Source organism: Taibaiella sp. KBW10, from assembly GCF_003852495.1.
Taxonomy (GTDB): domain Bacteria; phylum Bacteroidota; class Bacteroidia; order Chitinophagales; family Chitinophagaceae; genus Edaphocola.
Window position 1 is genome coordinate 403700 of record NZ_QAJI01000005.1, and the last position, 57671, is coordinate 461370.

The following is a 57671-nucleotide window of genomic DNA, read 5'->3' on the forward strand; positions in this document are numbered from 1 at the left end:
TGGTTGTACCCAGGCAGGAAAAGATAGCGCTTACCGTATCCAGGCCTTCGAGTACAGTGGGTAGTTGGGTATAATCCAATACAATTTCCTGAACTTTAGGATGAGGGGTTCCGCTTGGTTTACGCAGCAAAGTGTACACCGTCTTCACTTGAGGATCTTGTAGCAGTAATTGCAATAATTCCTTTCCTACCAAACCCGTACTGCCCGCAATAAGCACTTCCATAACCTATATTTTATGCTAAGATAAAGGATTAGGCAAGATATTGTTGGATATGAATACTGCAGGTTCTTGAGAAACCCTTAGGGCAGTTGTCGGTTTTTGATAAGTTTAATTATTTTTGAATAAGGCGTATTCAAACAGAATGTTGCTAAAGGAGTATCGACACATGGAAAACTATAGTATTGTTTTAATTATTCTGGCCGTTATGGTGGGGCTTTCTGCCTGGGCCGATAAGATCAAATTGTCTTATCCGATCTTGTTGATTACCGCGGGTATCGCCATCGGCTTTATTCCCAATATGCCCGAGATCGAGATGAACCCCGAAGTGGTTTTCCTTATTTTCCTTCCCCCTTTATTATACGATGCGGCTTTTAATATTTCTTTTAAAACATTCCGTAATAATATCAATACCATAACGACCCTGGCCACCGGCCTTGTTTTTTTAACGGCGAGTGGGATTGCCGTATTGGCCCATTATATGATACCGGGCATGAGCTGGCCCTTGTCTTTTGTATTAGGCGCTATTCTCTCTGCCACCGATGCAGTTGCGGCCATCAGCATTACCAAAGGCTTAGGCCTGTCTCATAATACCACGACCATATTGGAAGGAGAAAGTCTGGTTAATGATGCCTCGGCCCTCGTCGCCTATAACTTTGCCGTAGCTGCAGTTACCGGTGTTACCTTTGTGGCCTGGAAAGCCTCGCTGACCTTTCTTGTGCTCATCGCAGGCGGTATATTGCTGGGATTGGTTATGGGGAAAATTCTGTCTTTTTTATTAAGAGCCGTGCGCAATAATCATCTCGCGGTGCTGAGCTTTACTTTACTGACACCTTTTATCACGTATTTACTGGCAGAAGAAATTCATGTTTCAGGCGTAATTGCCGTAGTTATTTTGGGCTTAAGCATTGCGCGCCTCAGCCGGAAACGCTTTCCGGAGGCCTTCCGGCAGCAATCCAAAACCATTTGGGACCTGATTATCTTTTTATTGAATGGATTGATCTTTATCCTGATCGGTCTGGAATTTCCCATTGTAATCCGGGAGATCGACAGTGCATTGATCTGGCCCTATGTAGGGTATGCGGTATTGATTACTCTGCTCGCTTTATTGCTGCGTATGGCAAGGGTATTCCTGCAAAGAATCAACCTCCAAAGAGCCTTCAACAGTAAGAAAGGAAAGATCAAAGAAGAGGCCCTGCTTAGTTTTCGGGAGAGCGTGATCATCAGTTGGTCGGGTATGCGGGGCATTGTATCGCTGGCGATTGCAATCGGTTTACCCAGAACACTGGACAACGGAGCCGCTTTTCCGATGCGCAATGCCATTATCTTTATGTCAACTGTAGTCGTACTGATCACGATTGTCGGGCAAGGATTGATCCTACCCGTAATTGTAAAACGATTCCAAAAAAAAGAGGCGGCCGAAATTCTTTAGAATATGCTCAGACGGTTGCGGCTTATCGGCGTTGCAGGTGCAGGATCGGGTAGTCTTTGCCCATACCATCCTGTGCAGATCTTGCGTGTACCGAAAACCCTTGACTCAGGTAAAAAGCCACCGCTTCTTCATTTTGCTCATTTACATCTACCTTCTTAATGGCTAAAGTATGGATGGCAAAATGTAACAAAGCCTTGCCATAACCCTTTCCGCGGGCAGCTGCATCAATAAATAACATCTCCAGCATATCGCCTGCGGTTCCCAGGAAACCTTGTGGTACTTCCTGTGCATCCTTGATCAAGTATAACTGTACTTGAGGAAAGAACTGATCAGCAATAATCTCCTGGTACCATAGAAAATCGGCTTCTTTTAGAAAATGATGACTTGCTTTTACAGAAGAAGCCCAAATACGCATCAGAGTATCGTAGTCGTTAGGGCTTGCAGGTGCTATATTCATAATGATAAAGGATTAAGAGTGATAGCGCAAAATAAAACAATATTAAAATACACATGCGAAGTGCCAGGTGAGCTACTTTACAAAAATAATGTATCTTCGTATTCGCTTTAGGGGTGTTTGCAGTAATGCAGGCTGAGATGTTACCCTCTGAACCTGATCTGGTTAATACCAGCGTAGGGAAAAGTAAGATGAATCCTCATGTGCATATAGTATGCATCTGTTTTCATTCCTGAAGTGTATTAATGATACAAATCTGAACAGGAATGACCATTACCCTAAACGATGTTTTAAAAACATTTGATACCGAATCCTTTACGGTACAGGCTTTACTTGACCTTGAATTTTCCGATATACCGAAAGGTATGGCCCTAGCGCTCAATAATACCGTGGTTCCTAAAAACCAATGGCCGGTTACGCCTGTCCGTGAAAATGATCAGCTGCTGCTCATTATCGCCACTCAGGGTGGATAAACATCTGCTGATTTGGCGTCTTTTGGCGCGTCTGTACCTCCACATATCCATTCATAATTATTAAAAAATTCATCATGCAGTCCGAAGAAAAAATATCCAGGAAACCCTTCCCCAATTCTAAAAAAATCTATGTATCCGGGCAGTTACACCCGGTCAAAGTGGCCATGCGCGAAGTAGCCCTTCACGATACCAAATTATCTTCCGGCGCAGTAGCACATAATCCACCGGTCACCATTTATGATACTTCGGGCGCCTACACGGATGAGCAGATCGACATTGATATCCGCAAAGGATTACCGCGCATCAGGGAACAATGGATTATAGATCGCGGCGATGTAAACATCCTAGCCGCGATTAGCTCAGCCTATGGTTTGGAACGATTAAATAACCCCGCCTTATCGGAACTGCGTTTTGGATACCAGCATAAACCGAAATGTGCCCAAAGCGGAAAGAATGTGACCCAATTATACTATGCCAAACAAGGAATCATTACCGCTGAGATGGAATATGTAGCCATACGGGAAAACCAACGCATAGAACAATTAGCAAATGCCACCAAAGGGATGGCGGCACAACATGCAGGCGACAGTTTTGGTGCCAATACACCAAAGGGAAAGATTACAGCCGCATTTGTACGCGATGAAATTGCTGCGGGCAGAGCCATTATTCCTAATAACATTAATCATCCCGAAAGTGAACCGATGATTATCGGCCGGAATTTTCTGGTCAAGATCAATGCGAATATTGGCAATAGTGCCGTCACTTCCAGTATTGAGGAAGAAGTCGAAAAAGCAGTATGGGCCTGCCGATGGGGTGCAGATACCATTATGGATCTTTCTACCGGAAAGAATATACACGAAACCCGCGAATGGATTATCCGGAATGCGCCCGTTCCCATTGGTACCGTGCCGATTTACCAGGCTTTAGAGAAAGTAAAAGGTGTAGCAGAGGATCTGACTTGGGAAATCTTCCGTGACACGCTGATAGAGCAGGCCGAACAAGGTGTGTCCTACTTCACCATACATGCCGGCGTACTGTTGCGCTACATTCATCTTACCGCCAACCGGATAACCGGCATTGTATCCAGAGGAGGGTCTATCATGGCCAAATGGTGTTTGTTTCACCATAAAGAAAATTTTCTGTACACACATTTTGAAGAGATCTGCAAGATTATGAAACAATATGATGTGGCGTTTTCTTTAGGAGATGGTCTGCGTCCGGGATCGATTGCCGATGCCAATGATGCCGCGCAGTTTGCGGAGCTCGAGACATTGGGTGAACTGACGAAGATTGCCTGGAAACATGATGTTCAGGTAATGATTGAAGGACCGGGCCATGTGCCCATGCACCTGATCAAAGAAAATATGGAAAAGCAACTGGCTGAATGTGAAGAAGCGCCGTTTTATACCTTGGGCCCGTTGACCACCGATATCGCACCGGGTTATGACCATATCACCTCGGCGATCGGCGCGGCAATGATCGGTTGGTATGGTTGCGCCATGTTATGTTACGTCACGCCAAAAGAACATTTGGGTTTGCCCAATAAGAAAGATGTAAAGGACGGGGTGATTACCTATAAACTTGCGGCACATGCTGCGGATCTGGCGAAAGGCCATCCTGGTGCGCAATACCGGGACAATGCACTAAGCAAAGCCCGTTTCGAATTCCGTTGGGAAGACCAGTTCAACCTATCCCTCGATCCGGATACCGCGAGAGAATTTCATGATGAAACCCTGCCTGCCGATGCGGCAAAGGTTGCCCATTTCTGCTCGATGTGTGGCCCCAAATTTTGTTCGATGAAAATTACACAGGAGATCAGAGCCGCCGTGGAAGAGGGTATGCTGCAACAATCAGATGCATTTATCGCACAGGGAAAAGAGCTTTATTTATAAATATCGGTTGCACATGATCATCATCACCCATCCCGAAACAATCGATGAAGAAGCCTTTTGGATCAATGCTTTGCTGGATCATGGTTTGGAGCGTTTACACATCCGTAAACCCGGCTATACCGCAGCAGCCATTGACGGGTTAATCCGGCAGATCGATGCCCGGTATTATGATCGTTTGGTCTTACACCAACAGCATCAACTGGCCGGAGCATTCGGCATGTCGCGCACTCATTATACCGAGGAACAAAGGAACGATACCACATTTATGGATGCTGATCAAGCGCTGATTTTATCTACTTCTGTGCATACGATAGAAGCCTTCAATGGCTTAAATAAACGGTTTTCCTATGCATTTATGAGCCCCGTTTATGAGAGCATTTCCAAACCCGGATACCGGCCGGCTACAGATTTGTGGACACAAATCAAACAAAGGACCAATACTGCAGTAGCCTTGGTGGCTTTGGGCGGTATCAGCCCCGCAAATATAGCCGCTACTTTAAACGGGGGCTTTGATGAGGTTGCCCTTATGGGCAGTATCTGGAAACAAAAGCAAAGTCCTTTGGCGGTCTATCAACAATGCCGGAACCAACAAACGAACCTTCAAGACAACAAGCATGTATAGCAGACTACAATATATTTCTCAGGGGACAACAGCGGACGTTCAACTGTATCATATACAACGTGCCCTTCAGGGCGGTTGTGACTGGATTCAATTGCGCTGGAAAGATGCCCGCGAAAAAGAACTGCTCGTATTGGCCAAAGCAGTACAGGCCTTGAAGAGCAGTTATGCCTTTACCTTTATCATAAATGATCATCCTGAAGTAGCCCTGAAGGCGGATGCCGATGGGGTACATCTTGGATTGAATGATGGAAGCATTGCTGCGGCCAGGACCCTTTTAGGGAATGAAAAGATCATCGGAGGCACGGCCAATAACCTTGCCGACCTGCAACAAAGAATTGGGGAGGCTTGCGATTACATCGGTTTAGGCCCCTTTCGGTTCACAAACACCAAAGCGGTGCTTAGTCCTGTTTTAGGCATTGAAGGATACCATGCTTTGCTCGAGAAAGCAACAGAAAATTCCGCCTTGCCCCCGGTGTATGCCATCGGTGGCATCAGGGTGGAGGATGTGTCCTTATTAATGAAGACCGGTATTCACGGTATTGCTCTTTCGGGCACCATTACCCAAGCGGCCAATCCTACGGCCATTATTGCACAACTAAAAACAAACTTATATGTCCCCACTACAAATCGCTGATCAAACTTTTTCCTCCCGGTTATTCCTGGGTACCGGGAAGTTTGGTTCGGCAGCAGAGATGGCACAAGCCGTGCTCGCTTCCGGAACCGAAATGGTGACCCTGGCGTTAAAACGGATTTCCGCTGCGGAGCAAAATGATAGTCTTTTGAGCCATTTGCAATATCCGCAGATACAATTATTGCCCAATACCTCCGGCGCGCGCAATGCCAAAGAAGCCATCCTGGCGGCACAACTGGCCAGAGAAGCACTGGAGACCAATTGGCTCAAACTAGAGATTCACCCCGATCCAAAATACCTGTTACCCGATCCGGTAGAAACGCTTAAGGCAACGGAAGCTTTGGCCAAAATGGGCTTTATAATTTTACCTTATATCCATGCAGATCCTGTTTTATGCAAACACCTGGAAGCTGCAGGTACGGCAGCGGTTATGCCCTTGGGATCACCAATCGGCAGTAACAAGGGTTTGAAAACCATCGATTTTTTAGAGATTATCATAGAACAAAGTAAAGTGCCGGTCATCGTAGATGCGGGTATTGGTGCGCCTTCTGATGCGGCAAAAGCGATGGAATTAGGGGCAGATGCCGTTCTTGTCAACACTGCAATTGCCGTAGCAGGCAATCCTGTGCGCATGGCGGAGGCGTTTAAAGAAGCCGTGATCGCCGGCCGAAAAGCCTATGAAGCACAACTGGCCCAGTCCGTTCCGGGTGCCTGTGCTTCCAGTCCGCTGACTTCCTTTTTGTATCCCTAAATCTGTATGATGCACACTTTTAAAACCATATTTGACCAATACAACTGGGATGCAGTCCAAGCCCGCATTGAGCAATGCAGCGAAAGGGATGTAGAAAAGGCCTTGCATGCTTCAAAGAGAAGCCTGACCGATTTTATAGCTTTGATCTCGCCTGCTGCAAGGGCTTATTTAGAACCTATGGCGGAGATCAGCCACCGGCGCACCAAACAGCGCTTTGGGAAGACGATACAGCTTTATGCCCCCATGTACCTGAGCAATGAATGCCAGAATATCTGCACCTATTGTGGCTTTAGCCTTGATAATAAAATCAAACGCAAGACCCTTTCCGATAAGGAGATCATGCAGGAGGTGGCCGCGCTGAAAGCCATGGGTTTTGATCATGTGTTACTGGTCACCGGTGAGGCAAATTATACCGTCAATATTCTTTATTTCCTGAATGCTATTGAACAGATCAAAACGCAGTTTGCCCATATCTCTGTTGAGGTACAGCCGCTCACAACCGAAGAATATATTTTATTGCATCAGGCAGGGGTGCATTCTGTATTGGTCTACCAGGAAACCTATCACCGGGAGGTGTATAAAACATATCATCCTAAGGGTAAAAAATCGAATTTTGATTTCCGTTTAGATACACCCGACAGGATCGGTTTGTCGGGTATGCACAAAATAGGCCTGGGTGTTTTGCTGGGTCTGGAAGACTGGCGTACCGATAGTTTTTTTACCGCGCTGCACATCGACTATTTACAGAAGGAATACTGGCAGAGTAAATATTCGGTTTCTTTCCCAAGGCTGCGCCCGGCAGAAGGCATTATTGAACCTAATTTTATTATGGAAGACCGCGACCTGCTGCAACTGATCTGTGCCTACCGGCTTTGGAACGAAGACCTGGAACTTTCGATCTCAACCCGGGAGCAGGCGTTGTTCCGGGATCATATCATTCCACTGGGGATAACCAGTATGAGTGCGGCTTCGAAAACCAATCCGGGTGGGTATGCCGTAGACCTGCAGTCGCTGGAACAGTTCGAAACCAGCGATGAACGCACTGCTTCCGAAATGGCTGCCGTTATAACCCGGGCCGGTTATGAACCCGTTTGGAAAGACTGGGATAAAGCATACCGGCATTAACACAAAAGAACCAATAATTTAATGATTACAAAAGAGACCTTTCAACGATATAACCGGCAAATACTGATTCCCGAGATCGGGATACAGGGCCAGACCAAGATACAGGCAGCCAAGGTTCTGGTGGTGGGTGCGGGTGGCCTGGGCTGTCCGGTATTACAATACCTGGCCGCTGCAGGGGTGGGCACGATCGGCATCATCGATTTTGATACCGTGGCCCTTCATAATTTGCACCGGCAGCTCTTACATAAGGAAGAAAGTATCGGGTGTGCTAAGGTGACCAGCGCTTTAGAACACCTGAAATCCTTGAACAGTAATCCACACTATAATATATACCAGGCCGCCTTAAGTACAGACAACATTATGCCAATTGTGGGGGCTTATGACATCATCGTAGATGGTTCCGATAATTTTGCCACCCGTTACCTGGTGAATGATACCTGCGTGGCCTTAGGGAAGCCCCTGGTTTATGGCAGCATTCTCAATTTTGAAGGGCAGATGGCCGTCTTTAACCAAGCAGGGTCCAAAAATCTCCGGGATTTGTTTCCTCAGCCACCCGATGCAGAAGCGGTTCCCGATTGCGACAGTAATGGTGTAGTCGGAACCTTACCCGGCATTATCGGAACCATGATGGCACAGGAAACGATAAAAATGATCGTAGGTATGCCCGTACTGCGTAATGAACTCTTATTGTTCCAAACCCGGAACTGGCGTTTGCAAAAAATAAATTTCTAAGTATTTTATTTCGCTTATCGACTATTAAATTAGTCGGTAATTTTTAAATAGCCTGTTTAAGGGTCGNNCGACCCTTAAACAGGCTATTTACGGCAATTAATACCGTAACAGGTGTTGTTTGAAGAAGGTGCATGATTGCTTTCTAAATTTTTTGCAAAACAGTTTTACTTATTTGGTTGATTTAAAATAAATTACAAATATGAGATTAATAGTAATTTAATTTTTTTCTATAGAAAATTTTTTACTCTTAAGATAGTAGGCTACTTTTGCAGCGTTTTAACATTTTTTTTAGAATTATTCTTTTTCGTGTTTGCCGGTAAGCTTTAAGCTCTTTTGCCGGTAACCGATACTTCAATAAATACAAATAGTATCAATATGATTAAACGCTCCGGTAACATTTTACTGTTACTCCTTTCCTGCCTGGGTATGTCCTATACGGTACAGAGCCAGAATGTAAACGACATTTATTCTATAGACCTGTACACCGGTGTCGCTAATGTGTACATTCCCATTGTCTCCTACAAGTGGAACAATAACGAATTCGGTCCTTCTCTGTCTTATAATACCAAAGGTGTTCCCGTGCGTGAATTTGCCGGGGTAGCAGGACTGCATTGGAACCTGAATGTAGGTGGAAATATTTCCAGAGTCGTCAAAGGGCTGCCGGATGAATGGTATTCGATGGGAAGCACGTTGTTGTTCGGCGATGAAACCGATCCTTCCAATGCGCTTTTAGCAAAATACAGCCATTATAAAGGCCGTTTAGCCGTGGGCAAAGAAAATGCGAGTGAGCGGGCTAATGCAAAAATATACCGTGATCCAGAAAGTGATGAGTATATGGTCAGTGCTGGGAACCTGAATTTTACCTTTCAGATCGGTCTGGACGGGGGTATTTTTGTCAATACCCAGGAGCGCTATGACGTGAAATTCTTTGTTGGGAATGTATCCTATCAATTACCGGCGCAGCCACTTGTCCGTAGCGCTCAGGACATCAACATTCAGGTAAGTGATAAAGATAAAGGCATGGATTATTTCTTTAGCCCATCCAAGAAAGTAATCATGAATATATTACCCTATTTCAGAAGCCGTTATCCCTGGAATTATGAACAGGATTGCGGAGCCTACGATTTTGTGGGTATTATGGGTGATGAAACGAGGGTGAATACCGCCTGGAAACTGGACTCGGTAGTCAGCCGGGAACAAGACAAAATAGCTTATACCTATCAGACTTTTATCATGCCTCCCGATTACACAACCGATTCCTCCTGGAGCCGAATCAAACGGGCCAATATCAGTAGTATTGATACTTTTTCAAGCGGCTCGCGGGATCCGTTTTTCCGCATCGTAGATACTTTTTCTATGGTTAGTAAAATTAGCCTGCCCTATGGTAAAACAATAGAACTGGAATACGATACCCTCAATACCCGCCTGGAATTTACCGGCTATTACAATCCCGGAGGGCAATATAAATTATATCCTAAGCTCAATGCAGTTTTATATAAAGAGCAGGATCAGGTGATGAAGTACACCTTTGACTATGCCTATTTTCATACGCCTTCCGCAGCTTATCCGCAAGAAGAGAGCAATACCTACCTTGGTGATGAAAAAGACCGTTATAGTTTAAAACTCAAAGGGATCAATATGATTGATCTGAACAGCAACGGGCGTGCTCCGCTGTATGAATTTAGCTATAATAATAAGAAGCAAAGACGGTTTGGTAAAGGCCTGGATTTTTACGGCTATTATAATGGCGGAACGGCCATTTTGGGTCAGAAAGGGCATTCTCTTCCCGAACTGGCTTCGCGTAATGCGGAAATCAATTCCATGCAATATGGTGTGCTGAACGCGATAAATTCAGTGATCGGCGGTACCATAGAATTTAAGTATGGCTATCAGAAAGTATATCCCGAGTTTTCCGGTATTATCCCACTCAATTATAATTGGTCCGGATCAAGTATAAACGATAACAATACCCTGTTAAACGGCGATGGGTTAAGGGTAGACAGCATTATCTTTACCGATATAAATGATCCTGGTTTCAGGGATAAACGTACTTACGAATACCTTGACGGGCAATACTTTATTCCCGGAGGAATTTACAGCTATCCTTCCCATTTCTATAACAAATCCTGGGATAGTGTCGTACAAAGCTATGTATATGAAGACATGATGAATCCGGCCTTTATGGTAGGGGGTGCTAATCATGGTTACGGCATCGCCAAAGAGACCATAAGGAATAAACAAGGCCAAACCCTTTCCCAAAAGGAATTTACGTTTACTAACTTTTTAGACGAATTCAATAGCCCCAGAACCCTGATCCTGGGCGGTGGTAATACGCATATCGGCTTTCCCTTTACCCGTAAGCAATACATCCGCAACTGGGAGATCGGCTTGCCTTTGAGCGTTAAGAATTATGACAACAACGGTCTGATCCTTTCAGAAGAACAATACAAATATAATTTCATTACGGATACCGCATCTTCTTTAACCTTAAAAGTACAGGAAGCCAATGAAGTCGTGAGCCATGTTCAAAATTACGCCCCTGATCCCCAGTATGCTTTTTATACCGGCGGTTCCGGAGGGAACTTCTGTACCCAAGTACACACTTATCGCTTAACCAGAGATCCTTACAGGCCTTACAAAGGCATCTCCCTGCTTAAAGAAAAAAATACGATACAATATGTATCCAATACCCGCAGTCGCACCGAAACGATGTGGTACACCTACGACAGTAAAAACAACCTGAAGACCACCCGCTCTAAAAACGGTTATGGCGAATACCTTGAAAATATCAATATCTACAACTATGATATTCCGTCGGGATCCTATACCGCTGTACTCAGTCAGATGAGTGCCGACAATGTAGACCGGGTGGTTGCTACCGAAGAATGGAATAACGGTAGTAGTACCGGCACGCGTAACAGTAATTCCCGATTAAAAAATGCGGCCATTGTGCAATACATAACGGGTGCAAATAATACTCTGTTGCAAAAAACGGCCTACAGCAGTACCCTTGACCAGCCGATGGATTTTGCCACCTATATGGGCGGTCAGCCAGCAGTTTCTCAAAATATCTTGTCCACTTATAATAATCCCCTTGCCCTTCCAGCTTATATGGAAAAGCAAACCGAAGTATCTCTTTATAATAGCAAAGGTAATCCGACACAGACCTATATACCCCAGGCAGATTTATACAAGGCTATGATCTGGGATACCCTGAGCGGTAAGAAAATCGCAGAGGCTAATAATGCCAAAAGTACTGAAATCGCCTATGCCGGTTTTGATAAAGATGTGGAACAGAACCTGTATTTTAACCCGCAGCACCGCAGCGTTTATAATGGCAGCAGCATGAGTGTGCCTTCTATAAACTTTGGCATACCCGTCAATACACCCTTGATTGGTAAGGGCGTATATGTACTGGAAGCCATTGCCGGCAGCAGTAAAGAATTGTATATTAATACTCTTGAAGCCAATAAAGCTTACAGAGCTACTTTCTGGGCTTCTGCTAATGCGGTACCCCAGTTTGGGATCGAAGGCGGTACCCAATTTACCCTGACAGAGATAGCGAAGAAAGGCGAATACAGACAATACGAAGTACTGTTTACCCCAACAGCGGCCAATCAGAAGATTGGTTTCCATAGCAACAGCAGCAATATTGCCCTGGAAGAATTGCGCATCCACCCGGCCAATGCGGTAATGGCCTGTTATTGGTATGCTCCTTTATACGGAGTTTCGGTACAGACCGATGCCCTGGGTCGCATGAGCTTTATGGAATATGATCGTTTAGGCAGGCTGATCCTGATCAGAGACCAAGACGGCAACATCTTGAAGAAAACCGAATATGCCACCGGTACCGCGCCGCAATAATTCCTTTATCTATTATTAAAAATTATCAGAAGATGATCGCTTATTTTAAGCCCCGATATATATACACCGGCATTTTGCTATTTTGCTTATTTGGCCAAAAGGGGATGGCACAGACCACCCCGATTGCAACCCAGACAGGCGTTGCTGGTAGCTCGACAGTAGTCGTGCCCCTGCCTGATGTACAAACAGAAGCTCCTGCCGTTAATTATATCCGTACCTATGTGCCTAAAGTACGGATGAACAATCCCTTAGAGGTCAATGTACAGGCGACACCCGATAAAGTCGCTGTCAGTACCGATTATACCAATGGTATGGGCGTACTGCAACAAAGGATACAGAGAAATACCTATAAAACCAGCGGAGGTACTTACCAGCATATGGTAGCGCCGAACGATACCCGCTCCATGGCGGACCGCTACAGCTTTATGCCCTACAGCAGCAGCACCGCAGCTTATAACCTGGATGCTATTCGCAGTTCCGTAAACTATAACAATGGAACACGGTATGCTTCAGAAGGGAGCAGTATCAGTTCACAGGCGGTAGTCTCTTCCAGCCTGCAAAGAAACACCTCTACGGCTACCGAACGGAGCAGCACTGCTTATGCTCCCGGTAAAAGCCGTATCGGGCAGAACAGGGGCATCAAAACACAAGCCATATTTAATGATGGGTATGATGCCGCTTTTAAGCCGGAAGCCAACATTCGCCTTTGGCGCATCAATAGTTCCGGCCTGCCGGTAAGTACCGCCATTTATGCTGCCAATGAATTGACCGGTAGCCGGATGACGAATGCAGACGGTATAAACAAAGTCGTATTGACCGATCGCGAAGGAAAAGCTATCTATGAATGCACCTTTGTCCGCAGAACAACTGATATTGATGGCAATGTTACCGCCAGGATATATGCCGTCACCTATTATGTGTACGATGAGCTGGGCAGACTTCGGTTTACGATCAGCCCAAAAGCCGTAGATGCGATCAAGGCAAACTGGACCATGACCACCGATATTTTGAAAGAACTGTGTTTTGAATACCAATATGACGCCAAAGGAAGACAAATAGCCGTTCATAAACCCGGAGAAACCGGCTTTACCGAACTGGTCTACGATAAAGTAGGTAAGACCGTGATGCGCCGTTCGCCTTTAGAAGCAACCAAAGGCGTCTGGGAGCTGGTGTTTTACGATAACAGCGACCGCATTGCCGCCACCGGTTTACTGACCGACAATCAAAGCCGTGCCTACTGGCAAGGTCAGGCCGCTACAGGCGGATCAGCCACAGCAACTACCCAGGCCCATTATTATATCTGGGGCGTAGGTAAAGGAAGCCTGCCGCCACAAACCGGTGTGACTAATACCGAAGTCCTGAGCTATAACTATTACGACAGCTATACCAATACTCCTTTAAGTGGTGAAACCTTTAGTAATACCTTAATCCAACCCTATCTGAGCACAGCGGCTACCGCAGAAGCCTATGTACAAGGCCCTAGTAGCTTTGCCCGGCTTACCGCTACGGCAGTAAAAGTAATCAAAGCACCCGGAGCCACCACCGGTTTACAGGACTGGACCTATGGCAAAGTCTTTTATGACAGCCTGGGCAGGGTGATCTACAGCGTCAGCCAGAATGCCACAGGTGCTAAAGATACTGTGGCCAGCCAATACAGCTATACCGGACAAGTACTGTTTACTTTACTTAGCCATAATGCAACGGTAAGCAGCGGCAATAAACGCAGCCTGCAGCTGACCGCCCATACCTATGAAGACTATAGCGGCCGTTTGCAGCAAAGCAGCCGTAAGATTAATGATAAAGACTGGGAACCCATGGTGGCCTATACCTACGATGAAATGGGTAGGGTAAAAGAAAAGGTGTTCGGTAATAATGCCGAAAGCCAGCAGTATACCTATAATGTAAGAGGCGAGCTGACCGGGATCAATGAACAATATGCCCTGACCGGTAACAACGGCGGTAAAGGCGTAACCTTTGGAGAAGCCCTGCGTTATGACTACGGCTTTGAAACCCTTCGTTATGATGGATTGGCGACAGGGATGCTCTGGCGCGGCTCTGGCGGCAGCACTGTAAAAGCCAATGCCTATAGTTACTGGTATGACAGTGCCGGTAGAATGACCCTCGCCTATTATAACGAAGCCACCAATTCCGGCAGTAGTGTACCGACCGCCTGGACCATTAGCAATAAGAATTTTATTGAATCCGTGAACTACGATATCAACGGTAATATTACCGGCCTGAGCCGTAGTGGTATTGCGATGGTTTCCGGCAGTCTGAGCCCCGTAGCTTTGGACCGTTTAGTCTATACCTACCTGCCCAACAGCAATAAAATAGATAAAGTGATCGACCAGAACCCCAGCAATTACGGCGTGGGCGACTTCCAGCAAGGCACAGCTCAAGGCTATAGCTATGATGCCAGCGGCAACCTGACCGAAGACAAATCAAAAAGTATCACCGGTATCACCTATACCTTCTTTAACAAACCCCAGCAAGTAAGTTTCAGCAATGGCAATACCATCCGCTACAGTTATGATGCCGGAGGTAATAAAATACAGGAAATCAGTATAGAAGGTGCTGCAACAACCAAGCTAAACTATATCGCCAATGGCGTGTATAAAAACGAAGTCCTGCAATACCTGAGTACCGCCGAAGGGCGTACCGATATGAGTAAAGCTCAGCCGCAGGAGCAATACTTCGTTAAAGACCATTTGGGCAATATCCGTAGCATTATCGCTTCTGCGGTCACCCAGGTAATCGGCCCGGGAGGTACGGGAAGAGCCCAAAACTATAGTGCCGGTTATGAAGTTGACAATGCTGCTGTAGAAGAACAAGTATTTGAAAATGTCAGCAATGTACGGGAAGAAAAACCAGGCAGCCTCAGCAGCAGCGATACCAAAGCCGCCTTGCTTGATGCCAGTACCCAAGCCAAAACCGTAGGAACCTCTATTGTTTTAAAAGTAATGGCCGGTGATAAGATCAGCATCAATACCAATACCTTTTACAACAGCTTACAGCCCAATACCCCAACAGAAAGCACCGGGGAAAGCCTGTTTGATAATATCGTGAGCAGTATGGCGGGTGCCGCCAGCGCGCTTCCGGGCGGAGAGACCGGTATCGGTAATGATATGGCCAACCAGATGTTCAACAGCACCGAAGCCAAAGACGCCTATACCGCTTTACAGCAAGCCAGTGAAGACCCCAACAAACCCAAAGCCTTTTTAAACTACCTGTTCTTCGATGAAGACATGAAACTGGTGTCCGAGTACAGCCACCTGTGGCAGGCCGATGGCGAAGGGCAGTGGAGAAAGATCGGTACCGAAGAAGAAGAGACCATCGAGATGCCCAAGAACGGGTATATCGCCGTGTACCAAAGCAACCAGACCCAATCAGCGACCTTCTTTGATAATATGTCCGTAACTTTAGAGCCCGGTGTATTGATTGAAGAGAAACACTATTACCCTTATGGTTTACCGATGGCCGGTATGGGCTCAGCCGCCGCAGGTTCTTTACCCAACCGTCAGCGCTATCAGGGTAATGAGTACAGAGAAGAGCAGGGACTAAGATGGATGGACTTTAACAACCGGCAGTATGATCCCCAATTAGGCAGGTTCTTAAGCATTGACCCTATGGCAGATGCCGGTGGGCAGCAAACGCTCAGTCCCTACCATGCGATGGGCTGTAATCCGGTAACTATGGTGGATCCCTTGGGATTACAGAGTATGCAGCCGAGCAGGCAGAACAATCGGGTAGATCTGATTGCCAGCATGCTGGCACTAATGCCCACAATGGCAAGACAGTACGAAATTAGTAGTATTTTTGGGGAGTATACCAGCCCGGGCATGGTGCAATTACAAAGTAATATGGAGGCTGTTGCTATTTTGAATATCGGCGTGGGAGAATATATGGCTTTGGTTGCAGATGCTGGAGGTAAGGCTGTTAACCAAAATGAGGCTGCTACTGTAAACAATGGGACTAAAAAAAATGGAGAGCCTCAAGAGAAAAAAGATAACATTACTGTAAATGAACTTAAAAATTTAGCTACAATAAAGCAGCAGCGTATAAATGGTTGTGTTTATACTTCATTAGCAATAATAGATCAATACTATGGAGGCAAAAGGACAGAGGAGGATTTTGCTAAATTAAATAAAGATTCGAAGGAAGATGATAAGGGACTGAAAATAAAGCAATATAATAAGTATTTCAAAAAAACAGGTTTAGAATATGAGATAATAGAACTATACGGATTTTCTATTTTTAATAAAGTAAGAAATGAAATGATAAAAGGTAATGCTGTCATTTTAATAGAGAAGATGGGCTCTCATGCTGTGGTACCACAAAAACTAGTTTATGATGATGTTAATGTTTACAACTCAATTGTTTCTGACCCTTGGACTGGAACATATAATGATAGAGGAAATATGGATACATATTGGAGGTCAGGCCGATTTATAATAGTTATTATTCAAAATCCTAATAAACCCTAATAAATTTAATATAATTATGAAAAATATATTTTTAATTTTTATCACATTGACCTTTGCTAGTTTTGCCTTCTCTCAGAAAAACAAAAGTAAAAACATCTTTATTCAGGGTAAGGAAAAGGAAAGAGTTTTAAATGAAATGAGATATTATAAATCTCATAATGCGATTTCTTTCCCCGAAGTATACAATGAGATAGAAGATAGGGACCTTTTTCTTATAAAATGTTACATTGCAAGTCCCAAAAATACATTGAAGCAATATGACTTTTCTGCGTCAAAAAATATTTTGAATTATCTAAATATAAGTAGAGGTAATTTCAGCATCTATTTTATTCGCAAGCAACAAGAAAAATACCTTCTAATTGGAGAAGTCAATTATAAAAATGGAAGGTGTTCTGAAATTATTCCTACTTTTTTCAAAGTTTCTTTACCAATGTTTAAAATAATAGTGGAAACTAATTGGGAAAAGGGCACATATTTATTTTCAATACAGGCATTTGGAGAGCATTTTCTAAAAAAGCCTAATAATCTATTTATTTTTGACGAGAAAGATGAACTGACTGAACCCAATATTTACTTTAAAAAGAAATATAAAAAGGCAACTTTTGGTGACATTCTTATGATGAATTAAACTTATACTGTAATACTTGAATATAGCATATTCACATGTAGGAAACAAAATCTTGGCTCGTCCTAAAAAAGCGATAAAAATTATTAGGTAACTAAAAATTAGCTTGTTACGCAGTGGTAACGAAAGGTGAACTGTTTTTTGTCAGGATTGTTTTTTGTAATTTTCGTATATGCATGCAATTGAGGTCTATATGTAGACAGGTGTGAATTTGAATACTAGTTCAGACTCTTGTAGGTGTAAGAAAGAATGGTAAAATGTTCAGCAAGTTGGTTATCTAACTTCTGAATCCAGATTTATATTTTAAGCTACTAAGTATAAATAGAAAGTAATAGCCAGCAGTCGATTATGCTGCTGGCTATTACTTTAAGTAAATTAAATGTTGTTTTATACTATTGTAGCCGTCTTCCCTTGCGTAGTCTTTTTGAATGTAATTTTTAAAATCTATTTGTTGAGCACTGTTTATATCTAACATGGACATTTTTAAGTTGAAAAGCCTTTGGGAATGGGAAAGCTGGGTAATGCCGCATTAAAAGCGGGTACAGGTAAGGATTTGGGAGAACATATTGATGACATGATAAATCATAAATAATATATAAATGAAACTAATTGATTATTTATTTTACAGAGTATATAATTTTTACAAGAAAAAGAATGATGTCAATCCGATTTTGATGGGTGTTTTGGCATTAACCGTTCTTTTAGGAGCTAGTCTTCTTTGTATAAATGGGATTATTAGTATAGTGGTTAAGAGTGACTTTTATTTTACGAAATTTTTTCTTCTTTTCTTCTTCTTTCTTTTTTTATTCCTTTTTGGGAAGCGTTACAGCAAAAATGATTATGCGCAAAAGTTGGAAACTAGGTATAAAGAAGAAACATTAAGTGCTAAGCGATTGAGCGGTTGGCTGTTTATTTTATATTTGATTTTGGTAATGTTGATACCTATATCTATTGGATATATGCGTAATAATTTAGGGATGGATATATAGGAGGATAATATGCCCTATCGATTAATTTAAAATTATTTTCATAAGATATTGATTTAAATGTAAAAGTCTAGTGTGAGTGATGCAAAAAGGATGAATAACCACTCATCCTTTTTGTAATTTACAGTATAATCGAGTCCCTACCATGCATCAGCTGTAACTTGGTAAGTATGGTGGATCCCCTTGAGAAATCTGGCAGATCTGATCGTCAGCATGCTGGCACTGATGCCCACAATTGCGAATCAATTTAATCTAGGTTCTTTGTTTGGAGAATATACCAGTCCAGGTATGGTGCAGTTGCAAAATAATATGGAGGCTGTTGCTGTATTGAATATTGGTGTGGGAGAATATATGGCTATGGTAACAGATGCGGGAGGTAGTGCTATTAATGAAAATGGGATAACTACTGTGGACAATGGAACTAAAATTGAAAATGAAGAGCCACAAAATGATGGCAAAGAAAATTATCAAAATAGTGAAGGTTATACATTGAAAGGAGATGACTTTACAGTAGTTTTGACACCTTTCTATGATTCGGAATCGGGAATTCTAAATGTCGGATCAGAAGTTGAAATTCTATACACAGGTAAAGTAGTTGGTTATTCTAAAACTAATTGGGTTGCAACTGGGCTAACCAACCAACCATTAGATGGTTATCCTAAAAATGAACCGTTTATTGATGCCAATAAAGCGAGTGCACCATTTTATTATCCAAATAGCGGAGATGGCAGAGATAGATTAAACAATAGGGATAGAGTGAAAGGGGGTAAATCTTTTTATGATATGCCTAATAGGGCAATAGTAACGACGAATATGTTTAGAATTGGACAGGTGACTTTAGTTGGATACAAAAATGGCCAATGGGAAAGTATTGCAACCTTTCAATATAGATACCTTGTGGTAAATAATACAGTTATTTATCCCAATAATGCAGTGCAACCCAATGCTACACCATGGCCATACCATCAAAATACACTTAACAATCTAAGATGAGATTTATGAAAAATTTAATATTAATAAGCGCAATTATATCGCTGAATTTGATTTTGGGATGCAACAATAATAAACAGCAACCAAATCTGCAACAAAATAATGACTCTTTTGCAAAAAAAATAGACTTAGTAAATATTGATTTGGTGAGAATTTGCAAAAATGAAGGGAGAAATAATGTTGTCTATATTTGTAGTGATAAAAGTAAATTAGATGAACTTTTTGACACAAACAAAAATTTGGCCTTAGATGCTAAGCTTATAGGATTTTATAATGTTCAAATAATAAGTAAACCAATACTTGAGAACCTACAACGGTACATGAACCAGGATTGTGAAGAATTAAAATCGATAGCAGATAGCTTAAAAGATTACCCCTTATACACTGTAAGATTTTATTCTAAAAATAGACAGATAGGAGGTTGTCAGTATATTAACCCGCAAAAAGTAAATAATTATTTTGGAGGAGTCATTAAATATATGGAAGATTCTCACAACAAGAAAGAATACGTTGAAATAATTTCTAAAATGAAGGAGTTATTAAAAGCATAAAAGTGTTTGTCAATTTTAGTAATAATCTAATTGAATTATCACTTTTTAGGTTGTCAATTAATTATAGCTATGTCTTCAAAATACAATTAGTAATTTAAGATATATGAAAAAACAATCCATATTGGTTATTGTAATGTCTATGTTTCTAATATGGGGCTGTAAAAATGCAGAACGTAAAAAGGAAGATAGGCAAAGTGCTGAAACAATAGTCAATAAAAATGACTTTCATAATACGGAACAAAGAAGGGATATCAAGGGTATACTTTCTATCCTGATGAAACAATAAAGTATTATATGGATATGAAAGCCTATTTAATGAAGTCTATATATAATGCTGAGTATGAGAAATTGCTAAAATCTATTGATAAAACAGTTATATCTAATGCAAGGCGTCAAAAAGAAGTAGCAGTACACTAAAGTCTATTGCTGTTTTTCAAGTATTGACCTTACTTGATCTCTAGTACATCTCCTTAAAATTTCCTTCTAGATCAAACTTGAGGCTATAATTGTGTCTTGTCCCGTTCACTAATATATACCATTCCTTCAAGGCAAATCCGCGCGTGCGGAGTTGATTGAAATTGACATAGAGAATCGGCTCCGCCCCTTCAATAGTTTTCGCTTTTTCTTGGGCAAAGGCATAGATCTTTTTTGCCGTGCTAAACCGTATTTGGTCTAGCGGCATAAACATATTGACTCCTGCTTTAGCGAGTGCTTCCTGGCCGGTAGTCTTTAGGGGCTTGGGTTCCTGCCAGGTGCCGTCCTTATAGGTGTATACATCAATATTTTCCGGTTTGTCCGGATCCTGCAGGTTGATGATGATCATCCCACCCTGGAAATCATAAAAGAAAAAACCCTGAAAGAACATTAACTTCTTACCCTTTAGATGAGGCAGGGCTTGCAATTGCGCTTGTATACTGTCCAGGCGTTCCGTACTTTCAAAAATGCTTCTGGTATCTACAGCTGCTCCTAAAGTACTACTTGTCGTAACGCTTGTCGAGGAACCGGCGCTAGACACACTTCTTCCTTCTCGTTGCGGAGTGGTCTTTTGCGCTTTAGGATGCAGGGTTTCATCAATGCTTCGGCGCACACGGTTGCAAGCTGATAGAGAAAGCAAGGCCAAGGTCAGTAGCACATAGGACTGTCTCAGACAAAACCCAACATTACGTTTATTATTCTGCAGAAAGGTCTTCATAAAAAATAAATTCTTTAGGGTTATCCGGTAAATAGAGCACCTCTTTAGCACCTTTGGACAATTGATGCAATTCCAGCAGAGAGATCACTTTCTGAAAAGATGCGTTGTGCAGCTGACCCCGTTCATCGGTAAACTGTACCTCAAATTTAATGCGGGGTTGCTCATTAATATAAACCCCTGTCTCCGCATAATGCAAGATTGTACCCATGGTCCTCTTGCCATAAAATACCAGCTTCATCAGCTCTTTACTTGTGCCCGCCATGCGATTAATACCCTTTAGGACCAGGGCAATAATACCCCCGAAGAACAATGCAGAGAGGGGGATGATGATCCAGGGATGCCAGAAGCGGAGAAAGCGCCAGCCCGTTCCCATACTTTCCTGCTCATAAGCGAACAACAAATAGCCTATTGCAAAAGTAAGGATCAGCAAAAGGCCGATAATTGCAGTAAGCAATACCCCTTTATTCAGAGAAACCTGTGCCGACTCTAAGATCAATACAGGATTTTTAGTGTCCGGCATCGCCCGCATCCGCAAGGTCTGTCCCGGTTCAAAACGTTTTTCATCAGGTTTCGTGTCATTCACTTCGTAGGGTATAGAGACCGGGGTTTGCCTCAGATTGGTAAAGCTGATTTGAAGCGACAGCACTTCATAACCCGGACGGCTTGCTTTAATGGTTTTAGAAAGCACCTTCACCAGAAAAGGATCACCGTGGGTAATAATGTTTAAGATGCGTTGCCTCGCCCGGAAAACATTAATCAGGAAATAGCGGCAGAAGAAAATGAATACCATCGTCCAGAGTAGCAGACCCAGGCCCAGGTAGAAAAAGGCAGTTGCTGCGCTGGGCATCGGTGCATAACGCATATCCTCATCCGAAACATAATAGATCAGTAAAGGGAGCCCGATCACGAAAAGCAATAGATAGATTGCCCAGAAGCCGATAAATGTTTTCATTCTATTCATAAATGCGAAGCTTTATACCATAGCGATTTATAAAGCTAGGGAAATAATATTACATCTCCGGTGAGCATACCCAAACAGTCGCGTAATCATACTATGTACTGATCCGTTTTCATCACAGCGATAGTATTTTGTTGCTTTTACTGCCGGGCAAAAGAAAAGAAGAGAAAATGGTTACAGTATCCCGGTAGTCAATTTATAGAATACTTCTGTTGCATATACCGCCATAGCCACCCGAAACGAGCCTAAAGGCTTACATCATTTCCATTTTCTTTTACATAATTACCTGTTTTTGGTGCAAATAAATTTTTTAAAATACCTGCCGGTCGAGGGAAACCGTTGCCCCTAAAGACTTTGGTCGATGAGGGTAAGACGATAAAATTATTTGATGGGGCTATGGAAGCGGTGTATGAGCCTAAGTGGCGAACAATGTGCTAATTTTGCTTTTAAATACAGGACCGGCAATATGACAACAGTATATGTTAAAAATATGGTTTGCAACCGTTGCAAAATGGTCGTTAAATCGGTATTGGACCAACTCGAGCTGCCCTTTACCGCTATTGAATTGGGTGAAGTACATTTAGTGCATGAGTTGAGCACGGATAAAAAGCAAGCGCTGGAAACCGCCTTAAAGGAGCTGGGTTTCGAATGGATCGATGATAAGAAAAGCAGGCTTATTGAACAGATAAAGAAACTGATCATTGCGTTAATACATGAGCATGACGGGGAGTTGAAGAGCAATCTCTCCCTGTTCCTGAGCGAAAGGCTACACCATGACTACAACTATATGTCCGGTCTTTTTTCCGAAGTAGAGGGAACAACTATTGAAAAATACTTTATCGCACAAAAAATAGAACGGGTCAAGGAATTACTGGTCTATGATGAATTATCCCTTAGCGAAATTGCCTTCCGGCTCAACTACTCCAGCGTAGCGCATTTAAGTAACCAGTTTAAAAAAGTGACGGGGCTTACGCCAAGTCATTTTAAACACATCCGTACCGAAAAAAGAAAACCGCTGGATGAAGTATAATTGCTTCTTGTTGTGCGATACGTTAAACATATTTATTGTTTGCCGCCTATTAAGCGGCGAATGACGATATTTGCAGAAAATAAATAAAACAGGTGGTTTGCATGGCTAAGCTGCTTACGGCAAGTGCATGCATAACGAAAGATCATGATCGCCACGATTTGTCTTCAGGAACAGGTGATCAACAGAAATGGTGAAGACGACAATACGCTCGCAATAATGAACAAATATAAATGGATTTCTAAGGAAATTATTTTTGAAACAAAAGATACCCTGACTATCGTTTTTGATACGAAAGACAGCCCCTTTACTTATAAACCGGGTCAGTTTATCAATATAACCTGTACCATAAACGGGAAAGAAGTCAGCAGATCTTATTCGCTGAGTTCCAGTCCGGAAGATAAATACCCAAGTATAACCGTCAAAAAGGTAGCGGGCGGGATTATGAGTAATTATTTATGGGAACAGGCACCAGGCCTTTCTGAATGGGCTGTCGAAGGGCCGTTCGGGAATTTTGTAAGGGACACCGATCTCAAGAAAGAGACCCCTCTTATTTTTTTAGGTGGCGGCAGTGGCATTACCCCTCTGTTTTCTTTACTGAAGGAAGCGGTACGGGAGGCGATGCACCCCCCCGTATTGCTTTATGCGAATAAAGCCCCCGATAATATCATCTTCAAAGAACCCTTGGCACATATGGATGCGGCTGAGCAACTGCATGCCTTTTATGCTTTTTCAGAAGGAGATAAACCCTCCGATGATAAGAACTGTATATGGGGGCGGTTTAACACCCTGAGTATAAAATCGATCCTTAAAAGGCACTGTTCCAATCTGGAAGAAGCGCATTGTTATATCTGCGGCCCTAAAGAATTGATGACCCTATATAAAGATGCCGTATTGAGTATGGGCTTAAGGCCTGATCAGGTTCATCTCGAGGACTTTCAGGTAGCAATTACCGATCCGTCCGTCCTCGATCTGCCCGATGAATCTTTTGAAGTATTGATCAATTACTATGACAGCATGGTAAAGGAAGATGCCGAACAGGTATATGAAATCACTACCCTGATACCCGTGGCACCAAGGCAAAATTTGCTGAATGCCGCGAAGGCTCATCGTATTCGTGTGCCTCATTCCTGTGAAAGCGGCACCTGTGGCTCTTGCTGGGCCAGGCATACCAAAGGAACCGTAAAAATGGTCAATAACTTTGCCCTTACCAAAGAACAGGTAGCAGACAGTATGATCCTGCTCTGCCAAAGCTATGCACTGGACGACCAAGTGACGATAGAGCTGGATTAATAAGACCGTTTCGGACGCATAAATTATATTTTTATCAAGGGATGCAGATTGTACTATACGCGGCATCCCTTTTTCATGTGTATGGGTAAATCTTATAAATGAATCCCATAATCATGTAATAGCCGCCGCAGCTCCCCTAAGTATCTTTGCTCTATAAATCAGCTAAGTATGGCAACAGATAAAGCATTAAAGATCCATATTCCCCTGGAAGGGGTAGAGAGTGAGCATTGTGCCTTGATCGTAGACAAAGGATTGGAAAAGATAAAGGGTATTTCGGAGCATAGTGTAGCCCTCAATAACCGTATGGCCACCATTAGTGGTGAGGAGGAAGTATTACCGTTGGCGGTACAGACCATCCGGGATCTGGGTTATGAGGTGGCTTCCGTAAAGGCTACCTTCCCGGTATTAGATATGACCTGTGCTTCCTGCGCGGTCAGCGTTGAAAGTATGCTTAAGGCACAGGCCGGAGTGGTAAGCGCCTCGGTAAACTATGCCTCTGCTTCCGTCGCGGTAGAGTACCTGCCTAATATGATTGATGCGCAAGCCTTACGGCAAGTCGTACAATCTATAGGCTATGATTTACTGCTGGAAAAGGGTAATGAGGGGGCTGAAACCCTCGAAGCCCTGCATGCGGCAAAATTCAGCCAACTCAAAAGCAAAACTTTATGGGCCAGTTTACTGAGCTTGCCGGTGGTCATCATCGGGATGTTTTTTATGGAGATGCCTTATGCCAATGAGCTGATGTGGGTTTTATCGACCCCGGTCGTGCTTTGGTTTGGTAAGGATTTCTTTATCAATGCCTGGAAACAGGCCAAAAACCGCTCTGCCAACATGGATACCCTGGTCGCCCTGGGTTCGGGAATTGCCTATGTATTCAGCGTTTTTAATACCCTCTTTGCCGGCTTCTGGCATCAAAGAGGCCTGCATGGGCATGTGTATTTTGAAGCAGCAGCCGTCATCATATCTTTTATTCTTTTGGGTAAATTACTGGAAGAAAAAGCAAAAGGAAATACGGCGACCGCTATAAAAAAACTGATCGGCCTGCAACCAAAAACGGTGACGGTTATTGCGGAGAACGGGGAAGAATCGCTTAAGCCCATCGAAGCATTACAGAAAGGAGCATTGATTCTGGTAAAGCCGGGCGAGCAGATAGCCGTAGATGGTGTGGTCGTCAAAGGGAATTCTTACGTAGATGAAAGTATGTTGAGCGGAGAGCCCCTGCCCGTAGAAAAAAAGGAAAAGGAACCGGTATTTGCCGGTACCCTGAATCAAAAAGGTAGTTTTCAATTCCGGGCCGAAAAAATTGGTGCGGAAACCATGCTTGCTCAGATCATCCGCATGGTCCAGGAGGCACAAGGCAGTAAAGCACCGGTACAAAAACTGGTGGATAAGATCGCCGGTATTTTTGTTCCCGTAGTAATCGGCATTGCGCTGCTTGCTTTTGTGGCCTGGATTATTTTAGGAGGAGACAACGGCTTTTCTCAGGGTTTGATTGCCCTTGCAACCGTTTTGGTGATCGCTTGCCCCTGTGCACTGGGACTGGCTACACCAACTGCCATCATGGTCGGGATTGGTAAAGGAGCCGAAAAAGGAATCTTGATCAAGGATGCCCTAAGCCTGGAACTGGCCAAAAAAATAACAGCGGTGGTACTGGATAAAACCGGTACCATTACCGAAGGCAAACCTGTAGTGACCGACGCCTATTGGCTTACAGAAGAGGATGCCGCAAAACAAGTATTGCTCAGTATAGAGAAACAGTCGGAACACCCTCTGGCAGCAGCAGTCGCATTGTTCTACAAAGACCTAAAGGCGACACCGATTGAAGATTTTGAAAGCCTTACGGGAATGGGGGCGCGGGCTACAGTAGCAGGAATTACTTATGTGGTGGGTAAGCAACAATTACTCCTGGACAAAAACATTTCTATTGCCGCATCCTTAAAGCAGCAATCCGAAAAATGGAGTAAAGAATCCAAAACCGTCATCTGGTTTGCCGATGATCAAAATGCCTTGGCTGTTCTGGCCATTGCCGATACGATAAAAGAAACGTCCATAGCAGCAATACAGCAACTGAAACAGTCCGGAATAAAGGTATATATGCTTACTGGCGACAACGAGGCTACCGCAAGTGCCATTGCCGCGCAAACGGGTATTACGCAGTACACAGCAGAAGTGATGCCCGAGCAGAAAGCAGCTTTTATTAAACAACTGCAAAGCGAAGGCCAGGTAGTGGCGATGGTGGGCGATGGCATTAATGATAGTGCGGCTTTGGCACAAGCAGATGTGAGCATTGCGATGGGCAAGGGTAGTGATATTGCTATGGATGTGGCCAAGATGACCATTATTTCTTCCGATTTAAATAAAATACCCGAAGCCATAAAATTGTCAAGGCAAACGGTAGCGACCATTCGCCAGAATCTTTTCTGGGCCTTTATCTACAATATCATAGGGATTCCTTTGGCGGCAGGGATTTTGTACCCAATCAATGGTTTTCTGCTCAACCCCATGATCGCGGGTGCCGCAATGGCTTTGAGTAGTGTCAGTGTGGTGAGCAACAGCCTTCTGTTGAAATGGAAAAAATAAAAGAGTTTTCTATATTTGATTCAGGACCGATTTGAAGCACCATATAGGCGCTTTGAATCGGTCCTGAAAATTAAAGATTTGGCTCCTATGTACTTACATCAGTACTCCATTCTTAGCCGCAACGGGTTTCGGTATATCCGTTTCCTCCAACATTTGTAACAGATCAATTTCTATCGTTCGGCACAGAGACAGCATGGGTACATCATTAAACAAACCCTCAAACGGATTTTCGGAATAATCGCCGACTAATTCCATATTGACATATACCCAACCGATAATCACTCCAAAAGGCACGGAAAGCCAGATGCCGATGTCCCCGATTTTGGCAAACTCTGCTACGATACCAAAAGGAAGCATCACAATAAAGATACATACGAAAATAAAGCTCAAACCGCCGTACTGGCGTGGCAAAGGGAATTTCTTGATGCGCTCCAGTTTTCCCTGGTGATCAAAAAAATCGCTCAGCACTTTTTGCATATCACTGAACTTAATGTTATCAATGAGGTCTTCCCGTTCCAGCGCCGAAATCTGTTTGGCCTGATGGTGCATTAAATGAGTGGCTGGATTCGCCTTATTTTTTAGCTCCTGCTCTTCTTCCAGTTCTAGGTATTTCCGCCAATGCTTTTCAGCATCTTCTGCAGCATACAAGCCGAGACCAAATTTCTTACTGCGCTTTTCATTATACCGGCCAATGCCGATAAAGGAAAGGCTTACATGCTCCCACGGGGTGGGTTGCAACAGCTGATTGCGGAGGGTGTACAGCCAGTAGATATGCCGGTATATCAATTGCTGCTGCAGTGCCGTCACTTCTTTATCAGGAATGTTTTTAGAACGGATAAAGATAAGTACAATTGTACCCCAGGCACGGCTACTGTTTACAATACCACCCCAGATCTTACGGCCTTCCCATAGGCGGTCATAAGCCTGATTATTTTTAAATCCGACATAAAAGGCTACCGCCGTACCGATGAGTGATACCGGTAACCATGGAATCGATAGCCATCGCCAATGAGTAAAGTGATAAAGTGCTGCAATCAGCAGCATCCAGGCAGAAAGCCAGATGAGGTGATGGCCCGAGAAAGCCATAATACCCCGGAAAGTAAGTGATTTGTTGACAAGCATATTGTTGATCTTTTTTTCTGTTAGGTAATGGTTTTTGACAAGGCTATTGATGACCCTTACAATTTCTCTGTCAGATAAGGTTCTTTTTATCGGTGCTTGCTTGTCGTATTTGTTTTTATTATATCAAAGAAAGAACTATTTTTTTTAATTATTATCTTTTACAAAAAAAGAACAGAAAAAGTAAATAAAAATATCGGCCAAATACGCAAGGTGTCTACTGAGACTTATCATATGATCTCCTCAATACCGGTCGATAAGGATGTACCGTGCAGGGTAGTAATGATTTTTGATCCCGATATATTCCTCGTATTTAATAGGGAATTTTAAGCAAGATGAGGAAACCGCCCTGTTCATATTGGGCACTGAATGCAGCACCTATTTTCTGCGCCCGGAGTTTCATATTGTCAAGACCCATACCGGCTGTAGCGGCTGTAGCCGGACGAATACCATTATCATGAATGCTTAAACACAACATGTTCTTCTGCCGCAGCAGTCTGATCACTACTTCTTTTGCATCAGAATGCCGGATGATATTGGTCAGTGCTTCTTTATAAATGAGGTATAGGGCCTGCCGCTTGGCGGGATCGATAAAATGCCCGCCCGTAATTCCATCGAGGAAAAAAGTATGGCTGATGCCACAGGCTTGCAAACTTTTTTCTGCAAAGGCCTTCATGCGATCAATCATATTTTCATATTTGTCTTTGCGGTTATCCATAGACCAAACGATGTCTCTCATGGTTTCCATCGCTTCCCGACCCATACTGCTGATATCATTAAGCGATTGTTTGTTTTCTGTTGCTGTGGTATAGCTCAACAGTTCGCTCTTTATCGCAAGCCCCGCAAGGATACTCCCTACGTCATCGTGCAAATCCATACTGATCTTGGTTCTTAAATTGGCCAGATCCTGTTGCCTTTGCAGCTTTTGCCGGTAGCGGCTACGCATTAATAACACGACGATCGTAATAGTACATAATAAAAATAGGAGCCGAACCCAGATCAGTTTATGCCATATTTGCTGTACAACAATATTTATTTTATAAAAACGGGCGGTATCGTCATTCAAATCGGTAGATGCTTTTATTTCCAGCGTATAATCGCCAGACCGAAGGCTATAGAGATATATCCTACTGTCTAGTGAGTATTCCTTCCATTCTTCATTCTGCTCCTTAATGCGGTAGCTGTAATAAACTGTTTTATCAAACTCGGGAACGGAAACATTTAAGGTTATGGTATTGTCATAATGACCTAACACCAGGTTTTTTGTTGGATCGTTCCACACACCCAGATAATGATACTCTTTATGCCGGCTATTGAATATAGTAATATTACATATTTTTATCGGTTTCAACGTATTTGGGGATGGAGTATAGCAGGGTAATTCGGAATGTACAAAAGAGTACAGGCCATTAGTCGTGCCAAAGTAATAGCGACCATCCGATGCCTTAAAAGCCGCCGCCCGGTTGCATTCTGGCTTGGCTAGTGGATGGTCTTCATGAAGATTATAGAATTGTCTTGTTTGGGTATCAAAATATACAATACCCAAATTGGTGCCCAGATAAAAATTACCCAAAGAATCGGGCAGTATGGAAAAAATATTTCGGTTATGTAAGGTCCCTTTATCATTGTAAGGATCATGATATATAACATGCTCACCGGTGCGTGTATTGAGTAAGCCTAAACCATCTGCACAACCAAACCAAAGTCCTTCTCCGGAAAGGTGCAGTTTATTAACAGTTGCGCCCAGGCCTTTTTCTATTTTCAACTGCTTCCAGTCATATTTTTTTAATAGTTTACCTTCTTTGGTGATGAGTGCAATACCATTCCACTTGGTCGCCAGCCATAAATTATGCCCGGTCTGATCCGGAATCATATCGTTAATCTCTTCGATAGGCTCTCCATAACTGCTCACTTCTTTGTCTACACTATATGCTTTAAGCGTTTTCTGATTCAAGTCATACCGGAATAATTGTCCCGATTTCCAGGTATAAAACCATAAGGTATCCTTGTCAAGACATTGCGTCGTATGCTCCACTTTTTTCCAGTTCCCTAAAAAATGATGCTTACCGGTTTTGAGATCAACCATAATATTATTCCATAATAAATGGCCTTTCCAGTAATTAAGGCTGTAAGTGGATAATACGTTTGGGGGCATACTGCCAAACAATGGAAAAGGCTTAAACTCGGTCGACCCTTTTTTTAATACGATTAATCCGTTATAATAGGACGCATATATGTTTTGCTGTTCATCCTCGGCCAATGCTCTGAAACTTAAAACCGGGTTTTTAACCTTAAGATCCTTATCAATAGGTGCTGAAAAAATATTTTCCGTTACCTGTTTCTTTTTTAAAGTCAATATCTCACTTTCTTTAACCAGGTAAATATTATCTTTCCCGGCGAAGAAGATTTTGATCAGTTCATGATTCCCTTTTGAAATATCATTTACCTGATCATACTGATTATGTAGTTCAGACAAATCCTGTATGGTAAGGTCTTCCTTGTTAATTATGTAAAAGGAATGCTTGTTACCCAAAAACACTATCCCGTCTCTGACCGCAAACTTAGTCGGTATCTGGGATAGAGGGAATAACTCAAGCCGTTGAATCAATGGAAGAACAGGTAAAGACAGATATAATACGATCTTATCGGTTTGTTTATCCCAGGTATAAATGCGGGTACAATCCAGATTAAGGAAAAATACATGCCCTTCATCTACATATGTCATTAAAATAGCTTCTTTATCATCCGGGAGGTGATATTCATTGACCTGGCCGCCATCGGCAGCAACACGCAGTATCTGCTTATGATTACTGAGCCAATGATTGCCGCAACCGAATTGAAAAGATCTGAAGTGATCGGCTTCAAAAGAACCGGTATAAATCTCTTTCGAATCTTTCTTATCGATCACGCGCCTGATATGATACTTGCCCCGTTTCTGGTCAAAAAATGCCGCCATCATATCGCTTTTATCGGAGATGCTCATGTCGAAATAAAGACCTTTATTCAGATCGTACCGAGTCCTGAACTTATATTTGACTTTCCGGTTTAGCGGGTCAAAGCAGATAAAATTATAGTAATTCCGCTCCTGTATATACAGCAAACCGGCAGCATCTTTACGCATGATGCCAAAACTCTCCATGGAAGAATCTTTTTTCAGGGGATATTCCAAACTATTGTTGGCGTAATTAATCAGCTGAGCGCCATCATATACATATAAACCCTTGGCACCCGAAAACCATACAAATCCTTCCTTATCTTCAATTGCGTCCACTAAAAACTCAATATTTTCTTTTGTATTAATTTGCAAAGGTTGCAATGTATACCGCGCCGGAATATAACGGTAAAGAGCAGGTATCTGAGCTTTCGCTTCAAAAACGCTCAGGCAGAATATTATAAGTGATAACCAACGCAAAGAAAAAGAGATAAGGAAAAATTAAATAATGGTTCATCCAACCGCATCTTACAAAAAGAAAATGCATTTTATCGACAAATATATAAAATGCTTGCAATATTACACTTTAGATGCCGGGCTTAGTAAGGGTAAAAGATCGATTTTTTATTGAAGCAGAAAACCCGTTGAACTAGTGTGTATAAGGCTAAAAATGCTGGCTACTATTATTTAATACATTCACAATTGTTTATGACTTATAAAAAAATAATTATATAAAATTGTTATAGAGTATAAACTTCAGACGTTACATTTATTTTTATATGTTTTGCTTAAGACGATACAGATAAATCAGATTTTTTCTGTGCTGCATTTTCTTTTATGAGTGGTGTATAATTAAAGAAGCCAATATATGCCACACCGGTTCCAGAAAGGATTATGCAAAAAATGATTATTAGCGCTCTTATTTCCGGAAAATAATATGCTCATTTTTCAACAATAACTACCTATACCTATGAAGACAAAAAACATTTTACTATCCCTATCCGGCTTTTTAACCGGCCTGTTGATTAGTATTCTGATTATTATGGTTATCGCGTACCTAACTGGATTTTTAACCGTTAAAAGTGCTTAGAGATGCAGCAAAAATATTTTAAAAAGGGCTTGATAACAGGAATTATTTTAGGAACTATACTCGCGGTTTCTGCACTGGGTTATTTGTATTACGTGAGTAAAAGAAATATGGCCCAAAGCGATGCGATAGGGAAAAGCAAGCATTTTAAGGAGTTGAATTTACCCTTAAAAGACCTGGAGGGAAAACCGGTAGATATGATGCAGTTCTCTGATAAGTATGTGCTGGTAAACTTTTGGGGTACCTGGTGCTTACCCTGTGTACAGGAAATGCCCATGCTTCAGAATGAGTACAAAGCGCTAAAGGAAAAGTATGTGTTTGTTATGATATCCGATGAGGATCCACAGACGATAAAGGCTTTTAAAGAAAAAAAAGGGTATGATTTTGTTTTTGTCAGAAGTGAGGAAATACTGCAGTCTATGATTGGTGTTTTTCCCACCACCTTTATTTTGGATAAATCGCAGCGTATAATATTTACCAAGACGGGGTCGTTTGAAAATATGGATCCAAATGGGTTTAAGCAATTATTGCTTAAACAGATAAAGTGATCATGATCTGTTTGATCGGGATGCCCCAATGCGCATAGGACGAAGGGTTAATATAGCTGCTCCGTCTTTAGCTCATGGTAGTATGCCATGATATCGAACAATAGTCGGTTGGCTATATAAACAATCCCCCGAAGTCCTGCTTCGGGGGATTGTTGTGTTCATGTAGGTCTTTATGAAAAGATTTATTACAAGATGAATAAGACTTACTTGTTTTTACTATTGACGGGATGAATTCCCTTTAACACGTACTTCCTTGCCGGAGGATCCGGCTATCGTTTTTTTCTCGGAGCATCATCATCTAAAGCTTGTAAAAAGGCAATGATGTCATTCATTTCCGCTTTTGTTAAGCCCAGCGGCTTTTCGGAAAGCGTTTGTCCGGGAACTTTCAAGCCCATTCCGCGGCCGCCTCCCCTATTATAAAAATCAAGTACTTCATTTAAATTCCGGAAGACACCATTATGCATGTATGGTGCTGTGGCAGCCGCATTACGCACGCTGGTGGTTTTAAATGCTCCGTTGTTAAATGAAATCGGGAAAAAATGAAATCGGCCACTGTCCGTATCTACGCGCCTACGACCTTTGGCATCCTGTTGTGGTACTCCGATTACTTCAAGTTCAGAACGATCATAGTAAGGTGGGAGTAGTCCATTAAAGAGTGGGGCAAAATGACAGGAACCGCAACTGGCCTTCCCCATAAAAAGATTAAATCCGCGTTTTTGTGCCGGGTTCATTGCAGTCTTATCGCCAGCGATATAACGATCAAAACGGGAACGGAACGGTGCGAGCGTTTGCTCGTAAGCCACTAGTGCAGCGGCTATTTGGTCTAACTGAATCGTTGTAGAGGAAGGCCAAAGTTCTTTAAATGCTTGCTTATAGTGCGGAATCTGGTTCAGTCGATATACTGCCGTATCCAAGGAGATATTCATCTCTAAAGGGCTTTGCAATACTACTTTTATTTGCGCTTCGAGACTGGTTACCCGGCCATCATAAAATTGCGCATGTTGGTATACGGCATAATAAAGGGAAGGAGTATTACGCATAACGAAGCTTTTTCCGTCCAGCGAGCGGCTCTTTATTAAACCGTCAGTAAAGGCCTTGTCCGGCCGGTGACAGCTGGCGCAGCTGCGGCTGTTATTACCAGATAAAGCTTGCTCCGAAAAAAGCCTTTTCCCCAGATGAACGAGGTTTTGTTGCTTTGCAGCCTCCTGAATACCGGGAAACGAAGAGGGGTTGATTGCATCCGGGCTGAATAGGTGGTCTGCGTTATGGTTCAAAGCGGGATGGGTATTCACATCCAGTTGTTGCGCTGAGATAAAGGCGGATAATTGCTCTTGTAGGGGTAGCATGGCATGCGTGAAAAAGGCCAGACGGTCGAAACGGTCAAAATGCTGATGCGGCTGTTCCAGCAGTGCAATTGCTGCACCAAGATGACGGCGAATAGCATCGGCATACGCGCCGGAATATTTTATGAGTAGTGGCTCCAGATTATCCTTCATGGCGCCGAGTGCAGTAGCCGATTCTTCCAGGGCACTTTTCAAAAGCGGCGCATCATATCCCGTGATGGATAAGGTGGATATCCGGATTAGCTCCAGGCGATTGGCCTCCAAAAGCGCGGCATCATCTACTTTAAGCCCATAAAGAATGCCGGGAATGTCCTTTGCTGTTGCCGCGACAACTTCGCATTGAGCACGCAGTTCCTCTTTATTTTGAAAGGGCTCAGTATCCAGCAGCAGTCCTTCAATATACTGAAGCCCTACCGGCGACTGGTATTCCATATAGGGTTCCTCAAGCTCATACACCGGTGCACGGTTATACAGATTCACCGGGTATTCAAAAAAGTATTCCATGAAGGCCTCAATGCGCTTGTAACTGAGCCGGCATGCCCTTAAGCGTGCAATAGCTTGCTGCCGGCCGGCTTTGTCTTTTGGCTTCAGGGCCGCTACCGCAATTTTTAACTGCTCGGCATGGTCTGCAAAGACCTTAGCATCTTTTTTAAAAGCCTCAATACTGGCGCTAACGTAGGGGGAAGCTCCTTGCTCATTCGCTGCAGAAACTACTATCAGACATACAAGAACAAGGAGGCTAATTACGAAACGCTTCATATCAATACACTTTAAAAATTAAATATTATTGTTTGCTAATGCTTTGTGCTGCAATTACCTTTCCCTGCTCATCTGTTACCTGCACCGCATAAATACCTTGTGCAAAGCGACTGAAGTCTATGTGTATACTGCTCTGTGTACAGGACTGTTCTTTAATAATCTGCCCGTTACTGTTATAAATAACTATGTTGGTTCTGGTTTTTGGTAAGCCTGCAATGAGTAAGCTGTTGTTTACCGGATTCGGAGACATGGTTACAGAGAGGGGTGCACAGGCCATTTTTACCATCTTGATACTACTGTATACAGATGATCTGTCCGAAGACAATATGTTGAGCCTGTAGTAGTTCATTCCTTCTGTGGGTGTATTATCTATAAAGGAATACTGGTTGCCAGACAAGCTGCTTTGCGGCAAGACGGTTCCCACCGGAATAAATACATTTGCTTCTGTAGCACGCTCAATGATGAATTTGGCTCCGGCTTCTTCCGTAGCGGTAGTCCATTGAATAGTGGCAGTACAATTTGCAGTAGCTGTGGCTGCGAAAGCGGTCAACTGAACGGGCAATGGTGTTCCCTGTTGCACATTCACTTTAAACGTGTCGGCCACACAGTTGTTATTGTCCTGTACAATATAGGTCATTGTATCTGTTGGGGCTACCCTGATCGATTTGGTTACATAAGCACCGTTATTCCAGGAATAGGTACCGTTAAACCTTGCAGTAAGTGTTACAGAATCGCCGGCATTAATCGTATAAGTCTTATGTACATTTACATCTTTCATCATAGTAAAATGATCACGGATTGTTCCATCGGCGCAAACCCATTTGGCATCCAGGCGATTGCCCTGTACCTCAAGCATCATCGCACCACCATGAGTGGCATCAGCATAAGCAGAAAGAGCTGCATGCGGGAAACTGGCTTGTGTGCCGCCTAACTGGCCTGCTGAACCGGAAACTACATATACCGTACCTGTAGGTTGGGTTACAGAATCTTTAATATAGGGGCAGGAATTGGCCGAGCCATCATACAACCCGCTCGACTGACTGATATTATGGACAGAGGGGTTAAATGTGGCTTCAGAACCGTAGTGGCCCTGCATAAGCTTTGAACGCTCATAATCATGACTGTGCCCGCAAAGTATCATGTCTACACCCATACGCTCCAGGATGCGGATGAAATTCTGGCGGATGTTTACCAGGTCGCCCTCACTGTCGGAATTATGTGAACCCATTGTATAGGGTGGATGATGCCAGTAAGCAACGACCCAGCCTTTGTTTGTATTGGCTGCAAGATCTGCTTTTATCCATTGTACCTGTGCACCTGTGGTATCATACATCAGTGTGGCACTATCTTCCTTTCCATAGGAATCCAGGGAGAGGAAGTGCACATTACCCACATCAAAAGAATAATAAGATTGCTTGCCGGATGGCACGCCGCCAGCTTCTCCATTGGAAGGCATCGAAAAGCTTTTATAATAAGGTGCTACACTATGATTGACTACAGAAGGCGATGAGGTACTATTACCATAGTCGTGATTTCCGGGTGCGGGAAATAAGGGATTTTGTTTCAGAAACCTGTTTTTATAGATATTGAAAAACTCCACCTGGAATTCTGCGTCCGTACCGGTTGTATAAGCATTGTCGCCCAACAAGATCCAGCTATCCATATAATTGCCACCTAAATAGGCGGCTACCTGGTCGCGTACATTGATCTGATTGGTAGAATTATTGCCACAATCGCCGATCACGCCAATGCGCAGTAAAGCCGTATCGCCGGCGGGGCGCAGGGTCATGAAATAGTTGCTGGTGTCTCCTTGCAGGGTATCGGTAATGCTGCCGATGCTATACCAGTATTTTGTATGTGGAGCAAGTCCATTTAAGACCAACTCGTGTTCCATCGTCAGGGTACTATCGGTTACGGTTCCGGTTAGTGAATTGCTACTCGTGCCATAGTGCACACGGGAACTCGTCGCCTGATCGGTACGCCAGCGTAAATGAATACTATTTGTCGTGGCTACTTGTAAATACGGTCCGCGGATCAAGCTTGGTTTAGGCATTATAGACAAATCCATATCAAATCCGAGATCTGAAGAAGTACCGTCACGTTGGTGCACTTCTACGGCAATGGTATTGATGCCATCTACCAGCAAGTTTTTAGGAACATGATAAGGGAAATAGGTGCTTTCGTCTACCCCGTCTACAATTGCGGAGGAAAAGGTCTGGTAATCAAAGGCACCGGCAGCCATATTACTGCGCAGTACTTCCTGGCCGTTTATATATACGATGGCTCCATCATCGCGCAAGAGGTTGAGCAAGAGTGTATCACTGAGTGCCGCTACAGAGGGCACATTGAATTTTTTACGGAAATAATACGTGATATATTTATTAGAAGCACTCGGTCCGTAATTCAGTATGGTGAGCGCATTATCGCTGTATCCTAATTTTCCGGGTCCCTGGCTCCAAAACGTGTCATTATAATTTGTCGTCGTCCAAGAGCTACCGTCCAGGCTGATACCGCTATCGTTATAGGCCCATTTTGAACCCTTCATAATCGGGAGTGTATCGATGGCGATTGCGGGGGGTGGAGTGTTCAGGGTGTATTGTACAATAAGTTGAGGAGCTAGCGCAGGGCTTCCATCATAGGCATAAGCATTACGCACGCCGGTGCCGGTAAACAAAAAGGCCAAAGCATTGCCTGAAGCCCAGCCCGGACGATTCACGATTGCCTGTACGATTGTTTTCAGTTCCGGTGTTCGTTGTTCTGCACCCTGCACACCTCCGGAAGTGGTACCCCAGGTGCTGCTGGTGGAACCGGCCCAGCTTACAGAATCGGAAGTGGGTGTGCGGTTGCTCAGGTTATTCGTTGTCGTGGTAAATGTAGCAGCGTTATCTGTAGCCTGACCCTTTATCACGATTGTTCCGGATACTGCATTTTTGTCTCCTTTGGTCGCAAATTGAATAAAGGCATGTTGTATAACGGCACCCTGTGGTAGGGAAAGGGTATTAAAACGGATGCCTATTTTCTGTGTTTGTGAGCCATCGGTCATCAACTCCAGGTCAGAACTGTTTAAAGACATCGAACCGGCGGTACCGGAGATATACTCTTCTGCATCGTCTGTATTAGCAGAAACAGATTTAGTAAGGGTTATGTTTGATTGTGCATGGCCGGTTATCACACCAGCACAGAGTAAACAAAGGAATAGTTTAGGTAGCATTTTCGGCATTTCAATTTTTGCGCAAAATGATCACTATTGCATTAAGGGAATATTAATGCCAGGTTATTAAATAGGTAAATTTTAGTTTCCGGTATCAGAAAACACTTGCCTATTGTATTGATTTTCCAGTGCTCCCATAGTTCAGCCCTTCAAAGCGGTACTAAAACGATAAAAACGTGCGTTGGTAGTCCATAATACAGCTTTGTTATTTATGCTCCTTCATGTTAGCATTATTCTTGACAGGATAAAAATGATGATAAATAATTGCCTCCCCGAAAAAATATTTTTGACATTATAGTTTATAATCGTAATATTGCGATATAGATTTATGGGACTCACAAAAACAGAAATATTCACTCGGGAGCAAAATCAGCTTGCAACACTTTTGAAAGCGATAGCACACCCGGCACGTATCGCGATTCTACAACAGATCATCGCAGCAAATGCTTGCATCTGTGGGGAATTGGTAGAAGAGCTGGGGCTTGCACAGGCTACGATTTCACAGCATCTGAAAGAGCTGAAGAATGCGGGTATCATTCAGGGTACGATAGAAGGTGTAAAAGTCTGCTATTGCATAGAACCCAAAATGTGGGCACTTTTAGAATCATTGCTCGGTAGCTTCCTGGGCTCCTATAAAAATCCTGAAAGCTGTTGTTAGCTTTTTTTAAATAAATCAATCGTTACATTGCAATATTATAATTAAATATTATGAAACTATCAGAAATCAAACAAATCCTGGCTACGGCAGAGGCCGTTAATTTTCAAGTAGAAAACGGAGCAGCAGTTCCGGAACACTTCCATGTTACAGAAGTGGGTATCATTACAAAAGACTTTATCGATTGTGGGGGCAAGGTGCGCCATGAAAAAGTTGCAAATTTCCAATTGTGGAACGCCGATGATTACGAGCATCGTTTAAAAGCGGGGAAACTGCTGCATATCATTGCTCTTTCGGAACGCATATTGGGTATGGAAGACCTGGAAATAGAAGTCGAATACCAGTCTGGAACTATTGGTAAGTATGATCTTGATTTTGACGGAACTAACTTCCTGTTACGCTCTAAACAGACTGCCTGTCTTGCGAATGAAGCTTGTGGACTTGAACAAACGGCACAAAAGGCAACCCATAATCCGACCGGGACAGAAAACAGTTGTACCCCTGGTGGCGGATGTTGTTAATTGGGTTGATTGAAGGAGCTTGTAAATAACTGCCTCAGACGGGAGTGTTTATAAATTGATTGGCGAAAATAGTACTGCCGAACAAATTGAACTAATGTGGTATGCAATCATCTATATATATAAAATGATAGTCACTACATGAATACAAAAGCAGGGTTTGTAAACAGCTATTAAAGGGCATTAATAGTTTTGTGAAGAAATGCCCAGGGATAGAAAGCGTAAAATTATCATTTAAATACAAAACAAGTTATGAAAAACATATTAGTACTCTGCACCGGAAACAGTTGCAGGAGCCAGATTGCCGAAGGCTATTTAAGGCATTTTGCTGGGGAGGCTGCAGAAATATACAGTGCAGGAATAGAAACGCATGGGGTCAATCCCAAAGCCATTGAGATTATGCGCCAGGATGGGATTGATATTTCCGGTCACACCTCAAATATGCTTGATGAATACAGGAATATTGATTTCGATTATGTGATTACGGTTTGCGATCATGCAAAAGAAAGCTGTCCCTATTTTCCAACCAAAGCTGTAACCTTGCATCATAACTTTCCCGATCCGGCGAAAGCAAAGGGTGGTGAAGAGGAGGTTATGGAAGCGTTCCGTGAAGTACGGGAGCTGATTAAAACATATATACAGCACTTCAATAAGGAACACCTAAAGCATTAACATGACATCAAACAATTGCATGCCTGTAGCAGGAAGAAAAAAATTAGGCTTCCTTGACCGTTATCTTACCCTTTGGATATTGCTTGCTATGGCTATAGGCGTGGGTATTGGTTATTTCATGCCCTCTTCGGCTGGCTTTATCAATTCTTTTTCGAGTGGCACAACCAATATACCACTGGCTATTGGGCTGATCCTGATGATGTATCCGCCATTAGCAAAAGTGAAGTATGAAAAAATGAGGGAGGTCTTCAAAGATACGAAAGTACTTATCGTTTCCTTGTTGCTGAACTGGGTTATCGGGCCCTTCCTGATGTTCTTTTTGGCGATTACATTTTTGAGTGACTATCCCGAATATATGGCCGGGCTTATCCTGATAGGCCTTGCCCGTTGCATCGCGATGGTTGTAATCTGGAATGAACTTGCCGAAGGAAACCGGGAATATGCAACCGGGCTGATCGCTTTGAACAGTATCTTTCAGGTATTACTATACAGCCTTTACGCTTATGTTTTCCTGACCGTACTACCACCATACTTTGGACTGAAGAGTTTGGAAGTGAGTATTACCATCGGCGAAATAGCAAAAAGTGTGGGCATTTATCTAGGGCTGCCTTTCGCTATGGGCATTGTGAGCCGCTATGGACTCATCAGGCTTAAAGGAGCGGCATGGTATCAAGATAAGTTTGTGCCCTTCATATCGCCAATAACCTTGGTCGCGTTACTTTTTACCATCTTAATTATGTTCAGCCTGAAAGGCGGCCTAATCGTACAGATACCTATGGATGTAGTGCGTATTGCGATACCGCTTGTGATTTATTTCTGCCTGATGTTTGTAGCCAGCTTTTTTACAGGAAAGTATTTTGGCGCAGACTACTCAAGGAGTACTGCTATTGCGTTTACCGCTACCGGCAATAACTTTGAACTGGCCATTGCGGTGGCGATTGGTGTATTCGGGATTAATTCAGGGACTGCTTTTGCCGGGGTAATCGGCCCACTCGTAGAAGTGCCGGTGTTGATTGCCCTAGTCAATCTCGCGTTCTGGTTTCGGAAGAAATACTATAAATAAAAAAAGCCATATGGAAGTTGTCTTGGCAGAAAAACCCAATTTTCGTTTGCAGACAATTGACCGTAACCCCGGTAAACAAAGTTGCCTTACCATTAACGTTTTTTACAGAGTAAGCGTTACATAAATTTTTCGATTTTCATCATTCTGCACATTTAAAGGTTATCAAATAGAATTTAGGCTTAGCCTTCAAGTCCATACATCACATCAAACACAGTTGTATCTGGTGGTCAAATCTAGGAGTGGAAAATGATCACCAGATAGTATGGTTCAAGATGAAAAGTAAAAATAAAGACCACTCTTAGTATTTAATCGATTAATGATGTCCCTAGATTTAGGGACATTTTTTTATTTATAATAAGTTCAATTTTGTGTTATTAATAACAATTAATAAAGTAGGAATTTATGAAAAACTAAAAAGTTAAATCCATTAGAGTTGGGATCGCTACCGGAATTTTCAATATCCTACATCAATGTATTAAGCCACATAACTATTTTTATTTACTCATCTATTTTAATCTTTTTTATGAAAAAAATTACACTCTTGATCCTAGTGATCTCAAGCTTTAAAGCTTATACTCAGGGACAAAATAATATTACCGTGCCCGGCAATGTCGATATCGGTGAAAAACTGACCGTAACAGGTAGTTCTAAATTGTTGGGAGGGGTCTTAACTCCCGGTATACTAGTCGGTACTGCGACAGACAATGTGAAAATCAGTTTGCAAAACTTATCTGGTGGTGGAAAGGTCTTAGCCTTTGGTTTTGCCGGACCATTCGTTGAATTGCCTACTACCTGTATTAAACCTTACAACAGCAGCTCCCTTTCTATTTTCAATACCAGAGCAGGTGTGGTGCACAGTGCCAGTCCCAATATGCTGGATTTCAACAATGACGGAGCTAATGGGCTTATTGACTATGGCTATGACATCGGCAAGTATGCTCTTCTAACAGAGGAAGGCAGCGCACCAGTACCAATTCCCGCTTTAAAGCTCAATAGCTTGTGTTATGGTGATGTAGAGATTGCCAGGGGCGGCGGCTACGTTGCCACAGGAAACTATCTGGAAGTAGGAACTCCTGTCCGTAATGGGGGCGTCGCGTTGAATGTATTTGCCAAGAACAGAATCGGGCAGCGAATTACGGCCAATTCCGGTTTCCCGGTAAATTTCCCTAATCCGCCAGCCGTTTATAATACACAACTTTTTGTAAACAGAGACCATATAAAAGCGCTGTCAGTTCTTAATACTGTAACGAATACCAATGGGGACGAGACTTTTGTGGTATATGGTAGTGGCAAAACGCATATAGGAATGGGTAGACCATTGCCTAACGGAGTGGCTGCTAATGCTATGTTGAGCGTAGATGGTACCATACTCGCTAAAGAAGTAAGGGTAGCCATTTCTACTGCAACACACTGGGCCGATTATGTATTTGAACAAGACTATAAATTAATGCCCCTGCAAGAAGTAGAAGCCTTCATTATAGCCAATAAACACCTACCCGAGGTGCCTAGTGCTCAAGAGGTAAGTAAAGATGGTATTGAAGTGGCTGAGATCAGCGCAGTGCTGTTAAAAAAAATTGAGGAACTAACACTATATACCATCGAACTACAGAAGAAACTGGATGCACAACAAAAAGAAATTAATCATCTACAAAAACACTAGTTATGAGATATTTAATGATATTGTTTGTTGTACTAAATTGTACTGCAATTGGACAAGTCCCTCCACCGCCGTATATTTTAAATAGCGGAGGCATGAACACCGGGAACATGTTTATTAGCAATGAATATAAAGTATTTATGACTGGCCAAGTTTCCAATGATGCTGTATTGGACATTCAAGCTAGTCAGGAGATTCTGCTACAATCAGTTACAGATATAAATGCATTTTCTCAAAATGGGCGCTACCGTGCTGCAATTAAACCAGGGAGTTTTGATCCCATTTCATATCACCCAAACGGGTGGACAAATATTGGTAAATGGGACAGGTTTGAAATAGGCATTTCCCTTCCATTAACCGTAGATCAACAGGTAGAAGATTTCTTAAATGGTGTAATAACTGCCGGAGCCATAAATCCGTATGACTATGACCAAATCAAACTAAAAGGAATATATACAAACGGCTCAAATTCTTACGAAAGATTCGGTTTTTACTATCGTGATATTACATCTACGAACAATGGCACATCATACACTCAAAATAAATCTAACAAACCCTTCAGAATCAGATTTGCACCAAATGCGGTTGGATATTGGACTGTACATCTTGAATTAATAGTTAACGGATCAGTCATTGGGACGTTTGACGGGCATTTTGACTGCATTGATATAGGCAAACCCGGACCGGTATCAATAGGTCCGCATAACAGATTTCAGTTTGAAGGGGGCAATACGTTTTTTCCAATCGGACAGGATTTCGGTCCGCTCATTCATAATAATGGTCCGAATCAATGCGGTAGTATGATGCAGCCAAATGATGTTACAGAGTATATAGGACACATCACTAATCTTGCGGATCAGGGCGGAAACTTTATTCGCATGCCCATGGACATACACAATTTCGCATTGGAATGGGAAGAAGCCAGAGTATATGGCGCTAATAGGAAACCAAATGAAAATTTCAAAAGACAATTTAGTGCCAACAGCCTGGATAAAGTATTAGATAAAATAGAAAGTAGAAATGTCTACAGTATCCTCTTAACGGAAACAGATCAGGTTTTTCATATTGAAAGCGCCTATAAATGTGGTAATGTGAGCGAAACAGAATGGCCTGCTCATCCTTATGCTGCTTTAACAAATTATGGTATATATGAGCCCTTAGATGTTTTTTCCAAAACAAATTTGTTTAATGATGTATACAAAAAGAGGTTGTTCTATATCCAGGCGCGTTACGGCTATTCCCCCAACCTGGCTGCCTATGAAATATGTAACGAAGTTGATGGAATACAGAAAGGGAATAATCTGCATTATGAAAATAATAGTGCTACCCGTGACATCGTTTACGATTGGGCTGTGAATACAGCAAACTATTTTAAGTCTCTTTATCCTTATCACATGGCAACGATTAGCTTTCGAGATATTTCTCTACAAGATCCGGCTAATGTACAAAATCCAACAAGCAACTCTGCCTTTGATTTTCGATCTCCGCATCATTATGGCAAGGACATAGGGGTCCCAATAAAAAGGGCAAAAAATGTCAGTACACAGTTATATGGACATAACGGTTCAGAAATGTTTCCTGAAACTACCAGAAAGCCAGTGCTTTTCGGTGAAATGGGCATGTCTGATGAAATGGGAAAAGCGGATACCTGTACAGATGTAGAATTTCACAAAGGTATGTGGGCATCTGGCTGTAGTGGAGCTGCCGGGGCCGGACTATATCGCTACGGTTATGAAAGTGACAATAAACGGAATCTCCATTTCCCAGCATTACATGCTTTTTTTGACAATATGCCTTTTGCAACTGATGAATTTACTCCTCATAGGGAATTGGCACCATTAATAAGCATAACTCCAGGTGGTATAGGGCAAGAGGATCCAACCACGGGTATTATATACAATTCAAGCCATTCAGGTCACAAGGCCTACGGCTGGCTATATAGTGTATATTTTTATTGGGCTAACGACCCTTATTTACAACCATATTGTATTCCTAATCAAGGTATGGGGTCTCCTCCTGCAGGTACACCTAATGATCAGATAACCGTAAGAGGATTTCAAAATGGACAAGATTATAATGTCGAACTATGGAGAACTTATGGAGGTGGAGGGGTGCAATTTTTCTTCCAAGAAACAGCAACATTACTTGGAGGAAATATTAAGTTAAAGAGACAACTAGGCTCCTGTATCACATGTGAATATGCACCCGATTATGGCGTAAAAATATACAAAGAAGATGGTCAGTTTAGAATGGCATATGCCGACGAGTTCAAAGATAATAACAAAGGTGATATTTATCTCATAAACGATACCATGGATTGGCAAAAAGATGGCTTTCAGGTCACTGGAAAATTTAATCCTAACAACACCTATCACCATTGGGATTTCGGAGATGGAAACACTTCGGATGAACAATATCCTTTTGTAATTTTCTCTCAACCAGGAACTTATCATGTTGTTTACGCTACACTCAATTCTCAAAAGGATACAGTACGTTATCATCAAACCGCGGTAGTTTTGGAGAACCAACCAAAAACGGGTAATATAAGTGATCATCAAACTAGTACTGGGGATAAGATTAGTGTTGAAATTGTTCCAAACCCCTCGACAGGTATATTTAAAATTATACATCCACTTGATGTTACTGTCAATACCATTAATGTTTACGACAGCAAAGGTTCGATGATACTAAGTAGTAAAGAAAACACATCTTTAATTAATTTGTCTAAGTTTTCTAATGGCTTATATAACATTGTAATTTTTACAGATAAAAATGTGATCTATAAAAAAGTCGTCAAAATTGAATAGTTACTATAAAATTAGAAGCAATAAGCATGTTTTGTTTAACAATGTGAGATAGTTATAGAAAAACACTAATCGATATTTCAGAACGAGACACAAGTAAGTAACAAATAAAGCTCCTTCATTTATGAAGGGGCTTTATTTGTTACTGCTGTCCGGCTAGGAGTATTGAAAATTATTTCTTGCTCGTAGTATCTGCGGTAGTTCTCCTTGAGCTAATCACCACCAAAAACGAATTATGTTCGTTTTTTTCTTAAATTTAAACTCATATAAAGTTGTTTTGCCTTGCTTTGACGCAGAATTTCAGCTTACAGCCACAAATTCTCCACCTACGGCAATACCCAAAACGTTGCCTGCAATATTCAGAACCCTACCGTTATATGAGAATTCTACTTATTTTAACTGCCACTTTTTTAATGAGCATAAACCTATTCGGACAAGATGACCCATTAAAATTTTTTTATGTCATTGATAGCGTCGCTTTTAAAAACAATATTAGGGTGAAGTTTGACACTCTTCATAATCCGCCAAACCAAAATACAATTACTAAGTATGATACTTTAGGAAGAAAAATTTTGTTTTATTATACTAACAGTAAATTTAAATACAAGAATGTATACAAAACTTCTGCCGATACAATTTTATGTTTTATTAGTACAGTATCAAATGAAAATCTGACTGAAAAAGTCATAGAAATACAAAAGTATTTGTACAATAGTAATGGGAAAATTATTTTCAAATCCAATTGTTATAAAAACTCAAATAATATTTCTGCCCAATTGACTAAGTTCTATTACGACTCGTTAAACAGAATCACAGCAAAACATTTTTATTACGTTCATAATTTTTCTAAAGAATTAAATGATCACTATTCCACAAATGAGGCGTCTTATGAACTAAATACTGCTGAAAATTACTTTTACGACAATAAAAACAGACTTATTTTGATTAAAGAAATGACAGGACCTTTTGAAGAACGCTACACAGATAGTTTGAAATATGACAACCAAGGAAGATTAAAGACGATAATAAAATTTCAGAAGTATGGTTCAATTGGAGAAATTAAGCAACGCGACATTTTTTATACAACGAATTACGTTTATTCTGATAGTAGTTGGACAAAATATGAATCAGTTTGCGTTGGCGAAAAAATTGAAGCAACTAAAGGTGCTTGGAAAAGTCCTACAATTGAATACGTATTTTCAGAAAACGGATTATTGATTAAGGAATATATGGTTTACGACAACTCAAAAGAACTACATAAAAAGTATGACTACCAATATTTCAAATAAACATACTGCAGCTGACGAACAAAGGCTGAACTTTAGTAATTCAATTTAACTTTAGTGCAAAACTCGGCTGACGGAACGCTATTACCGCACCATCGCAAATATCTAATCAGTTAGCGGTCAGGCTACCGCAGACTCGGACGAATCCAATAACTTAATACAAAAAATGATTCTAATTAAATGACAAAATCTAAAATAAAAGTCTATTTGACAATCTTCATCAGTTTTATAAGTCTTTTGTTTTTTAGCACTTCTTTTGGACAAAATTCGAAATCCAAATCAATAAAAAATAATTTATTACCAAAAGAAATAACACTTAATCCCAATACTATTAAAATCATAGATAGTATTTATGTGTTTAAAAATGGTATTCAAAAATTAGAGACAATTCAATTATTTGAGCTAAAAAACGGCATACTTGTTTCGGGCAATAGGAAATATTATGTTAATGATACTCTTAACCAAACTACTAATGATGTATTTGATTCAAATGGGAATTGTATAGAGAGTAACACTCTTTTACATTTCAAAAATTCAAATCAAATATTTGAAAGAAAACTAGATGAATATGGCAACATAATACAACTCACAACAACTGAAAATAACAAAGTGAATATATTAGAATATAGAAATGCATACGAAAAAAACAAATTGGTTGACGTGTCAGCTATTTCTAAAAAAACTGGTGATATACTCAAGAAGACTTCTTTTAAGTATGATTCAAGAGGAAATTTAATTGAAGAGTGGTTTAAAAGTTCATATTTAGATGCCAAAAATCTGTATCAATACAATAAAACTAATCAAGTAATATTACATAAACATATTAGGAACGGTGTATTAAATGACAGTATAATATACCATTATGATAAAGGGTTGCTTTCCAAAAAAGAATGGTATGAGGATGCTTTCGCCAATCCTATGATTAAAAATTACTATTATAATGAAAAACAACAACTCATTTTAGAAAAACAAGAAGATCTTAATGAAAAGACTGAATATAAAAATTTTGATTCTTTTGATAATTGGCAAATTAAAGAACAGTATTCTTACAAAAATATTAACAGATTGATCAAAAGGGTATTTATAAATCGTTAGTACCGTTATAATTTAATTGGCCAAAAACCCGAACTACTAACATTCTATTGACAATAGGCGGGCAGACCGTGCTACTATGATACTTTTACTAAATTTAAACTTCGGTGCTTCTATTGAGTTTTGGTGCTAAAAATCCCGCCCATCACCAATACAAGAAACGTTTCATATTAATAAAATCCATTACGGCTTAATGCCATCTCCACTCCCAAGCTGCCTTCTTCCAATTGCGCACAGGGCTTCCGTTTGTATATCTTCAATTAAGTGCGGTATAGCATTCAAAGAATGCGCGCGCCTACTCTACAGGACACCCCGCATTCACAAAATAGATTTGCACATGGGCAACTGCAGGAGGGATACATGCACCAAATCCCGAACAAGCCTTAGCCATATTATTGCACTTTATTAAGTTCCATTAAGGCCAGAACATCCGCCTCATCATAATAAAATACCCCCCTACAAACCATGCCTTTAGCAAGCCATACAACCCCGTACTTAAGAAAAACAGCGGCATGAAAATCGGGATCAACCAAAACAATTCTCGTGATGCAAATGACACTCATTGAGATGATACATGGACTAAGGACAAGTCCAATTTTCTGAGCAAATACTAAGCCTTTAACTACATAAATCAAGCTTAATGAGAGGGGTCAAATTAAATTGGTACAAAAAAATAAACACAAATTATTTTGCAATTATGGAGATCAAAATGCAAACCGAACTAAGAGAATAAACGGTCATAAAATCGCTATAGAAACCCTTCCCCTTAAATGAAATTTCCCCAAAAGAAAAGGGAAAAAAGAAAACAATTGAAACATGGGATCGAGCAAACTGAGCGCTATAAATTCCCGAAGGGTGTTTTGCTGTTTTTTACAGCAAAACATTATGCGCGCGCAGTGCCGTCCGATCCTATTATATTGGCTGTCTTTTAGTGCTTTTCGGGAGTGGAAAAGAAGCACATAAATTTTAAAATAATGCTGGATTAAGGATAAACGTTTGCTATATCAATACCTTTTATTAAGGGAAATGTGTTCAAAAATAAGTATATGTACCTGAGTACACTTTACACTTTCAAGATCAAAAAAACAATTTAATTATTTTAGTGAGATTTATTTCATGTTATTATCAAACATATGTATTGCTAATAGTGTTTATTAAATATTTATTCTATATAAAAATTATTTTTCGTGTTCTCCGTATAGTGATTTACTTTTGCTCTTTTTTAACAAATATTTTCAATACGCTTTTTTCCCTTGCCAGATGTAGCAACTTGCCTTGCTGCTTTCTTTTTGGATAGGAAAGATTCCGAATCTTTTATTAATAATCAATCAACAATAAAATAATAGAACATGGTAAAACGCTCCGTTAAAAACGTAGTGCTGCTGTTGTGCTTTCTGGCAGGAGCCGGAAGCGGCTACAGCCAGGATGTGAGTAAGCTTTATAGCACCGATCTGTATACCGGTGTGGCTAATGTAAATATACCAATAACTACCTACCAGTTAAAGAACAATGATTTGGGTGTTTCCCTTTCCTATAATACCAAAGGTGTTCCCGTGCGGGAGTTTGCCGGTGTTGCCGGAACGCACTGGTCGCTCAGTACGGCGGGTTCGGTAGTAAGATCCGTCAAAGGGCTGCCTGACGAATGGTATAGCGGCGGTGTCGAGCTCACCCCGGAATATATCAAAAGAGCAGATATGCTAATCCGGTATAATAACTATAAAGGCCGTCTGATTGTCAGTAAGGAAAACGGTAGCCAGAGAGCCGATCAGAACGTCTACCGCGACCCGGAGAGCGACGATTATTTTTTTAATGTAGGTAATGTCCAGTTCTCTTTCCAGGTGGGCTGGGACGGAGGTATCTTTGTGAGCAGCCAGGAACGGTACGAGGTTACTTTCCTGAACGGAGATCAGCCTTATGTGCATCCCAGCCAGGTACCTGCAATGAATACCGTACAGGAATTTAATATCAGGGTTACAGACAAGGACAATGGTCTGACCTATTACTTCAGTCCTGCAATCCGCGAGATCCGCAAAGTAACTCCTTATTTCAGGAATATTTTCCCCTTTCTGCACACGATGAACTGCGGTATTTATGATGTTTTATCTATTAAGGGAGAAGAGACAAGGATTGTTAATACCTGGAAGCTGGATAAAGTGATGAGTACTGAAAATGAACAGGTGTCCTATAGCTACAAAACCTTTATTATGCCCCTCGGATTTTCGGCCGACTCCTCCTGGACGCAAATTAAAGATGTAAGCAGTTCATCTGTGGACACCTTTGCCAACGGGAGCGCCAATCCTTACTTTTTGCGAGTAGACACTTTTTTACTGGTCAGCGGAATCGATTTCCCTTATGGTAAACGTATTACTTTGGAATACGATACCCTTAACCAGCGCCTGGAGTTTGCCGGCAGAAGCAATAACGGGATTTATCCTTTTTACCCAAAGCTGAACGCTGTATTATACCAGGAACAGGATAAGCAATTGAAATATCTCTTTGATTATAGCTATTTTCATACCCCATCTGCTGCCAATCCGCAAACCGAAAGTAATACCTACCTTAATGATGAACCTGATCGCTACAGCCTGAAGCTTAAAGGGGTCAATATATTGGATGGCACCAATGCCAATCCACTTTATACCTTTAGCTATAATGCCAACAAGCAAAGAAGATATGGTAAAGGACTGGATTTTTATGGATATTATAATGGCGGAACGACTGTATTGGGGCAAAAAGGACATTCCTTACCCGATCTTAGTAATCGTAATTCCGATGCCGCTTCCATGCAATATGGTATCTTAAACAGCATTACAACAGGCACCGGGAGCAAAGCCACCTTTAACTATAGCGCTCAGGAAGGGCTTAGTGCAATATCTTCGGCTCTTATCCCCTCCGGGGTCACCTGGTATGGCTCCGGCACCATCGGAGATGGCCTAAGGGTAAATTCTATTGAGATCAGCGATGTAAATGATCCGGGCTATAAAAATACCATAAGCTATACATATAGTGGCGGTCAGTATTTCCTTCCCGGAGGCATTTACGATATCAGCAGTCACTTCGCTAATGCAAGCGGCACAATACAGAAATTCTACCGCTATGAAAACTTTATGAACCCGGGTTATTTTGCACGAGGTACCAACCACGGTTACAGCAATGTAACCGAGACACAACGCAACATAGATAATCAGGTGTTGGGTAGTACCATATACCAGTTTACCAACTTTAAAGAAGGTGCCAGTGCTCCAAGGCTGCTCGTCGCCGGTGGCGGGCAATCCTATGTAGGCTTTCCGTTTACGCGCAAACAATATGTACGCAGTTGGGAAATGGGGCTGCCAGTCAATGTAAAAAGCTATGATAATAATGGCCTGATCCAGAAAGAAGAGCAGTATGCCTATAATTTTATTACCGATACTGGTAGCGCCATCAGCCTAAAAGTAAATGAATCAAATAATGTAGTGACCCATGTGATTGACGGACTAAGTGTCTACAATGATCCGGATGTACCTTGCGCCAATATCCGGGACTATAAGATCACCAAAGATCCCTACAGACCTTATAAAGGCTATGCTTTACTAAGCCAGAAAATAGCTCGTAGCTATGTCTCCAATACACAGTACCTTGCGGAGACCAGCACTTACAGTTATGACAGCAGGCAGAATATGAAAAGTGTTCGTCAGCAAAACAGCGATGGCAATTATACAGAACAGGTAAGTATCTATAACTACGATATTCCATCCGGCAGCGATGTGGCTTTAAGCAAAATGACCACCGATGATATGGAACGTATTGTGGCTTCAGAGACATGGTATAATGGCACCAATGCCGGTACCCGCAACAGCAGCTCCAAGTTATTAAGTGCATCAATTTATAAATATACTACTGCCAATAATACAGTGGTCAATAAAATAGTGTACGGAACGGCTTTAGATCAGCCGCTGGACTATGCAACCTATATGGGAAGTCAGCCCAATACTGCACAGCAAATTATCAACGCCTATACCAATCCCACAACTTTGCCGGCTTATCTGGAAGAAATGACCAATGTGCAGCTGTTTAATGAAAAAGGCAATCCTACAGAGACCTATGTGCCGCAATCCGATGCATATAAATCTATGATCTGGGATACCACTATTGGTAAGAAAATTGCGGATGTGGCTAATGCCAGGAGCACCGAGATTGTGTATGCCGGTTTTGATAAAGATGGGGAGCAGAACCTTTATTTTAACCCGCAGCACCGCAGTGTTTATAATGGCAACAGCATGAGTGTGCCTTCCATAAACTTTGGCATACCCGTCAATGCACCCTTGATTGGTAAGGGCGTATATGTACTGGAAGCCAATGCCGGTAGTAGCAAAGAAGTATATATCAATACCCTTGAAACCAATAAGGCTTACAGAGCTACTTTCTGGGCTTCTGCTAATGCGGTACCCCAGTTTGGGATAGAAGGCGGTACCCAGTTTACCCTGACAGAGATCGCGAAGAAAGGCGAATACAGACAATACGAAGTGCTGTTTACCCCAACAGCGGCCAATCAGAAAATCGGTTTCCATAGCAACAGCAGCAATATTGCCCTGGAAGAATTGCGTATCCACCCGGCCAATGCGGTGATGGAAAACTACCGGTACACGCCTTTATTTGGTACCTCGGTAACCACCGATGCCCTGGGCCGTATGACTTTCTATGAATACGATGCCATAGGCAGGATGGTATTCACCCGCGATCAGCTAGGTAATATCCTGATTCATACAGAGTATGGCATTAATAGCGATCCAACAAACTAAACCCGAATCAATAATCAGAAAAAGAATTGAATACGATGAATGTTCTTCAATCCAGATATATATATAGTTTATTGTTGGGCTTGCTCTGGGCAAACGATATTACAGAGGCCACAGCACAAGTAATAAAACCCAATATTCCCAAGTTAACCGAAACGGCTGTACCCGGCGCCTCTACGGTTACCATACCAATGCCTAACAATACGACCAAAGGACGGGTCAATTATAGCCGTACTTATGTACCAAAAATCCGTATAACGGATGTAGGACAAGTGCTTAGTGCCAGTCCGGATAAAGTAGTTGTCAGCACCACATACACCAATGCCCAGGGTATGGCAGAACAAAAAGTGATGCGCAATACCTTCAGAACCTCAGGGGGCGCATACCAGCATACCGTAATACCGGTAGATACCCGGTCTATGGCCGAACGCTATAGCTTTATGTCCTATTCCTCCGGCGAAAAGAGCTATAACCAGAGCGCCTATTTGGAGTCTATCAGTTATCATAATGGTATTCAGCGCCATCCTGAAGAATCAGGAAACCTGGCTACCGATGCGGTGATTTCTGTCGGATTGACCAAAAATACGGCTACGGCAAGTGAGCGCAGCGTCACAGACTATGCCCCCGGCAAAAGCCGCATAGGGCAGAATAGAGGTACAAAATCGACTGGCATTCTTAACCTGGGTGTAGATGCCGTTACAAAACCCGAAGCCAATATCCGCATCTGGACCATAAACAACGGAATACCGGTGAGTACTGCCGTTTATCCTGTAGGCAGCCTGCAGGGTATCCGCATCACGAATGTGGACGGGGCCACAAAAATAGCCTTTTCTGATCTTAGCGGCCGGCTAGTATATGAATGCACCTTTGTACAGAAAATAACCGATATCGATGGTAATGTGACCGCCAGAATATATGCCATCACCTATTATGTTTATGATCTTTTTGGCAGACTTCGGTTTACGATCAGCCCAAAAGCCGTAGATGCGATCAAGGCCAATTGGACCATGACAACCGATATTTTGAAAGAACTGTGTTTTGAATACCAATACGATGCGAAAGGAAGACAAATAGCCGTACATAAACCCGGAGAAACAGGTTTTACCGAACTGGTCTACGATAAAGTAGGTAAGACCGTGATGCGCCGTTCGCCTTTAGAAGCAGCCAAAGGCATCTGGGAACTGGTCTATTATGACCGCAAAAACCGCATTATCGCCACCGGTTTACTGACCGACAACCAAAGCCGTGCCTACTGGCAGGGTCAGGCCGCTACAGGCGGATCGGCCACGGCGACTACCCAGGCCCATTATTATATCTGGGGCGCCGGTAAAGGAAGCCTGCCGCCACAAACCGGTGTGACTAATACCGAAGTCCTGAGCTATAACTATTACGACAGCTATACCAATACTCCCTTAAGCAGCGAAACCCTTAGTAATACCTTAATCCAACCCTATTTGAGCACAGCGGCTACCGCAGAAGCCTATGTACAAGGCCCCAGTAGCTTTGCCCGGCTTACCGCTACGGCAGTAAAAGTGATCAAAGCACCCGGAGCCGGCACCGGTTTACAGGATTGGACCTATGGCAAAGTCTTTTATGACAGTATGGGCAGGGTAATCTATAGTATAAGCCAGAATGCTACCGGTGCTAAAGACAGCGCAGCCACACAATATAATGTAGCCGGGCAGGTACTGTTTAATATACTCAGCCATAACGCAAGCTTAAGCAGCGGCAATAAACGTAGCCTGCAGCTGACTAGCCATACCTATGAAGACTATAGCGGCCGCTTGCAGCAAAGCAACCGCAAGATCAATGACAAAGACTGGGAACCTATGGTGGCCTATACCTACGATGAAATGGGTAGGGTAAAAGAAAAGGTGTTCGGTAATAATGCTGAAAGCCAGCAGTATACCTATAATGTAAGGGGCGAGCTGACCGGGATCAACGAACAATATGCCCTGACCGGTAACAACGGCGGTAAAGGCGTAACCTTTGGAGAAGCCCTGCGTTACGACTACGGCTTTGAAACATCAAGATATGATGGTCAGATAGCCGGTATGTTATGGAGAGGCTCCGGCGGTGGCAATGTAAAGGCGAATGCATATGGATACTGGTATGATAGCACCGGGAAAATGACTCTGGCCAATTACAATGAAGCAGCAACATCAGGTAATAGTGTACCTACCGCCTGGAATGTAGATAACAAGAACTTTGCGGAGTCTATGGCTTATGATATTAATGGCAATATCATTAACCTACGTCGTAGCGGTATTGCGATGGTCTCCGGTAGCCTGAGCCCCGTAGCTTTGGACCGTTTAGTCTATACCTACCTGCCCAACAGCAATAAAATAGACAAAGTGATCGACCAGAACCCCAGCAATTACGGCGTGGGCGACTTCCAGCAAGGCACAGCTCAAGGCTATAGTTATGATGCCAGCGGTAACCTGACCGAAGACAAATCAAAAAGTATCACCGGTATCACCTATACCTTCTTTAACAAACCCCAGCAAGTAAGCTTCAGCAATGGCAATACCATCCGCTACAGTTACGATGCCGGAGGCAATAAAGTACAGGAAATCAGTATAGAAGGTGCTGCAACGACCAAACTGAACTATATCGCCAATGGCGTGTATAAAAACGAAGTCCTGCAATACCTGAGTACCGCCGAAGGGCGTACCGATATGAGTAAAGCCCAACCCCAGGAACAATACTTCGTTAAAGACCATTTAGGCAATATCCGCAGCATTATCGCTTCTGCCCTTACCGAGGTGATCGGCCCGGGAGGTACGGGAAGAACCCAAAACTATAGTGCCGGTTATGAAGCTGCCAATGCCGCTGTAGAAGAACAAGTGTTTGAAAATGTCAGCAATGTACGGGAAGAAAAACCCGGCAGCCTCAGCAGCAACGATACCAAAGCCGCCTTGCTTGATGCCAGTACCCAAGCCAAAACCGTAGGAACCTCTATTGTTTTAAAAGTAATGGCTGGCGATAAGATCAGCATCAATACCAATACCTTTTACAACAGCTTACAGCCCAATACCCCAACAGAAAGCACCGGAGAAAGCCTGTTTGACAATATCGTAAGCAGTATGGCGGGTGCCGCCAGCGCCCTTCCGGGTGGAGAGACCGGGATCGGCAACGATATGGCCAACCAGATGTTCAACAGCACCGAAGCCAAAGATGCCTATACCGCTTTACAGCAAGCCAGTGAAGACCCCAACAAACCCAAAGCCTTTTTAAACTACCTGTTCTTCGATGAAGACATGAAACTGGTGTCCGAGTACAGCCGCCTGTGGCAGGCTGATGGCGAAGGGCAGTGGAGAAAGATCGGTACCGAAGAAGAAGAGACCATCGAGATGCCTAAGAACGGATATATTGCCGTGTACCAAAGCAATCAGACCCAATCAGCGACATTCTTTGATAATATGTCCGTAACTTTAGAGCCCGGTGTATTGATTGAGGAGAAACACTATTACCCCTATGGTTTACCGATGGCCGGTATGGGCTCAGCCGCAGCAGGTTCTTTACTCAACCGTCAGCGCTATCAGGGCAATGAGTACAGAGAAGAGCAGGGACTAAGATGGATGGACTTTAACAACCGGCAGTACGATCCACAATTAGGCAGGTTCTTAAGCGTTGATCCTATGGCGGATGCCGGTGGGCAACAAGTATTAAGTCCTTATCATGCCATGGGCTGTAATCCCGTAACTACAGTTGACCCGATGGGCTTACAGGGCTTTCATATGAGTATGGCTATAGGTATGCAGGCCATGGACCCCTATACCGCTGCCTATTATATTGGCGGAGATCATGGACTGATAGAAGTTCTAAAGCAGCAGGATGAACTAATGGCTATTGTGGAACTGTTTTATCAATACGTCGGTTCGGGATTAAATGGAACGGCGGCTAGAACTGCCTTTGCCTCTTTGAGGAATGTAGGATTGAGTATCACACCATCAGGGGGAACGAATAACGGAAGTACCAGCACCCAGGGAGATGATGGCTGTCCGGAATGTGAGAATTTACTACCAGAAGTATTAGTTAAAGATACCAGGATTGAAAAGAAATCGAGTGTAGCCGCTAATGTAGCCTCTGGTTTTTATGATGGATTTAAAGGTACTGTAAAAGGAATCGTTAGTCCTTTTACTTCTCTGGAGGGCTATGTAGGATATATGTATAATACTCTTGGAGGAGGAATATCACAAAGCCTGGTAGATGGGGCCACGGAGATAATAACCAATTGGGACAATTATAGCGCTGCCGATGTACAGTATGGAGCAGGATACGCCTTGGAAAAAGTGGCCGAAATAGTATTGGTTAAGAAAGCATCTTTTAGTAAATTTGGTGCTGCAGCTGAAGGTGAAAGTACGACATTATTTCGTGCCGTTTCTAAGTCAGAACTTGATGATATTGCAATTAATGGCATAAGAAGTTCTCCAGGATATGAAACAGGAAAATTGTTCGCAACCTCTGCCGAAGATGCTACAAATTTCGGAAGATTAAATTTTGGTTTAGATAAACAACCGTTCACAATTATCAAGACATCAATTCCCAATAAGTATTCATCTATGCTTTACAGAGGTGAGATGGATTTAATGCAAGGTGTCTCTGTTCCCAATAACTTGTTTAACCAATTATCTAAGCCAAGCATTTTTAATCAAACCCCATTACCAAATCATCCTTGGATAAAATAAAAGTCAAATGAATAGAATATTTAAAATAGAAGCAGAAATAAAAATAAACAAAGAAGGTGGTAGAACTTGGCCTGTAAAAACAGGGTATAGACCAGGGTTTAAATTCATTAATAAAATGCAAACTTCCGGTTCAATACTTTTATTAAATACTGAAGATTTAAAACCAGGTGAAAAAGGAATTGTAGAAGTGAGCTTTATTTCTAATGAACTTTTGGGAGAAATTCACTTTGGAACTGAATTTAAATTTTATGAGGGACCTGTCGAAATCGGAGATGGTAAGGTACTGAAGGTGATTGGTTGGATAGAAAGTCACTAAGGGGATATATAAGCTAAAATATATTGGGCGTCTAGAGGATTCAAAGGTACCCTAAAAAGAATCGTTAGTCCTTTTACTTCTCTGGAGGGCTATGTAGGATATATGTATAGTACCTTTGGAGCAGGGGCAGCACAAAGCCTAGTAGATGGGGCTATGGAGATAATAACCAATTGGGACAATTATAGCGCTGCCGATGTGCAATATGGCGCTGGGTATGCCTTAGAGAAAGTGGCCGAAATAGTATTGGTTAGGAAAGCATCA

Annotated in this window: 39 protein-coding genes and 1 riboswitch (2 of these 40 running past the window's edge); of the genes, 31 read left to right on the plus strand and 8 right to left on the minus strand. The window is 42.3% G+C overall.

The window, feature by feature from the left end; genetic code table 11:
- A protein-coding gene (locus DBR32_RS12250; protein WP_124636625.1) for an NAD(P)H-binding protein crosses the window boundary here: on the minus strand, positions 1-223 show its start. The gene continues 437 nt to the left of window position 1, outside the view; the window shows 223 of its 660 coding nt (coding positions 1-223); the start codon lies at positions 221-223; its stop codon lies off the left edge, out of view.
- A gap of 163 nt (positions 224-386) precedes the next feature.
- Here DBR32_RS12250 and DBR32_RS12255 point away from each other — a divergent pair, with 163 nt between their 5' ends.
- Entirely contained in the window at positions 387-1649 is a 1263-nt protein-coding gene (locus DBR32_RS12255; protein WP_124636626.1) for a Na+/H+ antiporter, read from the plus strand.
- A 22-nt stretch (positions 1650-1671) separates the two neighbouring features.
- Here the strand turns inward: DBR32_RS12255 and DBR32_RS12260 are convergent, their stop codons facing one another.
- The gene (locus tag DBR32_RS12260; protein WP_124636627.1) at positions 1672-2106 is read right to left on the minus strand and encodes a GNAT family N-acetyltransferase; all 435 of its coding nucleotides are present in this window, start codon (positions 2104-2106) and stop codon (positions 1672-1674) included.
- A 99-nt stretch (positions 2107-2205) separates the two neighbouring features.
- Positions 2206-2303: riboswitch (TPP riboswitch) on the plus strand.
- 66 nt (positions 2304-2369) lie between these two features.
- Between DBR32_RS12260 and thiS the strand changes: the two genes are divergently transcribed.
- From thiS to DBR32_RS12330, 14 genes are all read left to right on the plus strand, one after another.
- A complete protein-coding gene (gene thiS / locus DBR32_RS12265; RefSeq protein WP_124636628.1) occupies positions 2370-2576 on the plus strand; it encodes a sulfur carrier protein ThiS in 207 nt (68 codons plus the stop codon).
- A 74-nt stretch (positions 2577-2650) separates the two neighbouring features.
- Entirely contained in the window at positions 2651-4468 is a 1818-nt protein-coding gene (gene thiC / locus DBR32_RS12270) for a phosphomethylpyrimidine synthase ThiC (RefSeq protein WP_124636629.1), read from the plus strand.
- Positions 4469-4481: 13 nt separating this feature from the next.
- Positions 4482-5090 (plus strand): thiamine phosphate synthase, encoded by a 609-nt coding sequence (locus DBR32_RS12275; RefSeq protein ID WP_158605979.1) that lies wholly within the window; start codon positions 4482-4484, stop codon positions 5088-5090.
- Positions 5083-5724, plus strand: a complete 642-nt coding sequence (locus tag DBR32_RS12280; RefSeq protein WP_124636631.1) for a thiamine phosphate synthase — start codon at positions 5083-5085, stop codon at positions 5722-5724. The genes DBR32_RS12275 and DBR32_RS12280 overlap by 8 nt, the downstream gene beginning before the upstream one ends.
- On the plus strand, positions 5702-6472 hold the full coding sequence (locus tag DBR32_RS12285) for a thiazole synthase (RefSeq protein ID WP_124636632.1): 771 nt from the start codon (positions 5702-5704) through the stop codon (positions 6470-6472). The genes DBR32_RS12280 and DBR32_RS12285 overlap by 23 nt, the downstream gene beginning before the upstream one ends.
- A 6-nt stretch (positions 6473-6478) precedes the next feature.
- Positions 6479-7597, plus strand: a complete 1119-nt coding sequence (gene thiH, locus DBR32_RS12290; protein WP_233559732.1) for a 2-iminoacetate synthase ThiH — start codon at positions 6479-6481, stop codon at positions 7595-7597.
- Positions 7598-7618: 21 nt separating this feature from the next.
- Entirely contained in the window at positions 7619-8329 is a 711-nt protein-coding gene (locus DBR32_RS12295; protein ID WP_124636633.1) for a HesA/MoeB/ThiF family protein, read from the plus strand.
- Positions 8330-8704: 375 nt separating this feature from the next.
- Entirely contained in the window at positions 8705-12193 is a 3489-nt protein-coding gene (locus DBR32_RS12300) for a hypothetical protein (RefSeq protein ID WP_124636634.1), read from the plus strand.
- 104 nt (positions 12194-12297) lie between these two features.
- Positions 12298-16677, plus strand: a complete 4380-nt coding sequence (locus DBR32_RS12305) for an RHS repeat-associated core domain-containing protein (protein ID WP_158605980.1) — start codon at positions 12298-12300, stop codon at positions 16675-16677.
- Positions 16678-16693: 16 nt separating this feature from the next.
- On the plus strand, positions 16694-17305 hold the full coding sequence (locus tag DBR32_RS12310; protein WP_124636636.1) for a hypothetical protein: 612 nt from the start codon (positions 16694-16696) through the stop codon (positions 17303-17305).
- A 596-nt stretch (positions 17306-17901) separates the two neighbouring features.
- On the plus strand, positions 17902-18291 hold the full coding sequence (locus DBR32_RS12315) for a hypothetical protein (RefSeq protein ID WP_124636637.1): 390 nt from the start codon (positions 17902-17904) through the stop codon (positions 18289-18291).
- A gap of 222 nt (positions 18292-18513) precedes the next feature.
- Entirely contained in the window at positions 18514-19281 is a 768-nt protein-coding gene (locus DBR32_RS12320) for a hypothetical protein (RefSeq protein WP_124636638.1), read from the plus strand.
- Positions 19282-19286: 5 nt separating this feature from the next.
- Positions 19287-19829 (plus strand): hypothetical protein, encoded by a 543-nt coding sequence (locus tag DBR32_RS12325; protein ID WP_124636639.1) that lies wholly within the window; start codon positions 19287-19289, stop codon positions 19827-19829.
- A gap of 103 nt (positions 19830-19932) precedes the next feature.
- A complete protein-coding gene (locus tag DBR32_RS12330) occupies positions 19933-20115 on the plus strand; it encodes a hypothetical protein (protein ID WP_124636640.1) in 183 nt (60 codons plus the stop codon).
- Positions 20116-20286: 171 nt separating this feature from the next.
- On the opposite strand, the gene DBR32_RS12335 is transcribed toward DBR32_RS12330, so the two are convergent.
- The gene (locus tag DBR32_RS12335; RefSeq protein WP_124636641.1) at positions 20287-21021 is read right to left on the minus strand and encodes a hypothetical protein; all 735 of its coding nucleotides are present in this window, start codon (positions 21019-21021) and stop codon (positions 20287-20289) included.
- The gene (locus tag DBR32_RS12340) at positions 20999-21982 is read right to left on the minus strand and encodes a hypothetical protein (RefSeq protein WP_124636642.1); all 984 of its coding nucleotides are present in this window, start codon (positions 21980-21982) and stop codon (positions 20999-21001) included. Before DBR32_RS12340 ends, DBR32_RS12335 begins: the two co-directional genes overlap by 23 nt.
- 463 nt (positions 21983-22445) lie before the next feature.
- Between DBR32_RS12340 and DBR32_RS12345 the strand changes: the two genes are divergently transcribed.
- The 3 genes from DBR32_RS12345 to DBR32_RS12355 all read left to right on the plus strand — a co-directional run bounded on the left by DBR32_RS12345 (position 22446) and on the right by DBR32_RS12355 (position 26879).
- Entirely contained in the window at positions 22446-23009 is a 564-nt protein-coding gene (locus DBR32_RS12345) for an AraC family transcriptional regulator (RefSeq protein WP_124636643.1), read from the plus strand.
- Between the two features lie 144 nt (positions 23010-23153).
- Positions 23154-24299, plus strand: coding sequence for an iron-sulfur cluster-binding domain-containing protein (locus tag DBR32_RS12350; protein WP_124636644.1), 1146 nt, complete (start codon positions 23154-23156; stop codon positions 24297-24299).
- A 168-nt stretch (positions 24300-24467) separates the two neighbouring features.
- On the plus strand, positions 24468-26879 hold the full coding sequence (locus tag DBR32_RS12355; RefSeq protein ID WP_124636645.1) for a heavy metal translocating P-type ATPase: 2412 nt from the start codon (positions 24468-24470) through the stop codon (positions 26877-26879).
- Between the two features lie 93 nt (positions 26880-26972).
- Here the strand turns inward: DBR32_RS12355 and DBR32_RS12360 are convergent, their stop codons facing one another.
- Both DBR32_RS12360 and DBR32_RS12365 read right to left on the minus strand, forming a co-directional pair.
- On the minus strand, positions 26973-28001 hold the full coding sequence (locus tag DBR32_RS12360) for a bestrophin family protein (protein ID WP_124636646.1): 1029 nt from the start codon (positions 27999-28001) through the stop codon (positions 26973-26975).
- 310 nt (positions 28002-28311) lie between these two features.
- Entirely contained in the window at positions 28312-31305 is a 2994-nt protein-coding gene (locus DBR32_RS12365) for a histidine kinase (RefSeq protein ID WP_158605981.1), read from the minus strand.
- A 744-nt stretch (positions 31306-32049) separates the two neighbouring features.
- Here DBR32_RS12365 and DBR32_RS12370 point away from each other — a divergent pair.
- On the plus strand, positions 32050-32565 hold the full coding sequence (locus DBR32_RS12370; RefSeq protein ID WP_158605982.1) for a TlpA disulfide reductase family protein: 516 nt from the start codon (positions 32050-32052) through the stop codon (positions 32563-32565).
- Between the two features lie 269 nt (positions 32566-32834).
- Here the strand turns inward: DBR32_RS12370 and DBR32_RS12375 are convergent, their stop codons facing one another.
- Together DBR32_RS12375 and DBR32_RS12380 are read right to left on the minus strand one after the other, a co-directional pair.
- On the minus strand, positions 32835-34667 hold the full coding sequence (locus tag DBR32_RS12375; protein WP_124636649.1) for a cytochrome-c peroxidase: 1833 nt from the start codon (positions 34665-34667) through the stop codon (positions 32835-32837).
- Between the two features lie 25 nt (positions 34668-34692).
- The gene (locus tag DBR32_RS12380; RefSeq protein WP_124636650.1) at positions 34693-37878 is read right to left on the minus strand and encodes a metallophosphoesterase; all 3186 of its coding nucleotides are present in this window, start codon (positions 37876-37878) and stop codon (positions 34693-34695) included.
- 328 nt (positions 37879-38206) lie between these two features.
- Here DBR32_RS12380 and DBR32_RS12385 point away from each other — a divergent pair, with 328 nt between their 5' ends.
- The 12 genes from DBR32_RS12385 to DBR32_RS12440 form a co-directional block, all read left to right on the plus strand.
- Positions 38207-38536, plus strand: coding sequence for a helix-turn-helix transcriptional regulator (locus DBR32_RS12385; RefSeq protein WP_124636651.1), 330 nt, complete (start codon positions 38207-38209; stop codon positions 38534-38536).
- A 50-nt stretch (positions 38537-38586) separates the two neighbouring features.
- On the plus strand, positions 38587-39054 hold the full coding sequence (locus DBR32_RS12390) for a DUF6428 family protein (protein WP_124636652.1): 468 nt from the start codon (positions 38587-38589) through the stop codon (positions 39052-39054).
- 249 nt (positions 39055-39303) lie between these two features.
- Complete coding sequence (locus tag DBR32_RS12395; protein ID WP_124636653.1) at positions 39304-39723, plus strand: arsenate reductase ArsC; 420 nt, start codon at positions 39304-39306, stop codon at positions 39721-39723.
- A 1-nt stretch (position 39724) separates the two neighbouring features.
- Positions 39725-40786, plus strand: a complete 1062-nt coding sequence (gene arsB, locus DBR32_RS12400; protein ID WP_124636654.1) for an ACR3 family arsenite efflux transporter — start codon at positions 39725-39727, stop codon at positions 40784-40786.
- A 523-nt stretch (positions 40787-41309) separates the two neighbouring features.
- Positions 41310-42446, plus strand: coding sequence for a hypothetical protein (locus tag DBR32_RS12405; protein WP_124636655.1), 1137 nt, complete (start codon positions 41310-41312; stop codon positions 42444-42446).
- 2 nt (positions 42447-42448) lie between these two features.
- Entirely contained in the window at positions 42449-45250 is a 2802-nt protein-coding gene (locus DBR32_RS12410) for a T9SS type A sorting domain-containing protein (protein WP_124636656.1), read from the plus strand.
- 374 nt (positions 45251-45624) lie between these two features.
- Complete coding sequence (locus DBR32_RS12415) at positions 45625-46536, plus strand: hypothetical protein (protein ID WP_124636657.1); 912 nt, start codon at positions 45625-45627, stop codon at positions 46534-46536.
- Positions 46537-46713: 177 nt separating this feature from the next.
- Entirely contained in the window at positions 46714-47628 is a 915-nt protein-coding gene (locus DBR32_RS12420; RefSeq protein WP_124636658.1) for a hypothetical protein, read from the plus strand.
- A 1346-nt stretch (positions 47629-48974) separates the two neighbouring features.
- Complete coding sequence (locus tag DBR32_RS12425) at positions 48975-52406, plus strand: hypothetical protein (RefSeq protein ID WP_124636659.1); 3432 nt, start codon at positions 48975-48977, stop codon at positions 52404-52406.
- Positions 52407-52441: 35 nt separating this feature from the next.
- Entirely contained in the window at positions 52442-57094 is a 4653-nt protein-coding gene (locus tag DBR32_RS12430; protein ID WP_124636660.1) for an RHS repeat-associated core domain-containing protein, read from the plus strand.
- A 7-nt stretch (positions 57095-57101) separates the two neighbouring features.
- A complete protein-coding gene (locus tag DBR32_RS12435) occupies positions 57102-57410 on the plus strand; it encodes a hypothetical protein (protein ID WP_124636661.1) in 309 nt (102 codons plus the stop codon).
- Positions 57411-57512: 102 nt separating this feature from the next.
- Positions 57513-57671 carry the 5' portion of a hypothetical protein gene (locus tag DBR32_RS12440; protein WP_124636662.1) on the plus strand. 33 nt of this gene lie beyond the right edge of the window, so the window shows 159 of its 192 coding nt (coding positions 1-159); it begins with the start codon at positions 57513-57515; the stop codon falls past the right edge of the window.

Bases quoted from the DNA above. Each gene is read 5' to 3' on its own strand.
- DBR32_RS12255 (WP_124636626.1), top strand. From the start codon at position 387: ATGGAAAACTATAGTATTGTTTTAATTATTCTGGCCGTTATGGTGGGG.
- DBR32_RS12260 (WP_124636627.1), bottom strand. From the start codon at position 2,106: ATGAATATAGCACCTGCAAGCCCTAACGACTACGATACTCTGATGCGT.
- thiS (WP_124636628.1), top strand. From the start codon at position 2,370: ATGACCATTACCCTAAACGATGTTTTAAAAACATTTGATACCGAATCC.
- thiC (WP_124636629.1), top strand. From the start codon at position 2,651: ATGCAGTCCGAAGAAAAAATATCCAGGAAACCCTTCCCCAATTCTAAA.
- DBR32_RS12275 (WP_158605979.1), top strand. From the start codon at position 4,482: ATGATCATCATCACCCATCCCGAAACAATCGATGAAGAAGCCTTTTGG.
- DBR32_RS12280 (WP_124636631.1), top strand. From the start codon at position 5,083: ATGTATAGCAGACTACAATATATTTCTCAGGGGACAACAGCGGACGTT.
- DBR32_RS12285 (WP_124636632.1), top strand. From the start codon at position 5,702: ATGTCCCCACTACAAATCGCTGATCAAACTTTTTCCTCCCGGTTATTC.
- thiH (WP_233559732.1), top strand. From the start codon at position 6,479: ATGATGCACACTTTTAAAACCATATTTGACCAATACAACTGGGATGCA.
- DBR32_RS12295 (WP_124636633.1), top strand. From the start codon at position 7,619: ATGATTACAAAAGAGACCTTTCAACGATATAACCGGCAAATACTGATT.
- DBR32_RS12300 (WP_124636634.1), top strand. From the start codon at position 8,705: ATGATTAAACGCTCCGGTAACATTTTACTGTTACTCCTTTCCTGCCTG.
- DBR32_RS12305 (WP_158605980.1), top strand. From the start codon at position 12,298: ATGGCACAGACCACCCCGATTGCAACCCAGACAGGCGTTGCTGGTAGC.
- DBR32_RS12310 (WP_124636636.1), top strand. From the start codon at position 16,694: ATGAAAAATATATTTTTAATTTTTATCACATTGACCTTTGCTAGTTTT.
- DBR32_RS12315 (WP_124636637.1), top strand. From the start codon at position 17,902: ATGAAACTAATTGATTATTTATTTTACAGAGTATATAATTTTTACAAG.
- DBR32_RS12320 (WP_124636638.1), top strand. From the start codon at position 18,514: ATGCCCACAATTGCGAATCAATTTAATCTAGGTTCTTTGTTTGGAGAA.
- DBR32_RS12325 (WP_124636639.1), top strand. From the start codon at position 19,287: ATGAAAAATTTAATATTAATAAGCGCAATTATATCGCTGAATTTGATT.
- DBR32_RS12330 (WP_124636640.1), top strand. From the start codon at position 19,933: ATGAAAAAACAATCCATATTGGTTATTGTAATGTCTATGTTTCTAATA.
- DBR32_RS12335 (WP_124636641.1), bottom strand. From the start codon at position 21,021: ATGAAGACCTTTCTGCAGAATAATAAACGTAATGTTGGGTTTTGTCTG.
- DBR32_RS12340 (WP_124636642.1), bottom strand. From the start codon at position 21,982: ATGAATAGAATGAAAACATTTATCGGCTTCTGGGCAATCTATCTATTG.
- DBR32_RS12345 (WP_124636643.1), top strand. From the start codon at position 22,446: ATGACAACAGTATATGTTAAAAATATGGTTTGCAACCGTTGCAAAATG.
- DBR32_RS12350 (WP_124636644.1), top strand. From the start codon at position 23,154: ATGATCGCCACGATTTGTCTTCAGGAACAGGTGATCAACAGAAATGGT.
- DBR32_RS12355 (WP_124636645.1), top strand. From the start codon at position 24,468: ATGGCAACAGATAAAGCATTAAAGATCCATATTCCCCTGGAAGGGGTA.
- DBR32_RS12360 (WP_124636646.1), bottom strand. From the start codon at position 28,001: ATGCTTGTCAACAAATCACTTACTTTCCGGGGTATTATGGCTTTCTCG.
- DBR32_RS12375 (WP_124636649.1), bottom strand. From the start codon at position 34,667: ATGAAGCGTTTCGTAATTAGCCTCCTTGTTCTTGTATGTCTGATAGTA.
- DBR32_RS12380 (WP_124636650.1), bottom strand. From the start codon at position 37,878: ATGCTACCTAAACTATTCCTTTGTTTACTCTGTGCTGGTGTGATAACC.
- DBR32_RS12385 (WP_124636651.1), top strand. From the start codon at position 38,207: ATGGGACTCACAAAAACAGAAATATTCACTCGGGAGCAAAATCAGCTT.
- DBR32_RS12390 (WP_124636652.1), top strand. From the start codon at position 38,587: ATGAAACTATCAGAAATCAAACAAATCCTGGCTACGGCAGAGGCCGTT.
- DBR32_RS12395 (WP_124636653.1), top strand. From the start codon at position 39,304: ATGAAAAACATATTAGTACTCTGCACCGGAAACAGTTGCAGGAGCCAG.
- arsB (WP_124636654.1), top strand. From the start codon at position 39,725: ATGACATCAAACAATTGCATGCCTGTAGCAGGAAGAAAAAAATTAGGC.
- DBR32_RS12405 (WP_124636655.1), top strand. From the start codon at position 41,310: ATGAAAAAAATTACACTCTTGATCCTAGTGATCTCAAGCTTTAAAGCT.
- DBR32_RS12410 (WP_124636656.1), top strand. From the start codon at position 42,449: ATGAGATATTTAATGATATTGTTTGTTGTACTAAATTGTACTGCAATT.
- DBR32_RS12415 (WP_124636657.1), top strand. From the start codon at position 45,625: ATGAGAATTCTACTTATTTTAACTGCCACTTTTTTAATGAGCATAAAC.
- DBR32_RS12420 (WP_124636658.1), top strand. From the start codon at position 46,714: ATGACAAAATCTAAAATAAAAGTCTATTTGACAATCTTCATCAGTTTT.
- DBR32_RS12425 (WP_124636659.1), top strand. From the start codon at position 48,975: ATGGTAAAACGCTCCGTTAAAAACGTAGTGCTGCTGTTGTGCTTTCTG.
- DBR32_RS12430 (WP_124636660.1), top strand. From the start codon at position 52,442: ATGAATGTTCTTCAATCCAGATATATATATAGTTTATTGTTGGGCTTG.
- DBR32_RS12435 (WP_124636661.1), top strand. From the start codon at position 57,102: ATGAATAGAATATTTAAAATAGAAGCAGAAATAAAAATAAACAAAGAA.